This is a genomic window from Aquisphaera insulae, assembly GCF_011064615.1.
Classification (GTDB): domain Bacteria; phylum Planctomycetota; class Planctomycetia; order Isosphaerales; family Isosphaeraceae; genus Aquisphaera; species Aquisphaera insulae.
On record NZ_JAALJH010000080.1, the window covers coordinates 1 to 42,604 of the forward strand.

Sequence of the window (42,604 nt, forward strand, 5' to 3'; positions counted from 1 at the left end):
CAAAAACATATACGTTCAGAATGGCACCCGACGCTAATTCATCGGTGAGAAATCCGGGTTAGACGGGTTCGTCCACGCGGCAACGCTGGGCCATGTAGTTTCTAATATCAAGCGTAAATAGCATAGAGCGATTAATGGCTCGAATCATCATTTGGCATATGGTCCGCACTCGAATCCGGCGTTGAAGCCCCTCTCGTGGGGGTGGATCCCCCCGGAAGAAGTTTCAAGAAACTGGCCTTGCAAGGAGCCAATGGACTCCAGTAAGCCGGTTAGTAGGCCCTGATTACCCTCGAAGTAGGGCGAAACGGGATTCACGTGCATCGACCCCGGCAGGCGGCGACTTCGAGCTGTCCGGAGGTCCGTTCATCGATTCTTCATACGACTGCGGAGCCATGATCTCGTTGCGACTCGAACGCAAATGACCGGCAGTCTTGCCGTGTCGAAGGCATCTTCTTCGGAGCCCGAAATGCAGCCTGATCTGCCATGGCTTCCGGGATTGACCTGGGCGGTGTTCCTGCCTCTTTGGCTGTGGCCCTGGCACAAACGCCGGGAAGCGGCCGCCAGTGAACCCGTCGCCTCCAGAGTCCTTCACCTCGTGCTCGTCGTGGCGGCCGTTTGGATCGCTTGCTCGAATATCTTCACGCCCCTGAGCCGGCGATGGCTCGCAGTCTGGCCGACAACACCTTATCTCGGATTGGCGATCCTGTGGGGAGGGATCGGCTTCGCCGGATTCGCCCGGTGGTATCTGGGGAAGAACTGGAATGGACGCGTTGCGGAATTCGAGGACCAGGACCTGATCTCCTCCGGTCCGTACCGGGTGATCCGCCATCCGATCTACACGGGCATCTTCGGAATGTTTCTGGGTGCCGCGCTCTTCTCAGGTGAGATTCGAGGCCTCGTGGGAATTTCCATTGCCGGTTTCGCCTTCTTCCGGAAAATCCGGGCCGAGGAGAAGGGACTGTTGAAGCGTTTCAAGGCGGAGTACTCCTGCTATCGGCACCGTACAGGCTTGCTTTTTCCCAAGCCATCGGGGTGGTATCGAATCTATCGCCAGGCCGTTCGGAGGTTCACAGGCCGGGGACCCAATTCGCGTGCGCGATGAGTGGCCACGCACTCAATACAGAGAATCTGGAGAGGTAGGAGAGAGTACCTCCCGAGCGGCTCGTCGATTCCGAATCGGGAATCAGTGGCCAGGAATCAGTGGCCAAGGAATCAGTAACCACGCGCCAAGGATCGAGAAGCTGGCGATGGTTACGCAACCGCATCGACCCTCCACCTTTTCTCGATCCGACAGACTGCCCTCCCTCCAATGCCTGGCCATTGAGACTTTGAGACTCGCCCGGGGCCGCCGCGAAACGAGGCGCGGCAGCCCGAGCGTGCCGAGGGCCTGGTCCAGGGACGGATCCTCCTCATCATCGAGCACCCCGGCCGTGAACGCCCGGCATTCGGCCCCGCGGCCGGAGAGCAACTCCAGCAACTCCCTCGTGGCGATCGCCGCGCCACTGGAGGGGTCGAGGAGGCAATGGATCGACGAGAAGAGGAGTCTCATGGGGTAGAAGCCTGTCCGGGTCTACTGACTACCGCCGCGCGATTGTAGGGGCTCGCACGCCGATTTTCTCCATTTTTGTGAAACTGGGATCGGGCTCTCCGGGACTGTATTGAGTAACGAGGGATTCTTGCGCGCCGTGCGCGCGGGAATTTCGGAAGAGTCTTTGGCAATTCGGTGGTCGGTGAAGAGCGCGTCGGCGCCGGCCCGCGCGGGGGACGCGGGCCGGCGGGAACGACGACGAAGCCCGGAGCAAAGCCAGCTCGACACCGAACGTAAGATCTTTGCCCATAATGAAAAACGTCGATCATTACCCGGGCTCATCGCGACGATCGAAGCCAATTTTCTCTCCACCAGCCGGCCTGAAGCGAAAGGGGAGAGCGAGCGAGTGGGCGTCGGCTTGGTGAACAGACCTGTGGAGCAAATCACGGGTCCCCTGAGCTTCGGTCGGCAAGCCAGACGCCGGAGGATTTGCACCGGTGAGCCCGGGCGTAGATCGGAATCAAACTGTTATTGCGAAGGGCTTTACGCACACACATCAGTCACCACACATAAGACGATCAAAGCCAATTTGACTGGGAGTGCCAGACCTCGGGTGGTGCCCAGGGAAGGCAACCGCTGGAACCCGTTCTTTTGGTGGGCGATGATGGGGGCTTGCCGGGCAGGAGGGGAGGCCCCGCAGCGATCTCGCGGCGGATCCCGCTCGATCGCCGGCGGGAGGATGCGTTGAGAGCCAGGTTGAATCTGAAGTCGAGTGATAACCTCTGGGTCCTGCGGACCTGCTGGGTGCTTTCCATCGTCCTCGGCGCGGGGCTCTCGACGGCCGCCGCGGCTGACGGGCCGCCTGCGGATAAGGGGGGGCCCCGCGATCGGACGACCTTCCAGACCGGCGCCCGCTGGGATCCCGGGCTCCAGATCCCGGCCGACGTGGCGATGTGCTACGGCGTCGGGCCGGACCTGCCGGCTCGGATCAAGCAGTGGAAGGATCGCGGGTATACCGTCCAGGTGATGACGGGGGTGGCCTGGGGTCAGTACCAGGACTATCTCTACGGGCGGTTCGACGGCAAGAACCACGTGGACGAGGCCCAGACCGACCGGCGGGGCCGCGTCATCTCGCACGGCGGCGACGTCTACTACATGTGCCCCGGGCCAACCTTCGGCGACTTCCTCGCCACCCGGGTGATCATGGCCATCGAGGCAGGGGCCACGGCCATCTACCTCGAGGAGCCGGAATTCTGGGCCCGCGGCGGCTATAGCGCCGGGTTCAAGCGGGCGTGGAAGACGGCCTATGGCGAGGACTGGTCGCCGCCGCACGCGTCCCACGAGGCCCGCTACAAGACTTCGAAGCTGATGTATGCCCTCTATCGCCAGGCACTCAAGCAGGTCTTCGACGCCGTGAAGGCCCACGATGCGAAGAAGGGCACGAAGACGCCCTGCTACGTGGCCACGCACACGCCCGTGAATTACTCGCAATGGAAGATCGTCAGCCCCGAGTCCAGCCTGATGGCGGTGGGGGCGGACGGGTTCATCGCCCAGACGTGGACCGGCACGGCCCGGACGCCCAACATGTACGAGGGGACGCTCCGCGAGCGGACCTTCCAGACGGCGTTCCTGGAGTACGGCTCGCTGATCGCCGCCGTCCGCGGCAACGGCGGCAAACTCTGGCTGCTCCACGACCCGATCGAGGACGACCCCGACCATTCGTGGGAGGACTACAAGACGAACTGGGAATGCACGGTGGCGGCCTCGCTCCTCTGGCCGGAGACCTCGCGATACGAGGTCGTGCCGTGGCCCGAACGGGTCTTCCACGGCCGCTATCCGACCGTGGACAAGAAGCGGCGGAAGCCGGGCGAGAAGGTGACGAAGGAGCCGATGTCCCGGGCCTACGGGACCGAGCTGCTGACGGTCATGAACTCGCTCAACGACATGGAGCAGAGTCGCCAGGCATGGGACTGCGGCACCCGCGGGATCGGCGTGGTGATCTCGGACTCGATGATGTTCCAGCGCGCCGAGCCGGATGCGTCGGATGAGCACCTCGGCTCGTTCTACGGCCTGGCCCTGCCGCTGGTGGAGCGGGGCATGCCCGTGGAGCCGGTGCAGCTCGAGACCGCGGAGAAGGCGGGGAACCTGAGCGGCCGTAAGGTCATGCTCATGACCTACGAGGGCATGAAGCCGATGACCGCCGCCAACAGCCAGGCCATCGCCGACTGGGTGAAGGCCGGAGGAGTGCTCGTCTTCGTGGACGATGACCGGGACCCGTACAACCGGATCCAGGGCTGGTGGAACGCCCCCGGCGGGCCCGGCCACGCCATCCCCAGGGAGGCCCTCTTCGCGCAGATGGGCCTGGCGGCCGGCACCAGCCCCGGCACCCACAAGGTGGGCCAGGGGACGCTGATCTTCGATGCGGCCAGTCCCGCCAGGCTCACCTACAAGAAGGAAGGAGCGGGGCAGATCCGCGGGCTGGTCCGCCGGGCCTGCGAGGCCGCGGGCGTCGACTACCGGGAGGCGAACCACATCGTCCTCCGCCGCGGCCCGTACGTGATCGCGGCCGGGCTGGACCATGCGGCCGAAGGGACGCCCCACGAGCTTCGCGGGAAGCTCATCGACCTCTTCGACTCGGCCCTGCCGGTCCGCTCATCGGTCGGGCTGGAGCCCGGTCGCCGGGTGCTGCTTGTGGACGCCGAGGCGGAGCGAGCAACCTTCCCGAAGGTCCTCGCCGCGGCCTGTCGCGTGACGGCCGTGGCCTCGGAAGGAGCCACGGTCCTCCAATTCCGGGCGACGGGCCCCGACAAGACTGAGGCCGCGGTCCGGATCGGCCTGGCGAAGGCACCCACGAAGGTCCTGGTCGACGGCCATTCGCTCGAGCCGTCGGCCTGGTCCTGGGACGACGGATCGAGCACGGTGCTGGTCCGCTTCCCGAACAAGGCGGACGGGCAGACCGTGGCGGTGCAATGACGTGACTTCTTGACGACTCACTTCGGCCGGGGCGGGTCCTCGGCCGAGGTGTGGTCGTGGACGATCTTCCAGCCCTCCGGGAACCTCCGGAAGATGAGCGTGAAGAGGCCGCCGGGCGTCAACCCGTCCGGCATGGTCAGGCGCCAGGCCCCGCGGACGAAGGCGGAATCGGCGCCCAGGGGAAGGACTTCGACGCCGGAAAACACGAGCTTTCCCATCGCCTTGCCGTCGGCCTGGTATCGCTTGCGGTAGCGGGCAACCATGCCGTCGTAGCCGTCGGTGCGATGGCCGCCGGACTGGAAGACCAGCTCCGGCGAATTCCAGTAGCCGGTTACGAACCCGTCCAGGTCGCCACGGTTCCAGTCCGCGACCTGGCGGTCGAGCACGGCCCGGATTGCCGTAACGGGTGGACTCGAGTCGTCGCCGCCCCCGGGGGACGTCCGGTTCAGTCCCAGCAGAGCCGTGAGCGTGGCGCCAGTCGCGACGGCGCGCCGCCGGGTCAGCCGACGGCTCACGAGTGCACCAGCTTCTTGCGGAAGAGCGAGAGGAGTCCGTGGCCGACGGGCCCCTTCGGCTCATCCTCGACGATGCTGATCTGGAACAGCTCCTCGAGCTTCCGGCGGAAGCTCCAATCGCGGGTGAGGCCGGAGACGCGGTCGAAATCGGTCTTGCTCATGTACCCGCGGTAATAGAGCTTGCGTGACTCGGGATCGATCCAGATGCGATCCTTCAGGTCGCCCGGGAATTCCAGGCCGTCCGGGAGCCTCTCCAGCGTGACGAAATGAACCATCGGGCCCTCCTCCATCATTGTCCGGTCGACTCGGACGGTCGAGCGGATTGACGATGGCCCCGGCCCAGCGCCGGGAGCCTTGAAGAGAGGGACTGGCCGCGTCTCAGGACGGGGAGAGGATCGATGCCGGGTCCGAGAGCGCGGCCCCTTGCCTCTATGAGCATAGCATGACCGAAGATCGCGGGGCGAGGCAAGTACCCATTTGAGATTGGCGATTGTGCCCTCGGTCCGGGTATCGACGAGTCTCAGGGCCGCAACCCCAGCCCGGCCGGAAGATCCTCCCGATTGAGGACCCACGGATGTTCGAGAAACTCCCGGGTCTTGACGTTCGAGCCCAGGCCCCATTTCTCGTTCCAGCTCAGGAAGAAGACCGTGCGCGGAAAGCTCGCCTCGATGCCGTCGCGAAACCGGGTGTAGTCGTAATCGCCCGGCGGTTTCTCCGGCCCGTGGGGGCCGAATTCGGTGAAGCCGAACGGCTTGGGGAGCCGGGCGACCTCCGGATAACCCCGGATGTGGGAAGGATCGATGAGGTCCGTGTAGGCGTCCAGGCCGACGAGATCGACGTAATCATCTCCCGCATAATACTCGGCGGTCCGCGATCCGTGGTTGGGGCCGTAGACCCAGAGCAGGTTGTTCAGCCCGCGAACCTTCGTGAAATGATCGAACATGTGCTTCCAGACCGGGAGGAACGTCTCCGGGGGTTTCGCACCCCACCAGAACCAGCCGCCGTTCATCTCGTGGAAGGGACGCCAGAGGACGACGACGCCCGCGTCCTGGAGCTCCGCCAGGCCGTCCGCGAGGAGGTCGAGCTCGCTCATCCAGCGGTCGTGAGTTGCCCCCGGCTGGAGGAGAGGCCGCAGGTCCACTCCCCGATCCCTCAGGCCCCCACCTTTCGGATTCGCGGGGTTGGGGACGTGGGCGCTGATCGTCACCAGCCCCCCCGCGCGGGCGTACTCGATCGCGATCCGGTTCACGTGTTTGGTGGCGATCCCGCGCGGCGAGAAGTCGGCATAATCGAGCCCGATCATGGCGGGCCATCGACGCGTCTTCTCGTGCGCGGCGGTGCAGGCGCGGAGCGAGGCGCCCGGGCCGAAGCCGTCGAACTGCCCCGAGACGAGCCGACGATCCCGACGCCCCTCGAGCGATTGGAAGTAGGCGAGGACGGCGCGAGCTTGCGGATTCGCCTTCGGGTTCGCGGGCTCCGAGGCCGCGACCGTGAAATCGAGGAGGATCAATATGCCCGCGATCGCCCATGCACCGGTCGTCCTCATCGGAGTCGCTCCGAACGAAATTCGGCTCGTCATTTGGTCCATCATAGCGCGCCCCTCGGGGGCGAAGACAGGATCGACCGGCCCGCGATTCCGCGGCCCACGTCGCAAGGAATCGAAGGGCTTTTCGTAAGAGAAGTAGGCGAGGCATTCGGGCGTTCGAGCGACAAGACGATCCGCGTTTTCACGCCGAAGGAGGCGACCATGAGCGCGATTCGCGTGTTCCCGAAGGTCACCGTGGGACAGCCGAGACGACACGAGAATCTGAGCGTCTTTCCCCTCTTACCGTCCGACGCCCGGTCCGGAGACGTCGATTACATCCTCTCGGACGAGGCCATCTCGGCCGGCTCGATCGTGGTGGAGGAGGTCAGCGATTCGGGCTCCGTCCCCACGTTGCGGGTCTCCAACAAGGGGAGGACCCGAGTCCTCTTCCTGGAAGGCCAGGAGCTGAAAGGGGCGAAGCAGAACCGGATCCTCAACACGAGCGTCCTGGTTGCGGCAGGCTCGAAGACCACCATCCCGGTGAGCTGCGTGGAGCAGGGGAGGTGGCGGCATCGGACGACGGCCTTCGAGTCGAGCGAGAACTTCTCCTCGCCGAGCCTGCGGCGGAGCCTCAAGGAGTCGGTGAGCCGGTCGCTGGACGCGGGGGGCGGCCACGCCTCGGATCAGATGGCCGTCTGGGCGGAGGTCGGCCGGCAGATGAAGGCTCATGGGTCAAGCTCCTCAACCATGGCGATGAGCGACACCTACGAGAGCAAGGCCGGCCGAATCGAGGAGTTCCGCAGGGATCTCGGCTACGTGGACGGGGCGATCGGCCTGGCGGTCGCCGTCGGCCCGAAGGTCGTCGCGATCGACCTCTTCGACCAGTCGGCGACCTGCCGCAAGGTCTGGGACCGGCTCCTGACCGGGCTGGTGCTGGACGCCCTCGAGCAGCCGCCAGGCGGGGATCTCGCCCGCGAGGCCGACGTGGAGGACGCCCTGACCCGGTTGGAGTCGGCCAGGTGGGTCGAGTCACCCGCCGCGGGAGAGGGTCGGGAGTTTCGCGCGGAACCGGCGCCTCACGCCCACGCCTCCGCGCTGTCCTTCGCGACCAGCCTCCTGCACGGCAGCGCGATCCTGTCGTGAGAGGCCGCGCACGCCACCCGAGCACGCTCCGTCGGCTAGAATGATTGGGAGAGGCAACTCCCAGTCGAGAATGTGCCGCTCGCGTTCCATCACCGAGGGATGACCCAATGATCGGGCGAAGAACATGGCTGAGGTCGATCGGGCTCCGTGCCGCGGCCATCGCCGCGGGCGGGCTGGGCCTCCCTCCATCGGCCTTCGCCCAGGTGGCCCCGGGGAGCGGCTCGACGCAACGCCGCCGCTCCGCCAGGCGGCCGGTTATCGCCTCGCCGACGACGCCCGTTTTCCCGCTGCCGAGCGGCCCGGTTCGGGCCGACGAGAGGATCAACGCGGTCATGGCCACGGTCCGGGACCGCCACCAGGTTCCGGGCCTGATCGGGGCGATCATCCGGGGTGAGTCGCTCGACGCCATCGGCGCCGCGGGCCTCCGCAAGCAAGGGTTTCCACAGGCCATCCAGGTGACCGACGCCGTCCATGTCGGCTCGTGCACCAAGGCCATGACCGCGACGCTCCTCGGGCTCCTCGTGGACGAGGGGCTCGTGACCTGGGACGCACCGATCCGGGACCTCTTCCCGGAGCTCGCCCCGACGCTCAACGCCGATTTTCAAGGGGTGACGCTGAACGAGCTGCTGACCCATCGCGCGGGGCTCCCCGCCAATGTCGATTGGTGGAACCTGCCGGGACGATCCACGACCGAGCAACGGTTGTCGCTCCTGCGGTCGACGATGGCGAAGGCCCCGTCGAGCCGTCCCGGGTCGAAATATCTTTATTCCAACGTCGGGTTCGCCATCGCCGGCCTGATCGCGGAGCAGGTCACCGGCGAGGCCTGGGAGAGCTTGATGACGCAACGGCTCTTCCGCCCGCTCGCCATGAAGTCCGCCGGGTTCGGGCCTCCCGGGCACCGGGAATCGAATCGTGCGGATGCCCCGTGGGGGCACGGCGGGGAGCGCGGCCGGCTCAAGCCCGTCTGGCATGACAATGCGGCGTGCCTCGGCCCCGCCGGGACGGTCCACTGCTCGATCCCCGACTGGGGCCGGTTCGCATCGCTCCACCTGCGGGCCGTGCAGGGGAAGCCCAAGCTCCTGACGCGCGAGTCGTTCCGCGCCCTCCACACGCCGCCGGCCGGCTTCAGCTACGTCGGCGGCTGGATCAGCGTGGGGCGGACGCCCGCCGGACGGGCCCTCACGCACGACGGCAGCAACACGTACTGGTACGCGTCGATCTGGATCTATCCCGATCGCGACATCGCCACGATCGTCGCCACGAACCAGGGCTCGGCTCCCGCGCCGGACGCCTGTCAGGAGGCCGGACGGGAGCTGCTCCGGATCGCACTCCGCGATCGCCCGGCCGGCCCGAGCTGATTTCAGCGGTTCCCCTCCAGGTCGGAATCACCCCGCCCCGGAGCGGAGACCGGATTGGGTCGGGCCGCGACGCGGCCGGGAAGCTGGACGCAGTAGGAGGACAGGCGAGGGTCCGCGACGGGATAGTCCGTGCTCACGAACTGGGCGCCGCTGGCGAGCGCGCGGTCGCGTCGGGTCGGGTCGTTCGACCTCGCCTCGCGGGTGTCGATGTCCGCCCGCGTCCGGACGAGGAATCCCGCCGCGACCAGATTTCGAATCCGGTCGAAGTCCGCGATCACGTCATTGATCTTGAACCAGGCGGCCTGGGGGTGGTCCTCCGGCACGCTGACGAAGAGGAGCTGACCGTCGAGACGAGGGTGCATGGCCAGGTAGTCATCGCGGACCGCGTCCTCGTTGTCCAGCGCGAGGACGATGCGCCCGCGGACGGCGCCGAGCAGGGGCCAGCCCCGCTTGCGGACGGCCTCGGCCAGGGTGGCAGCGTCTCCGCGAACGTCGGCCGGGGTGAGGATCTTCGAGCGATCGAGGACGGAAAGGATCTCCGCCTCCATCCCCTCGAGGGCCTTCCGGTCGAACGGGAGCGGTCGGGACAGGAGCGGGGAATCCGAGGAACCCTTGAGCTCCAGGAGGATGAAGAGGGGGACGTGGCGGGGATGGGCATCGGACCACTCTCGGACCTGCTTGAGGGCCCCCGTGAGCGTGGGGGCGGTGGACCGGAAATCGATGTCGGGCACGTGGAAGATCTTCAGCCCGGGCCGGCCGAGCTCGCCCCGGGCATCGGGATCGGGCCCCGCGTCGGTGCCCTTCAGCCGGAGGATCTCGCGCGCCCTGGGCCTTGCATAACGGCCACCTTCGGGATCGTGGAAGAGGTCGAGCTCGACCTGCCGGATCCCCCGCTCGGAGAACTGCTGGGCCAGCGGCGGGTGCGTGTAGTCAAGGCCCTGAGCGTGCTTCTCTCCGGTCGCGGCGATCAGGGATCGCACTCCGTCGGCGGGAGCGATGTGATAGGAGTTGTGCGAGCCGATCACCTGGATCTGGTTCCATCGGAGGCCGTCCTGGGCCGAGGCCGTGCTCGCGCCCATGAGGACGAGCCATGCCGCCAGGCCAGCCGGCCAGGACGCGAACCGCAAGCGGATGGAACAGGGCCGGCCGCGGCTGGCGCAGGCTTCGGAGGCGAGTCGCATCATCAAGGTCCCCTCGTGATTCTCGACGGTCATCCGGAACGGGGGACACGTGGGTGTCCCGCGAGGCTCCCTCATGCGAGAATAGCCCCCCCCGGACCGATCCGCACGGGGGCGGAGCGGCCGGAGAACTCGATTCACGGAACCCACCTCCGCCGATCACGATGTCTTCACTCCATGCCCAGCCGAAACCGGGTGCCTCGAGCGATCGGCTCCGCCAGCCGGAGCCCTCCGACGTGCCGACCGCGGAAGTCCCGAGGATGGTGGACGATCCCCGGGTCTACCTGGCCGCCGAGCGGACCTTCCTGGCCTGGGTGCGGACCTCTTTGGCCCTCATGGGATTCGGCTTCCTGATCGCCCGGTTCAGCCTGCTGGTGCGGGGGATGAACGTCATCGAGTCGCCGGTCGGACGACGCCTCGAGACGTATTCGCCCTGGCTGGGCTTCGCGATGATCGTCTTCGGCGTGGCCGTGTGTCTCGCCTCGCTCTTGCGGCATCACGACTACATCCGCAAGCTGGAACGGGGGGACCGCAACCCCTCACGCAGCCTCAGGACGCCGATCCTGGTCTCCGCGATCCTCGCCCTCGTCGGCCTCGCGATGGCCGTGACGATCCTCACACTGTGATGCACCACCGCGTCGAAGTCCAACTGAATACTCGTTTGCGAGCCGATGACCATGAACGCCGGAACGCTCTGGGATCGCTACAAGGCCCACCTCTGCCGCGTCCCCGCCCTGAAGATCAGCCTGGACATCAGCCGGATGAACTTCGACGACGGGTTCTTCTCGACCATGGCGCCGGCCATTGAGAAGGCCTACGAGGCCATGGACGCGCTGGAGAAGGGTGCGATCGCCAATCCGGACGAGAAGCGGATGGTCGGCCATTACTGGCTGCGGGCACCGCAGCTCGCCCCGGACGCGGGCATCACCAAGGAGATCGAGGACACGCTGGCCGCGATCAGGTCCTTCGCCGCGAAGGTCCACGCCGGCCAGGTCCGTCCGGAGAAGTCCGCGACGTTCACCAAGGTCCTCTCGATCGGCATCGGCGGCTCCGCGCTGGGGCCGATGTTCGTCGCCGACGCGCTGGGCGACCCCGTCAGGGACAAACTCCAGCCGCACTTCGTGGACAACACGGATCCGGACGGGATCGCCCGCGAGCTGAAGCGGATCGGCGGATCGCTCGACGAGACGCTGGTCGTCGTCATGAGCAAGAGCGGCAGCACGCCCGAGACCCGCAACGGCATGCTCGTGGTCGCGGAGGCCTACCGGGCCGCCGGCCTGGACTTCGCGAAGCACGCCGTGGCCGTGACCGGGGAGGGATCGAAGCTCGACCAGCAGGTCCAGAAGGAGGGCTGGCTCGCCCGGTTCCCGATGTGGGACTGGGTCGGCGGCCGGACGAGTGAGCTTTCGGCGGTGGGCCTGGTCCCGGGCTTCCTCCAGGGCCTGGACATGGACGCGATCCTGGCGGGGGCCGCGGCGATGGACGTCGCGACGCGGGCCCACGACACGCCGAAGAACCCGGCCGCGCTCCTCGCCCTGATGTGGTATCAGGCCACGGGGGGCAAGGGGCTCAAGGACATGGTCGTCCTGCCGTACAAGGACCGGCTCCTCCTCTTCTCGCGGTATCTGCAGCAGCTCGTGATGGAATCGCTGGGCAAGCGGCTGGACCTGGACGGGAACCGCGTGGACCAGGGGATCAGCGTCTACGGCAACAAGGGCTCCACGGACCAGCACGCCTATGTCCAGCAGCTCCGCGACGGCGTCAACAACTTCTTCCTGACCTTCATCCGCGTCCTCGAGGACGGCGGGACCGGCCTCCAGGTCGAGCCTGGCGTGACCGCCGGGGACTACCTCCACGGCTTCCTGCTGGGGACACGCTCCGCGCTCTTCGCCAACGACCGCCACTCGGTCACGATCACGGTGCCGCATGTTGATGCGGTCATCATCGGAGCGCTGATCGCGCTGTTCGAACGCGCCGTGGGCTTCTACGCCACGCTCGTGAACATCAACGCCTACCACCAGCCGGGCGTCGAGGCCGGCAAGAAGGCGGCCGGGGAGGTCCTCTCGCTCCAGGAGAAGATCCTCGGCGCCCTCACCGCGTCGCCGCAGACGGCCGAGGCCGTCGCCGTCTCGATCGGCCATCCCGACGACGCAGAGACGATCTACCTGGTCCTGGAACATCTGGCCGCCAACGGCCGCGTCAAGGGGGATGCCTCGGCCGATCCCGCCACGGCGACCTTCGCCGCGAAGTAGGTCCTGATCCGAACCGAACCCACGCCCGCATCGCGCGGAGAGAACAGGCCCATGGCCGCGAGCACCGACAATCTACCCATGCCGATCGAGGAGCCCGAGGCCTTTCGCGTCCTCGTCGGGCTGGTCGGCCAGAAGGCCACCAGGGTCCCCGCGGAGGCGCTGGCGAGGCATGTGATGGCGATCGTCCCGGCGGAGGAGTGGGCGGTCCGCGTCGAGGCCCTCGACGCCCTGCTGCGCCGCGTCGCCGCCGCGCGGAAGGATGAGCTCCGGATCGAGATGCGGCCGGAAGGCGGCGCGGTGCTCGGTGCCTATGCGACGCGCCGCAAGGGCTCCGGCTCGCGACCCTACCAGACCGTCGTCGCCGGCGTGGATCCGCTGGCGGGGCGTTGCGACTGCCCGGACTACCTCAAGAGTTCGCTCGGCCTCTGCAAGCACGTCTTCACGGTCCTCGAGCACGTCTTCGCGCGTCCGGGGCTGTTGAAGCGGGCGAGCCGGGAGCAGTCCCAGCTCGCGGACGTGCCCCCCGCGGGATTCCGCTGGGATCCCGTCCGTCCCTTGCACGGCTACGGGGACTGGCTCGAGCGCGTATCCTGGGCGGGGCCGAACGGCAGCGCGCCCGCCGCCCGGAAGGGAGAAGACCTGCTCCCGAGCCTTCGTCCCGGGCCGTCGCCGGGGTGGTGGGCCCTGAAGTCCGCCTTCAGGGATCGGCCCGATAAGCGGCTCGGCCTGGTGGAGGCCATCCTGAAGGCCGTGCCGGCGAAGGCGACCTCGGTCCAGGACGACCCGGCGCTCCGGGCCCTGCTCGTCCAGGAGCGTGACCACCTGCGGCGGCTCTCGCGAGACGGGCTCGCGCCGGCCGAGATCCGGGCGGCGATCCGCGGCCTCAAGGTCTCGCTCTATCCCTATCAGAAGGAGGGGGTCACCCGCTTCCTGAGCGCCGGCCGCCTCCTGCTCGCGGACGACATGGGGCTGGGCAAGACGGCCCAGGCCATCGCTAGTTGCGACATCCTCCGCCGCACCGGCAAGGTCGGCCGCGGCCTGATCATCGCACCGGCGGCGCTCAAGCCGCAGTGGGCCAGGGAATGGGCGCGGTTCTCCGACCTTCCCGTCGAGGTCATCGACCTCAGCCCGACGGAGCGGAAGGCCCTGTATGCCTCGCGCAAGGAGGGCTTCTTCATCATCAACTACGAACAGCTCCTGCGCGATCTCGAGCTCGTCCACGCGTGGAAGCCGGACCTGGTCGTGCTCGACGAGGCCCAGCGGATCAAGAACTGGGCGACGAAGACGGCGCTCTCGGTCAAGGGCCTGACTCCCCCCTATCGGCTCGTCCTCACCGGCACTCCGATGGAGAACCGCGTGGAGGAGCTGGCGTCGGTCGTCGAATGGGTGGACGACACGGCGCTCGAGCCCAAGTGGCGGCTCCCCGCGTTGCACGCGATCCGATCCGACGGGAACCGCAAGGAGGTGACGGGCGTCCGCAACCTGGAGACGCTCCGGACCAGGCTGAGGCCTTCGATGATCCGCCGGGTCCGCCAGGACGTCCTGGACCAGCTTCCCCCGCGGACCGACACGCGCATCCCGATCGAGATGACCGCGGAGCAGAGGGAGGAGCACGACGCCCTCATCCAGCCGATCCGTGGGCTGGTCGCGATCTCCGAACGCCGGCCGCTCACGCAGGTCGAGTTCCTCCGGCTGATGAGCCTGCTGACCACCCAGCGAATCATCGCCAACGGGCTCGCCCAGCTCCAGTTCAAGGACGTCTGGCCCGACATCCGGAGCCGGGCCCCGGAAGACCGGATCCTCCGGGAGCTGGCCGCGCCCAAGCTCTCGGAGCTGCGGCAGCTCGTCCGCCAGGTCGTCCTCGACCAGGGCCGCAAGGCGGTGATTTTCAGCCAGTGGCGGCGGATGCTCCTGCTCGCCCAGTGGGCCGTCGCCGACCTGATGGCGGAGGAGAAGCTGGTCTCCGGCTTCTTCACGGGCGCGGAGCCGCAGAAGCGGCGGACCGAGAACATCGTCAACTTCCACGACGACCCGTCGTTCCGGATCCTCTTCGCCAGCGACGCCGGCGGGGTGGGCCTGAACCTGCAGCGGGCGGCCAATTGCGTGATCAATCTGGAGCTGCCGTGGAATCCGGCGGTCCTCGAGCAGCGCATCGGCCGCGTCTACCGGCTCGGCCAGAAGCACCCGATCGACGTCTTCAACCTCGTCTCCGAGCCCGGCATCGAATCCCGGATCGCCGACCTGGTCGGCAACAAGCAGGCCTTCTTCAAGGGCCTCTTCGACGGCGAGAGCGACTCGGTCCGGTTCGAGCAGTCCGGCTCGTTCCTCTCGCGAGTCCAGAAGATCTACGACGCCGACGGCAAGGCCGACGGCTCGGGCGGCCCGGCGGATCACGCCGAGCCCGCCGACGTGCCCGAGCTCGATCCCGACTCCAGCCCGGACGACTCGATCGACGACCCCTACGAGGAGCTCATCGAGGCCGGCGACGAGGCCCTCGACCGCGCCGAACCGGCCCCCGCACCGGCCATCGCCGCGATGCCCCCGGAGACACCCCCGGTCCCTCCTCGCGGACCGGAGGAAATCCCCGGGCCAGGAGGCGGAGAGGCCGCCGCGACGGACAACGGGGAAGGAAGTCTCGAGTCGACCGACGGCCGGACCGCCCTCCCTCGCGGCGGCGCGACGGCCGTCCCTTCCATGGGCGAGGTCCGCGAGCTCTTCTCCCGCCTCCAGGTCCGACGCTCGGACGAGGGCAAGGTCGTCATCGAGGCCCCGGCCGAGGCGGCGACGACCCTCAGTGCCCTGTTCGAGGGGATGGCGGCGCTGCTTCAGGCCGCCGCGAAGACCGAGGGATGAAGCACACGACGCGTCGCGCGGCCACCGATTGCGGACGACCCCGTGGCGTGGCATGCTGAACGAGAATCGTCATGCCGACTTCGATCCGACCATCTGCCCGACCATCCGGAAACCGCCCGGGCACGAGCGAGGCAGGGATCGAGGCGCCTTCCCACCCACCCACGAGCCTTCCATCCCAGGAGAGTCTGGCCCATGAAACGACGCGATTTCCTCACCCGCGCCGCGCTCGCCGGCGCGGCCGGTCCGTTCGTCGGCGGCACCCTGCCGTCCGTCGCCGCAGCCGCCCAGGGCCGCTCCCCGAATGAGAAGGTCCGCTTCGCGTGCATCGGCGTGGGGGGCAAGGGGGACAGCGACACCAACGACGCCGGCGCACACGGCGAGATCGTGGCCCTCTGCGACATCGACGCCCACACGCTGGACAAGATGGGCGAGAAATTCCCGAAGGCCAAGAAGTACTACGACTACCGCAAGATGCTCGAGGAGCTCGGCGGCAAGATCGACGCCGTCACCGTCTCCACGCCCGACCACACTCACGCTCCGGCCAGCGTGATGGCGATGAAGATGGGCAAGCATTGCTTCTGCCAGAAGCCTCTCACGTGGTCCATCGAGGAGGCCCGCTTGATGCGGACCCTCGCCGCGGAGAAGAAGCTCTGCACCCAGATGGGCAACCAGGGGACCGCCGACCACGGATTCCGCCAGGGGGTCGAGGTCATCCGCTCCGGCGGCATCGGCACGGTCAAGGAGATCCACGTCTGGACCAACCGGCCGATCTGGCCCCAGGGTATCGCTCGACCCAAGGAGACGCCGGGCGTCCCCAATCACATCCACTGGTATGAGTTCCTTGGCGCGGCCCCCGACCAGCCGTACCATCCCGCCTACGGCGCCTTCAACTGGCGCGGCTGGCTCGATTTCGGAACCGGCGCCCTGGGCGACATGGCCTGCCACACGATCAACGTCGCGGCCATGGCCCTGGAACTCTTCGACCCCGAATCGGTGGAGGTCCTGGACACCTCCGGGATCGTCGACCACGCGAGCTATCCCGCCTGGTCGATCATCCGGACCCACTTCGGCGCCCGAAACGGGCGCGCGCCCCTGACCATGACCTGGTACGACGGGGGCGACAAGCTCCCAGAGAGCAAGAAGGCGTTCCGAGAGCTGGTCTACGGCGAGAAGCTCCCCGACAGCGGCCTGCTGCTGGTCGGAGACAAGGGCTCGTTCTTCTCCCAGAACGACTACGGCGCGGAGCACGTCCTGCTCCCCCGCGACAAGTACAAGGACTACAAGAAGCCCGACGTCAAGCTCCCCCGCTCCCCCGGCCACTTCACCGAATGGGTCGAGGCCATCAAGACGAACGACCCGAAGAAGGCCCTCTCGAACTTCGAGTACGCCGGCCGGCTCACCGAGACCGTCCTCCTGGGCGTGGTGGCGCTCAAGGCCGGCAAGACGATCGAGTGGGATGCCCCGGCGATGAAGGCGAAGAACTGCCCCGAGGCCGACCAGTTCATCAAGCGGAACTACCGCGCGGGGTTCTCGATCCACTGAACTCCGGCGTGCGTCGACGCGTCGATCGCTCGTTGACGGTCGCGCCGGCTTCGGCGGGCGCGACCGTGACTCCCTCTACCGCCGCCCGGATCGCCCCGGCGGCCCGTCCCCTTCCAGCTCCGCGACCTTCGCCCCGACCAGTCGATCGATCTCGCTCATCGAGGCGTCGGTCAGTTCCTGGATCACCCGATCGGACCGCTTGCCGGAGGCGGCGAGCTGCTTGCGGATGTCCTGGCGGATCGATCGCACGGCCACCCGCGCCTTCTCGCCGAGTGCCCTGACGTGGGACACGACCTCGGCCCGCTGGTCTCCGCTGAGCGGCGGGATCGTCACGCAGACGCGGGCCGGGTCCAGCGCATAGGCATTCTGGCGGGCCTCGTTGAGCGCCTTGACGACCACGGGGACGAGCGCCCGATCGAAGGGGGCGACGAGGATCCGGCCCCCCTGGGCCGTGATCGCCGCGATCCGCCCGATCGGGGTACGGTTGCCCTGCCATTCGACCACGAACGTCTCGACGAATCCCGGCCCGATGGCGCCGGGGCGGATGCCCCGGAGCTGGTCGGCAAGGTGCCGGACGGGCTGGGCGATTCGGTCCTCCCAGGTCGCCATGGCTTCCTATCCTTCTCGCCCATTCCGCCCGGGGCGATCGAAGAACTCGGTCGCGGCCGAGACCGTCGGGAAGACATCCCAGAAATCGTCCATCTGCATCATCGCCAGGTGCTCCTCGATCTCCCGACTGGGATGCGCCAGGACCACCTCGCCGCCCGCCTTGCGGACATCACGAGTGATCGTCATCAGGACGCCCAGGAGCGCCTTGCCGGTCTCGCGGATCCCCGCCAGCTCGATGACGAAGCTGAGGATCCCGCGGTCCAGCAGCTCGCGGACCTCGCCGGAGGCATCGACGTACCGGGGATCGTTCATCATCCTGCCGAGGTTGCTGAGGATCGCGACCTCGCCTTCGACTCGGATGTTGAGGACCACGGCCGGGCTCCTTTCGTTGGTCGGTACAATTCCGCCCGCGATGCGAGCCGGCCATCTTACCGCGCACCACGGGCCCCGGAACCGGGTGGACTTGCCTTGCCCGAGATGATGGGATGGCGAGACGAGTCATCGACCCGAACACCAGCGGGATGCGAGTCCCGAGACGAAGGGGAGGAACATGGCCACCGCAACGTTCGGAGCGGGCTGCTTCTGGGGGGTCGAGGAGGCCTTCGGCCGGCTTCCCGGCGTGACATCCACGGCCGTCGGATACATGGGCGGGACGCTCGACCATCCCACCTATCGGGACGTCTGCAGCAATTCCACGGGCCATGCCGAGGTCGTCCAGGTGGAATACGACCCGGACCGGATCCGGTTCGAGGACCTGCTCTCGGCGTTCTGGAACCTGCACGACCCGACGACCCTGAATCGACAGGGGCCTGACGTGGGGACCCAGTATCGCTCCGCCGTCTTCTATCACGACGAAGCCCAGCGGCTCGCGGCCGAGGCGATGAAGCAACGCCTCCACGCGGAAGCCGTCTTCGGCCGCCCGATCGTCACCCAGATCGTCCCGGCCGCCACGTTCTGGATGGCCGAGGAATACCACCAGAAGTACGTACAGAAGCACGGAGGAGGGAGCTGCCACATCTGATCGTATCACGAATCCTCAAGGAGCCGCGTCAACGGCCCGAGTCTCGCCCCTCGGCACCAAAGCGACCGGCGCCCCTCGGGCCGCCCGACGAGTCGAGGAACCGGCAGAGCTCGCCGCGCAGGCTCTTCGCCTCCCCGAGGGTCAACTCGGAGGAGCCCAGACGTTCCAGGAGCGCCCGGAGGGAATCCACGCTCCGCGCGTCGGCACCTGACTCCAAGATCATCGAACTCTCTCCGCCAACCGACGCGATCTTCGCCATCGTCTCGCACCTCGGCCCACTGGAGCCTAGGTCGTCTTACTTCTGGATGCAAAATTCGGTCCCGAGGTTCGTTGATTTCCGAATCGCCGCCCCGTTCAGGATGGAACTCGTGTCAGGACGAAGACTTGCCACCGCCTCATTGAACCGAATTTCGACATGACCAGCACAGCAATCCGGCAATCTTGACGGAAGGTGCCCCCGTTCCTTGCAACTTGTGGTTCCGCCTCGATCAGCTAGGACCGCCTTCAAGGCACTTCGTGCACAAGAAACGAGCTTTCGTCCATCATTTTGAGCCAGAGTCTGGAACCGGAGCCCGAACACGCGGACTCAGCGAGTCCCCGATAGGTTCATCGTAAGTAGGATCAGAGAAGCGACGTCGCCGGGCCCTTACCTTCCGTCGCGTGGAACGTCCGGGCCTGGAGGAATACACTCACGCGGCTTATACCGGGATGGCCGAACTCCAATGGAATCGCTCAAGGGACAACTACTGATTGCATGCCCGGAGTTGACGGCCCCGATGTTTGCACGGTCGGTCATCTTGATGCTCGATCACGGCGCCGATGGGGCCCTGGGCGTGATCCTCAACCAGGAGAGCAACACCATGACGTCGGACCTGGCCGGCAAGATCTTCGATGAGGAGTTCGACTGGGAGAAGCGACTTCGGATCGGCGGGCCGGTCGCGGGGTCATTCCTGGTCCTGCACACGGTCGAGGACATGGCCAACCAGGAGGTGATACCCGGGGTCTACGTGACGATGGAGCCCTCGCTCGTGCAGCAGCTCATCGTGCGCCGGCCCGAGCCGTCGCTGATCATCGCCAATTACTCGGGCTGGGGCCCGGGACAGCTCGAGGGGGAATTCGGCTGGGACTCGTGGTTGACCCTCCCCGCGACGGCGGAGCTGGTCTTCTGGGACGACGATCGCGACCTCTGGAAATTCGTCGTCTCCCAGGTACGGGCCCGGAAGCTCTCCGATTTCCTCCACCTGAAGGGTGGGCCGAGCGATCCGTCCCTGAATTGAAGCGCCGGACGCGACGCGAGGAGGTCGGGCGAACCGGGCTCGCCGACCGCGGCGGGCGTTTGCGTTTCTTGACAGCCGGAGTGCCTCAATTACAATTGATCCTGTGACTTGCCTCTCCGCCGAGAACGACCGGGTCGCGGGCTTGGGTCGATGCCTACGGATGAGGGAATCCGGGGGTGACGACCTCGTCGCCGGATCGGTCAGGGCGGGCGGAGCGATACCATGAAATGTCAGAAGTGCTCCAAGCCGGCCACGTTCCACATCACGGACATCGTGGAGAAGGGCAAGCACCGGGAGTATCACTTCTGCGACGAGCACGCCCGGCAGCACCTCTCCACGACCGAGGAGACGGGCGAATCCGCCCCCATGGGCGAGCTCGCCAAGAAACTGGCAGGCGGATCCGCGGGAGCGATCCGCGAGCCCTCCCCGGCGGACAAGCAGGTCTGCCCGGTCTGCCAGATCACGTTCCTGGAGTTCCGCAAGTCGGGGCGGCTGGGTTGCCCGTACGACTACGAGGTGTTTCGCGACGAGCTGATGCCCCTGCTCGAGAGCATTCATGGAGAGACTCGCCATTCCGGCAAGGTCCCGCGGCGAGCCCCCAGGAATACCCAGCAGCAGACGACCTTGATCCAGCTCCGCAACGAGCTCAAGCGGGCCGTCGCGGCCGAGGACTACGAAGAGGCCGCGCGGCTCCGCGATCGCATCAAGTCGATCGAGAGGGAGCAGGGGCGATGAGCATGCCCCGAGAGGGGATCGTCTCCGAACCCTGGCCGTTCCTTCCGCCCGCCCGAGGTCGTCCCGAAATGATCTGCCAGCGATGCAAGAACGAGGCTTCGGTCCACCTCACCGAGAGGGTCCGCGGCAAGCGCCGGGAGATCCATCTGTGCGCGTCGTGCGCCAAGAAGTCCGGCCTGGGGCTCCCCGAGTCGCCCCCGAATCTCGCCCTCGACGCGGTCGTCCAGGACCTGATCCTGACCCACGTCGGGGAGCTCGTGGGGGAGCTTGCGGAGCTTTCGTGCCCGGACTGCGGGATGAGGTACATGGAGTTCCGGGCCGGCGGGCACCTCGGCTGTCCGCAGGATTACCGGATCTTCGGTCGCGGGCTCCTGCCGGTCATCCAGCGGGTCCACGGCGCCACCCGACACGTGGGCAAGGTCGCGCGTCCGCGGCCCGGCGCCATTCGCCGCCTCCGCCTCCGGTCGCAGCTCCGGGAGGCCGTCGCCCGCGAGGACTACGAGGAGGCCGCACGCCTCCGCGACCAGCTCCGCCTCAAGGATATCCACGCATGACTCTGGACGACCTGACCAAGACCTCCGGCGAATGGTTGCGCGGCAACGGTCCCGAGAGCGACATCGTGATGTGCTCGCGGATCCGGTTGGCCCGCAACCTGGCCGAATTCCCGTTCACGAACCGGGGCAGCCGGGCCGAGAAGGCGGAGATCGAGTCCCATTTCCGGTCGGCCCTGGCCGCATCCCGGCTCGAGATGGACTACTTCGACGTCAACGTCCTGCCCCCCCTCGACCGCCAGTTCCTGGTCGAGCGTCAGATCATCTCCAACGAGCTCGCCAAGGGGGAAGGCCCGCGGGGGGTGGCGATCAGCCCCCACGAGAATGCGGCGATCATGGTCAACGAGGAGGACCATCTCCGCATCCAGTACATGCTCTCCGGCTTCCGCCTCCACGAGGTCTGGGACGAGATCAACAGCATCGACGACCAGCTCGAGGAGAACCTGGCCTTCGCCTACAACTCCTCACTCGGCTACCTGACCGCCTGCCCGACGAACGTGGGGACCGGGATCCGGGTGGGGGTCATGCTCCACCTGCCGGGGCTGGTCCAGAACAAGTCGATCGACAAGGTCTTCCGCGCGCTCCAGAAGATCAACCTGGCGGTCCGCGGCCTCTACGGCGAGGGGAGCCAGGCGTTCGGCGACTTCTACCAGATCTCCAACCAGCAGACCCTGGGCAAGAGCGAGCCGGAGCTGATCCGGATCCTGACCGACGTCGTCCCCCAGGTCCTCTCCTACGAACGGCAGGCCCGGCAGGCCCTCGTCACCGAGCGCCGCCAGCACCTGCACGATCAGGTGAGCCGGGCCTACGGCGTCCTCAAGACGGCCCAGACGATCTCCAGCGAAGAGACGATGCTCCTGCTCTCGAGCGTCCGCATGGGGATCAACCTCGGGCTCATCGACGACCTCTCGATCGCGACCGTCAACGAGCTCTTCATCCAGACTCAGCCCGCCTTCCTCCAGAAACTCCGCGGGTCGGAGCTCGACGTCGAGGATCGCAATGTGGCCCGCGCCACCTACCTCCGAAGCCGGCTGGCGAACGGGAGGATGGCGCCGGAGTCGTGACGCCGGCGCCGGAAATGCACCCTCCAGCCCGGACGGCCGCTTGACGGAGGCCGGAACGCATCCCAGGCTTGATTGAGAGCCGCCAGGCTCGGCCGACCTCCCCATTCGAGCGAGCCACTCCGTTGTCTACCATCAGCTTCGAGATCGATCCTCTGGCCGTCCTTGGGGTGGGGGATGACGCGTCCCTCGAGCAGATTCGGGACGCCTATCGGCGGAAATCCAAGCTCCTCCACCCGGACGTCGGCGGCGAGGAGTGGGCGTTCCGGATCCTCGCCCAGTCGTACGAGATCCTCAGCACCGCTCGGGTCCAAAAGGCCGCTCGCGCCGAGCCGGCTCGCACCGCCCCCGGCGGCCACGCCCCCCACCCGGCCGCGAGTCGCGATCGCCAGGCGAACCCCAGCTCCGAAACGGTCCGCGGCGGGTTCCACGATGCCGACCTCCCCCCCGGACGAATCATCGCGGTCGAGCACCTCTGCGTCCGCTACCTCTGGGATGACGCCGCCTATCTCTGGCTCTCTCAGAAGCAATCCGACGAGGAACGGTTCCTGAGCTGCAGCTTGAATCTCCGCTGGCCCGACGAGGGCACCTCCGTGCACTCGCTGGCGGAGGGAGAGGCCGACGAGATCCTGGCCGCCCTCCGCGGCGTGTTCGCCACCATGGCCGCATCCGCGGACGTCGTCACGTCGCATGCCAACGAGGAGGACGACGAGTTTGCCGGCTGGCTCACGTACCGGAATTTCGAGCGGTCCTGGGGGGCCCTCAAGGGGATGCATCGAGAGCTGAGGGCGAGGGGGCTGGGCCTTCGCCAGTGGTCGCGCGACCTGTTCATCCCCAAAAACTGGAAATAGCTCCCCTCCGGCCGACCGCGGGCACGGGGCGGACGGCAGGCGGGCGCGGCCGTCCGGTTGCGCAGCCCGTGCTCACGTCACCATCGATTCGCCTCGGGCTCCTCGAGCGACTCGATCTTCGCCATGATCGGCGCGATGAGGTCGGCGGGGACGAACCGCTGCAGGGCGGAGGCACCGCCGAACCGCGCGACCTGCTTGATCAGCGAGCTGGAGATGTTGGCGTACTCGCCGTCGGCCATCAGGAAGACGGTCTCGATCTCGGGGTCGAGCCGGTGATTCGTGAGGGTCATCCCGAACTCGTATTCCATGTCGGTCAGGGTTCGAAGGCCGCGGAGGATCACCCGGGCCCCGATCCGGCGGACGAACTGGACGGTCAGCTCGTTGAACGACTCGACCGAGACGTTGGAGTATGGCTTCACCACGGCTTCCGCCAGCGCGATCCGCTCCTCGATGGTGAACAGCGAGGTCTTGCCGGGATTGATGCCGATGCCGACGATGAGCCGATCGAAGAGCCGCCGGCCGCGCCGGATGACGTCGAGGTGCCCGAGCGTGATCGGGTCGAAGGTGCCGGCGAAGACGGCGGTCCGGGACGTTTCGAACCCTTCGGGGACCATGGTCACCTCCCGACGGCCGCCTGCGCTAGCCGCGAACGCCCCGCCGCCTCACGCCCTCGATGGCGACTCGCAGCCGGTCCAGGTCGTCCTGGTTGTTGTAAATATGGGCACTGATCCGCAGCCTGCCCCGGCGAGCCGAGACGACGATCCCCTGGGCTCGCAGCGCGTCGGCCGCGGCCGCGGGATCCACGCCGTCGCATTCCATGGCCACGATCCCGGCGACATCGCCGGGGCGAGTCGAGCCGACCACCCGCCACCCGGCCCGCGCGGCGAGCTCGCGGACCTCGGCGGCCCGGTCCAAAATCCGGGCGGAGACGGCCTCCGGCCCGAGCTCCCGGATCAGGCCGAGGCTGGCGCCGAGGGCCTGGAGCCCGGGCATGTTGAACGAGCCCCCTTCCCAGCGCTCGGCGGTCGGCTTGAGGCGGAAGTCCAGATCCGGCGAGTTGTACGAGCCGACGACGCTGTGCCAGCCGACGCCCAGCGGCCGCAGCCGCTCGATCCAGTCGCGGCGGACGAAGAGGATCCCCGCGCCCTCGGGGCCGAGCAGCCACTTGTGCCCGTCGGCCGCGAGGAAATCCACGGGGGTCTTGCGGACGTCGATCGGGAGCGGCCCGAGCCCCTGGATCGCGTCCACGAAGAGCGCGACCCCCCTGGCGTGGCAGAGCTCGCAGAGCAGGTCCAGGTCGTTGCGAAACCCGGAGGCGAACTCGACATGGCTGACGGCCAGGACGCGGGTCGTCGCGTCCATCGCCGCGGCCAGGTCCTCGGGCCAGATCCGGCCCTCCCGCCCCGGCACCAGCCGGACGGTCACGCCGCGATCGGCGAGGTTCATCCAGGGATAGACGTTCGACGGATATTCCTCCGCCGGGACCACCACGCTGTCCCCGTCGCGCCAGGGGAAGCCCTCCGCGACCAGGCCGATGCCCTGGGTCGTCGAGTTGACGAAGGCCACCTCTCCCCGATCGGCGCCGATCAGGCCGGCCGCCGCGTCCCGGGCGGCCTCCAGCTTCTTCCCCCAGGAAGGCCAGTGGACCACGCCGTTTCGCTCCTGGTCCTCGGCCCACGAACGGAGGGCGGCCCCGGACCGCCGGGGCAGGGGGGAGACGGCGGCGTGGTCCAGGTAGACCCAGTCCCCGGTCACGGGGAACTCGTCCGCACGAAGCTGGTCCCAGCGGTCTGCCACTGACGCCTTCCTCAAGGGGGGAGGGGCGAGCCCGGAGGCTCCGGCCCTTACCTCCGCGCGCTCTTGCCGATCAGGAAGAGGGCGAGGCCGACGAGGATCGCCGTGCCGAAATAGCCGTCGAGCGGCCGGCCCTTGCCCTCGCCGTCGGCGGCGGCGGGCTCGTCCTGGGCGCGGGCGACCGGGCAGTTGCCGCCGATCAGTCCCAGCGCCAGGATGGCGGGAGCGATCCGGGAAGTCCACGAGCTGCGTTGGCGTTGCATCGGTCGCGTTCCTTGACGGGCTTGGGTCTCTTGGGGGCTTCCAGGGTCATCGGCAGCCATTCCTGCAATGGCCGGACCCGGCGGCGGAAGGCCCGGCGGGCCATCGCCACGGCCTTCCAGGCGGGACCGCGGGATCGGAGGTGGGCCACGTAATCGTCCAGGGCCACGCCCCAGAAGCGGTATTCGAGGCCCCGGAACTCGAACGCGCCGTTCTCGCGGGGGAGCGGGAACGGCGGGGGCATCTCCGCATAGACGAACGCCAGGATCGACCGGAATCCGGGGCCGAAGATCGCCTGCCAGCGGACCAGCCCGTCCAGGTCGTCGGTCGTCACCCAGTTCTCCCAGTCGCGGCGTCCCCTGGCGTTGCGACCGCGCTTCCCCTTGACCTCGACCACCAGGTTCGACGCCATCCGGGGATAGAGGAGGAAGTCGGGGTTCTTGAGCCCGTCCTCCCCGAAGACGGCGCGCTTCGATTCGTCGATGGCCACGCACGGCACGCGGAGCGACCGCACGAAGGCTTCGAACGCGGCCTCGTAGTGGTTCGAACGGATGGCCATGGACGAGAATCCCTGCCGACGGCCCCACGCGAGATCGGGTCGCGGCGACGGGCCGGATCCCGCGCCGGCCCTCTAACCGTCTCCATCTTCCGGATTTCCGCCTTCAGGTCAATCGCCGCGGGGTGACCGTGGCGATTTCCCCGCCGGTCTGGATGACGGGCAGGAGCGGGCCCGCCGCCGCCGGCCGTCGGCGCGGCCTGGGTGGGAGGAGGGCCTCGGCGTACTCCCAGATCTGCTCCGGAGTCTCGAAGCACTTGGTGAAGGACCACTCGTCGTCGTACTCGCATTCCGCCGTCGTGTACTCGCTGCAGATCTTGGGCCGGTTGTGGTAGATCCGGCAGCGATTGTCGGCGGCCAGGTAGTTGCACTTCGTCATCACGAGCAGATACCACTGCTCCTCGACGGTGTAGATCAACGTCTGGCCGTGGGCGAGATACCAGCGGATCGAATCGAAGTCATCCCAGGTGGTGGGCGTGTCGATGGGGAGCGAGAAATAGCGGCAACATTTGCCCACGCAGTGGTCGCACAGGCATTCGCCCGCCTTGAGCTCGTCGCGGCGAGGACGGATCCGGGAGCGTCGGGATTTCACGGGTGGTCTCTCGAGGTTTCGGCTCGACCCGAGGTCAGTCCTGCGATTTCGAGCGGTTCCGGTAGCGGTTGCTGACCCGCACGAGGAATCGCTGTTCCTCGTCGTTGAGGGCCGCCCGCCCTTCCCGGTGGAGCTTGTCGAGGATTTCATCCATCCGCTGCTCCTCGGCGGCCTCGCGGGCCATCCGCCGCTGGCGTCGCAGCTCCGATCGCCGCCGCCGCCAGCGGCGGACGGCGCTCTCGCGGTAGGGACGGACCTTGGCGGCGGAGTTCTCAAGGCTGGTGTAGCCCTCGGAGAAATCATAGCCGAAGACGCCATCCTCGAAATAGCCGCCGTCCTCCAGCATCCGGGACTCGGTCCGCACGAGCCATTCGATCAGCACGGCCAGGAGGATCAGCGTGACGCCGTCGGACCGCCAGTAGATGACCAGCCGGGCCAGGCCGCCCAGGAAGAGGATCGCCGCGAACGCGTGGGCCATCCACGGGGCGTAGATGCTGTCCCGGGACGACGTGTCGGAATGCGAGGACAGGTACGCCCGGAGCACTCGCCCGTTGTCGAATGGGAGGGCCGGCAGGAGGTTCGCCACAAAGAGGAGGTAATTCAGGTATCCGAACCAGCCGACGAACCAGACTCGCGAGAGTGGCGACGCGAGGGAACCGTCGGCGAGCGTCGGGGCCCCCGTGTCGGTCAGGTCGCCGTGCGGGGGATTGCCGAACGGATTCCAGACCGTCGTGGCCCCGGCGATGAAATAGAGCCCCAGACCGATGCCCAGGAAGAGGGCACCGCTGACCACGGGGCCGGCCAGCGCGACCATGACGGGCTCGCTGCCGCGGGCCGACGCGGCGGGACTCACGAGGTTCCCGAGCGGCCAGAGGTGAACGTCCTCCTGCTCCACGCCCAGCCAGTAGGCCGCCAGCGCGTGGGCCAGCTCGTGGATCGCCAGCGCCGCCAGCAGCAGCGAGAGCCAGCAGAGCGTCTGCGAGAGCTGCCGCACGCCGTCCTCGGCCCGGGTGGCCAGGAGGGCCATCAGGAGCTTGCCGACGACGAACAGGATCAGGAAGACGTGCACCCGAACCGTCGTCCCGAACCAGCGGCCCAGGCGGATCGGGGACCACATCAGAGGATCGCTCATGGGCGGGCCGCTCGGAGTGGGTGACGATCGCGGGATCGGTTACAATGCAACGAGTCGACTCTATCAACACACGCGAAACGTGACAACGCGCCCCGGGTCGCGAGTCGCCTTCCCGCCCCTGCTGGCTCGCGGGGGGCGATGCTCGTCGTCCCCCGGCGGGTGGTCCGGCCTCATCGATTCCTACGGGCGAGCATCCGGCATGCCAGATCCCTCCGATCGCGGAAAGACCGACGTCGCGGTGGACCTCGGGCCTCGTCGCTATACCGTCCGCGTGGTCACGGGGCCCGCCGGGATGGGCGACTTCTTCCGAGAGGCGCTCGGCTCCTCGTGGGCCGGTCGGACCTGCCGGTCCGCGCTCGTGGTCACGGACGGCAACCTGGAACGCCATCCGGCGGTCTCGGGCGGCCTCGGGGCGCTCCGGGACGTCGCCATCGAGCCTCGCCTGGTCGTCCTCGAGCCCGGCGAGGCGACCAAGTGCCTGGCCGTCGCCTCGCGGCTCTACGACGAGCTGATCACGATGCGGGCCGACCGGCACACCGCGGTCGTGGCGATCGGCGGCGGGGTCATCGGCGACCTGGCGGGCTTCGCGGCCGCGAGCTACGCCCGCGGGCTGCCGCTCCTGATGGTGCCGACGACGCTCCTGGCCCAGGTGGACAGCTCGGTCGGCGGCAAGGTGGGGATCAACCATCCCCGGGCCAAGAACATCATCGGGGCCTTCCACCAGCCGTCCGGAGTCTGGGTCGACACCGCCGCCCTGGACTCGCTCCCGGATCGCGAGCTCCGGTGCGGGCTGGCGGAGGTCGTCAAGTACGGGGTCATCCTCGACGCGGATTTCTTCGGCGAGCTGGAAGACCGGTCCGCCGCGATCCTGGCCCGAGACCCCGCGGCCCTCCGTGCGATCGTCGCCCGCTGCTGCCGGCTCAAGGCCGACGTCGTCACCCGCGACGAGCGCGAGGAGACCGGACTCCGCGCGGTCCTCAATTTCGGCCACACCGTCGGCCACGCGATCGAGGCCATCGCCGGCTACGGCGGCGCCTACCAGCACGGCGAGGCCGTCTCGGCCGGGATGGTCGCCGAATGCCGGATCGCGGAGCGGATCGGCTGGATCGGCCCGGAGCTGACGCGCCGCGTCATCGCGCTCCTGGAGCGGTTCGGCCTGCCGGTCGACATCGACGGCTGCACGCCCGCCGCCCTCCACGAGGCGATGGGCCGCGACAAGAAGAACGAGGCCGGGTCGGTGCGGTTCGTCCTCCCCCGGAGGCTCGGCCACGTGGAGTTGACCGCCGCCCCCGGCCGCGACGACGTGATCACGGCGCTGGAGCCGCTCTGCCGATGACCGGGGGACGGGAGGCCTCTTGGACGACGACGACCGGATGACCGAGGTCCTCGACCTCCTCGCCCTGACCATGGTCCAGGGCGTGGGCTCCCTGACCTGCCGCGCCCTGCTCGATCACTTCGGCTCGCCCGGGCGGGTCCTCGATGCCCCCGCCTCGAAGCTCCGCGAAGTGCCCGGCATCGGGCCCAAGGTCGCGGAGCGGATCGCGTCGGCCCGCCGCGACAACGACGCCGAGGCCGAGCTCGACCTCTGCCGCCGCTCCGGCGTCGAGCTGATCCCGCGCGGGTCTCCACGCTATCCGTCTCCCCTGGATGAGATCCCGGACCCGCCCGCCTTGCTCTACGCCCGCGGCACGCTCGAGCCGAGGGATCAGATCGCGGTGGCGATCGTCGGCTCCAGGCACGGCACACCGTACGGCCTTCGGGTCGCGGAGCGGCTCGGGGCCGCGCTCGCCCGGACCGGGTTCACGGTCGTCTCGGGCCTCGCCAGGGGGATCGACGCGGCCGCCCACCGCGGCGCGGTCCGCGCCGGGGGTCGGACCATCGCGGTCCTCGGCAACGGGCTGGCGCAGATCTACCCGCCGGAGCATCAGGGGCTCGCCGCCGAGGTCGAGGCGTCCGGCGCGCTGCTGACCGAACTGCCCATGAGGCAGGGGCCGCTCGCCGGATTGTTCCCGCAGCGCAATCGGATCATCTCCGGCCTCTGCCTGGGCGTCGTGGTCGTGGAGGCGGCGCCCCGGAGCGGCTCGCTCTCCACGGCGAAGCACGCGGAGGAGCAGAATCGCGAGGTCTTCGCCGTGCCGGGCCCGGTGGACAGCCTGGCGAGCCGCGGCTGCCATCGCCTGATCCGCGACGGCGCCCGGCTGGTGGAGTCGGTGGACGACATCATCGAGGAGCTCGGGCCCCTCTCCCGCGAGGTCCGCGCCGCGCCCGACGAGCCGGCGGTCCGCCACCCGGCCGAGCTGGCGCTCTCGGAGCAGGAGCGGTCGCTCCTCGGCCACCTGGAGGACCAGCCGTCCGGGGTGGACCAGTTGATCGTCCGGACGCGATTGACGGCCTCTCAGGTCATGGCCACGCTCAGCGTCCTGGAGATGAAGCGGCTGGTCCGCCGGCTGCCGGGCCATCAGTTCGTCCGGGCCTGAGTCGTCGGCCCGACCCTCCGATTTCGCGCCCCATGGTTGCCGAGGCAAGTCGAGGACTCCTGGAATGACCCCGGAAGCGACCCTGATCCGGATCCGAGAACGAGGTCACCTCGACCTCCTCGATCTCGCCCTGCTCGTGATCCGCCGGCGACCCCGCGCGATCGGCCTGGCGGCCGCGGCCGGGATCGCCCCGTTCGCGACGATCAACGCGCTGCTCCTCTCGAATCCCGAGTTCCCCCGCGGCCTCTGGCCCCTGCTGCTCTACTTCGAGTTCCCCTGGGCCACCGCCCCGGTCACGCTCGTCCTGGGAGGGCTGATGTTCGGCCGCCGTCCGCGGCCGCGAGAGATCCTCGGCCAGCTCGCCCGCGCGACCCCCGCCATGGTCCTCGTCCAGGTCATCTACCGCGGCCTGCGGGCCACGATCCTGCTGCTGCCGTTCGTCTCCGCCAACCCATGGTTCGCCAATCCGGTCATCCTCCTGGAGAGGGCCGGCGCGGCGACGGCCATCCGGCGGTCGGCGCGGCTGGCGATGCTCTGCCCGACGGCGACCCTCCCGATGGCCATCGCCGAGATCGCCTTCGGCCTGATCTTCTCGATCTGCTTCTGGGTCGGGACCGGTGCGGCGATCTCCACGTTCATCCGCGGCGAGACGACCTGGGCACGGCCCGCCCTCGGCGATGCCAGCGGCCTCCGCTTCCAGGCCGGCGTCTGGATCGCCGTCGCCTTCTTCGGAGTCGCCCGGTTCTTCCTCTACATCGACCAGCGGGTCCGGTCCGAGGGCTGGGAGCTGCGCCTCCGGCTCCGAGCCGCCGCGATGGAGCTGGAAGGACGGCCGCGATGAGCCTCCTCCCGCTGGTGCTCGCGACGAGCCTCCTCGCGAGCCGGCCGGACGACGATCGATCGCCCGGTGCCGCGATCGCGGCCGCGGCCGATGCCGAGGCCGGCTCGTCGGCCAGGGCCGCGATCGGCCGCCAGCACTATCCCTGGTACGACGCCGACCGCGACGAGATCAGGCCCCTCCTCCCGGAACCATGGTCGTGGTCGCGGCGGATCGAACGCGTCCTGGAGTCGATCGGGGACTGGTTCCGCCGCCACTTCGGCGGTCCCGAGGGAGGCGGGACGCGGGGGGGAGGGTCGCTCCTGCCCACCCTCCTGTTCCTGATCGCCGGCGCGGCCCTGGCCGTCCTCTGCTGGCGACTCTGGCGTCTCCACGAGCGAGCGGCCCGGCAGGCCGACGTCGCCGCCACGATCGGCGAGGCGGCCCGGCTAGCCGGCATCGCACCCGGCGCCGGCCTCGCCTCGGTCGACCCGTGGGCCGAGGCCGAACGGAGGCGGCTCGCGGGCGACAGGCAAGGGGCCGTGACCTGGCTCTTCCTGGGCCAGATCCTGGCGCTCGATCGGGCACGGCTCATCCGGATCCTGCCGGGCAAGACCGGCCGGCAATACGCGGCGATGCTCGAGGATCGCGACCTTCGGGACGACCTGCGGGCCACGCTCTCGGTGTTCGAACAGGTCTATTACGGGCGGAAGGATCCGGAGGCGAGCGTGGTCGATCGGCTCTGGGAGCGTGCGGCGTCATTCCGCCGCCGGCTCGCATCCTCCGAGAAAAATCCGAGTTCATGATCATGCGCCGTAGACAACACCTCTGGATTGGGCCCATGACGTCCGCGGTGCTGCTCGCCGCGCTCGCCTTCGGCTGCGGCAGCGGGCCGGAGACGGCCTACGGCACCAGCCGCGGCGCCAGCCTCAACGGCACGGGGGCGTTCGCCGAGCTCCTCCGGGCCCAGGGGCACCGGGTGCGGTCGGCGCGTCGGCTCACCGACGAGCTGGCGGGCTGGGCCGACGTCATCGTCCGGTTCGCCGGCACCCCCGGCCCGCCGGGCCGGGACGAAGCGGCATGGTATTCGAGCTGGCTGCTCCAGGACCCGGCCCATGCGCTGGTCTACGTGGTCCGGGACTATGACGCCGAGCCCGAGTACTGGCAACGGGTCATCACCGGCCTCTCCGAGTCAGAGCCGGCCGACCGGCGGGCCGAGGCCGAGTCTCGTCGCGAACGGGCGCGCGACTGGGTCCTGAGGCTCCCGAACCAGGCGGAGCATCCGGCGGATCCGGCCTCGTGGTTCTCCATGTTGCCGGCCGTGGAGCCCCCCGCGACCTGCAAGCGCCTCGGCGGACCATGGGCCGATGGGATCGACGCGAGCGAGGCCGCGATCCCCCTCCATCAGGCCATCAAGCTCGACCCGGAGAGGATGAACGCCCTGTTGACGGGCGACGGGAAGGTGCTCGCGGCCGAGTGGGAGTCGGCGGAGGGGGGAGACGTGCTCGTCCTCGTCGGCGGATCGTTCCTGCTCAACCTGCCGATGGCGATGCCGGCGCGGCGGCCGCTCGCCGAGCAGGTGGCCGACTGGATGTCCGGCGGCCCGAAGAACATCGCCTTCGTGGAAGGGATCGACGCGCTCGGCGAGCCTCGCGGCCCGCGGACGCTCGTCGAGCTCGTCGAGGACCTGCCGAGCTTCCGCTGGATCGCCGTGCATCTCGGCGTGTTCGCACTGGTCGCGAGCGTGGCGAGGGGCGTCCGGATCGGCCGGCCGCGGGCGGCGGCCGTCCCGGGAGTGGGTAAGCCCTCCGACCATGCCGCGGCCCTGGGCGACCTCCTCGGACGCAGCCGCGGCGGCGAGGCCGCCGCCCACCATATCCTCGACGCCTACCGCCGCTGGAGGTCCGGCGACGACCGGACCGACCGCTCCGGCTGAGCCGGGACCGCGGGCGAGAGGGCGGCGTGCTCCGCGAGGATCCGCTGGACCTCGGCGATGGCCTGGGGGTGGTAGTAGATGTTGGTGTGAGTCGCCGGCACGAGGAGCTGGCTCTCGGCGTTGTCGAGCAGGGCGCTGGAGAGCGGGACGACCAGGTCTCCGCCGTCGCGCTCGGGGCTCCGATGCGCGTGGCCGGCGATCGTGTGCAGGGTCACGTCCGTGCCGAGGGGGAGGTCCCGGATGACCGGCAGGAACGGCTGCCCGGACTGCATCAGGTCGACGCTGCTGGGGAGCCGCCTTGCGTAGGGCCCGCGGATGGCGCCGGGGTTGTCTCGCTTGATCTGCTCCATCATGGCCGACGTGTCCGAGGCCGGCTGGACGAGCCGGGCCGCCGTGCGGCCGAGGATCGACCCGGCCACGGGGGAGCCCATGTGCGGCGTGGCGATGAAGACGACGCGGCGGATCATCGGCGACGGCTCGAAGTAGAAGAGCTTCCGGAGCGCCGTCCGGGCCTCCTCGGTCATCACCAGCCGGTCGATCGGGACGTTCGAGAACTCGTTCCAGACCCGGTCCCCGCTGTGGGTGATCTGCATCCGCGAGACGAGCCCTCCCATGCTGTAGGCGACGACCACCATCCGGCGGAGCGCCGGATCGCGGCCCTCGGGGTCGAGCGCCCGCTCGATCTCCCGGAGCTGATCGCGGAGGATGGACGCGGTCCGAAGGCTCGTGGCCCCGGTCGGATAGCGGTAGACCCAGATCTGATACCGCTCCACGAACCCCGGTGTCTGATAGAGCGTGACCATCATGTCGTTGAAGAGGAACGGCTCGTCCAGCAGCCCGTGGACCAGGAGGACGGGGATCTTCCCGGGCTGGTACGGCTCGAGCATCCGGATGCCGGCCTTCGCGAGCATCCGCGACGGGAACACGAAGCCCGCCAGGCCGAACGGACCCTTCTCGGCCTGGATCTCGTGAGCCAGCCGGTTGCCGGCCGCGAAATTCCCGTACAGCGGAGATTGCCCCGGGCCGAGCGGCGCGACGGCCTCCCGCAGCGGGTCGTGGAACTCGAGCGCGTCGACGGGCAGCCGGTCCGTCCCCGGCACGAGCCATGCATCCAGGTCGGGGCGAAGGACGGCGGTCGCGTTGAACGCCGCCTGGCTGGGGAGGAACTCGTCGGCCGGGCTCCGCTTGGGGTTCGTCCTCTGGATCGCCACGTCGGCGCCGAGGCCCGGGCGGATCGTCTCGGCGCCGTGCTCATTCGGATTCGGCCTCAGTCGGGTCGGGTCCTCGACGCGGGTGAAGTCGTCCGGCTGCCAGACGAAGCCGCGATGCGTGACGGGCACGACGACCGAGCCGGCCGGCGTGTTCACCGTGAGGTGCGACCGGGCGTCGAGCCGTCCATACTCCTGCGCCGTCCGCAGGCAGTCGCGAAGCGCCTCGTTCGCGAGCCGGAGCGCCTTGCGGGCGTCCGGGTCCTCGGGTCCGACGGCCTTCGAGGCGACGAGGTAGGCCGCCGTGCCCATCACGGCCGCCTCGTAGTAGCGGTCGACGCACGCGTCCTTGCCGCATGGCTCCAGGCGATGGCCCTCGCGGAGCGCCCGCTCCGCGCGAGGGATCAGGGACTCATGCCGGGCCTTGATAACCCGGATCAGGCCGGTCGGTTCCACCGCCACGGGCCGCGCGGTCTGGCACCCCTGGATCGTGACCAGGGCGAGCGCGAGCCAGCCGAGGATCCGCCGCGGGCCGAGTAGCTCGCGCGTGGTCACCCGGCGTGGTGTGTTGCGGATCATGGCGGTGGATCACTACGTCAGCACTGGTGTCCGATCAGGGTGTCTCACGGGCAAGATCGGCCGGAGCTTCGCCCCGCGTGCAGCAAATTCACGACGACGGTCCCGCGGCCGTCGTCGCAATCCACGGATCTCGCGGGATCCGGACGACCGGAAGACTCGCGGCCCCACCCCGCTCGAGCCGCACCGCCGACGTCCTTCCCTTCCGGGGCGCCTTCTGATCTGATGGCAATCGGACTACCGCGAGGATGCACGAGGATTGCCGCGAATGAGCGACCCCCCGACCGAGGTGACTTTCCTCGACGACGGCGACGACGGCCACGATCAGGGTACTCGCTTCACGCCCCCGGATTCCCCGCCGACGGTGGCCGCCGTCGAGCGCGGGCCGGTGGAGGAATGGGCCCGCCGCGTGACGGCGGAGATCAACAAGGTCTTCGTCGGGCAGGATCGACTGGTCCGAGGGGTCCTCACGGCACTCCTGGCGGGCGGCCACGTCCTGGTGGAGAGCGTGCCGGGCCTGGGCAAGACCTTGCTCGTCCGCGCCTTCGGCCGGGCGCTCGGGTGCGAGTTCAATCGGATCCAGTTCACGCCCGACCTGATGCCCTCCGACGTCACGGGTTCCCCCATCTACGACGAACGGATCCACGACTTCCGGTTCCGGCCCGGCCCGGTCTTCACCCAGCTCCTGCTCGCCGACGAGATCAATCGCGCGCCCGCCAAGACGCACTCCGCGCTCCTGGAGATCATGCAGGAGGGCCGGGTGACGATCGACGGGACGAATCACCCGATCGAGCCCCCGTTCCTCGTCCTGGCGACCCAGAACCCGATCGAGTCCGAGGGGACCTACAACCTGCCGGAGGCCCAGCTCGACCGCTTCCTCTTCAAGCTGCTGGCGAGCTACCCGGCCCTGGAAGACGAGGTGGAGATCCTCCGGATGCACACCCGGGAGACCCCGCCTGATCGGGAGCTCGCCTCCCAGCTCGCGGCGGTGACGTCCCCCGCCGAGGTCATCGCCATGCAGGGTCGTGCCGCCCGGGTGCTCGCGGACGATCACGTCCTGGGCTACATCGCCGCCCTCATCCGCGCGACCCGGAAATGGCCGGCGTTCAGCCTGGGCGTCTCGCCCCGCGCGGGGGTCGCCATCCTCAAGGGGGCGAGGGCGGTCGCCGCGCTGGAGGGGCGGGACTATACCGTGCCGGACGACGTCCAGGAGGTGGTCCTCCCGGCCCTCCGGCATCGCGTGATCCTGACGCCCGAGGCCGAGATCGAGGGCCGATCCGCCGACGAGCTGCTCTCCGAGCTCGCGCGATCGGTCGAGGTCCCCCTCCGATGACGACGGCCCGCTCGAGGATCTGGCCCGGCCGCCCGCTGGCGACCCTCCTCCTCGCGCCGGCCTTGCTCGCGCTGGCCGTGCTCGCGGGTGACGCGGTGAAGCCGCTGGTGATCGCCCTCGACCTGATCGTCGCGACGATCGCCCTGGCCGACCTCGCCACACTCCGAGGGTCCGCCCGGTTCCGGATCGAGCGGGGATGCGAGAGGACCTGCTCGATCGGAGAGCCCCAGGTCGTGACCCTGGCGATCGAGAATCTCGACTCCCGCCGCCGTCGACTTCGCCTCCGCGACGACGTCCCCGCGACGTTCTCGGCCGACCCCTTCGAGTTCCTGCTCGAGATCCCCGGACGCGCCCGCGCGGAGGTCACGTATCGCTTGATCCCGGGGCGCCGCGGGACGTATCGCTTCCACCGGGTCGACGCCGCCGTGTCGAGCCGGCTCGGGCTCTGGCAACGGGTCACCACCTGGCCGCTCCGGACGGAGCTCTCGGTCTATCCGGACATCCGGCAGATCGCCCGCTACACGCTGCTCGCCCGACGCGACCGGCTCAGCGCCATCGGGCTGAGGTCGTCGCGGCAGCTCGGGACCGACAACGAGTTCGAACGGCTCCGCGATTACATCGAGGGCGACGATCCGCGGCACCTCGACTGGCGTGCCACGGCACGCCGCCAGCGGCTGACCGTCCGTGCCCACCAGCAGGACCAGAGCCAGCGCGTCATCTTTCTCGTGGACTGCGGCCGGATGATGGCGGGCGACACCGGCGGCGGCCTCTCGCCGCTCGACCATGCGCTTAACGCCATGCTCCTGCTCGCCCACGTCGCGCTCCTCCGCAACGACCAGGTCGGCCTGATGGCCTACTCCGACCGGACGCTCGCCTACGTCCCCCCCACGGGCGGCTCGCGACGGCTTCGGCGGCTCGTGCACGCGGTCCACAACCTCTTCCCCGAACCGGTCGAATCGGGCCACGGCCGCGCCCTCATGGAGCTGGAGACGCGCTGCCGCAAGCGGTCGCTGGTGATCCTGCTGACGAACCTCTTCGACGAGGTCAGCGCGGGGATCCTGGCGGAGCACCTGCGGAACCTCACGGGCCGGCACCTGCCGCTCGGGGTCTTCCTCCGCGACCACGACCTGTTCGCGATGGCCGACGCGGCCGCGGAGGCGGACCCGGCCGGCGGGCCCGGGCTGTTCGCGGGCGCCGCCGCCGCGGACCTGTTAAACTGGCGGGAGCGCGTCCTGGCCGGGCTTCGGCGCGAGGGGGTGCTCACGCTCGACGCCTTCCCGGGCGAGCTGACCGGCAACCTCGTCAGTCGCTACCTGGCGATCAAGGCGCGTCACCTGCTGTAGCCCGGGCCGAGGAGAGCGACGACCCGGCCCGGCCCGGAAAGTCCATGAGAACCGTCCCGTCCCCGCTTGAAGGTCCTTGCCATGGAACCCGAGAGGAAGCCCGAGCCGGCCTCCGATGAGCTGGATTACTACGCCCCACCCCGGAGCGAACTGGAGCCCGTCCGTGCCGACATGTTCGAGGGGCCGGGAGTCGTCCCCTTCGAGGTCGGTCGAATCCTCGCGGCCACATGGATCGTCTTCAGGAACCGAATGTGGGTCACCCTGGGGATCGCCTGGGCGGTCTTCCTCCTGATGCTCGCGACCGGCCAGATCCAGACCCGGATCGCCAGCCGGCTGTCCCTGGCGCCGGCCGACCGCGCCGCGTATTACCTCGTCCAGTTCGTCCTCTTCGTCGGCGGATACGTCCTGTCCACCTGGTTATCCCTGGGGCAGAACCTCGCCTTCCTCTCGGTCTCCCGGGGCGAGGAAGCTCCATCGAACCGCCTCTTCCAGGGTTGGCCGTATGTCCTCACGTCGCTCCTGGCCAGCCTGGTCCTCACGGTCCTGCTGCTGGGCGTCCTCGTGATCATCCTCACGCCGGCGAGCATCATCGCCGAGGTTGCCGGCCGGGACCCGCTCTTCTTCGCGGCCGGAGTCGGCCTCGGTGTCGTGGTGATCTCGTACGTGGGGATCCGGATGTCCCAGTTCAACTACTTCATCGTCGACCAGGACCTCGGCATCACGGACTCCCTCCGGGCCTCCTGGGAATCCACCCGGGAGGCGGCCGGGAAGCTCTTCGTGCTCTACGTCTCGCTCCTGTTCATCAACGTGGCCGGCCTCTGCTGTCTCGTCATCGGCCTGATCTTCACAGTGCCGTTCAGCACCCTCGCGCTCGCCGTGGCCTACCTCTCCCTGACCGGACAGCCGCTCGCCCCCCGCGAAGACATCCCCGAAACCTGGGCCGAGGACGAGCCGTCCTGGTGACGGGACCGCCCCCGTCCTCGTCTCCTCCTTGCCGGGCAAACATGGAGTCGTCCGCGCCCGAAAGTCGCCTCATCTCTGCCCGCATGCTGCTCATCGGATTTGGGTTTGATCGTCGCGCCCGCGATCCCGCCATGGGATCGTAAATCCTTGCCAATTCTTGTTTAAAGTACGATTTCGTGATTGGCTTCGATGGCAACATCCCGAGATATTTGACGGTCTTCGAGTGCTCACCAGTCGGCACACTCCGGCCCGCAATCTGCGCGGGCGCAACGGCGGGTGGCCGTGGTGGAACACCACGGAGAGCAGGCCGAGTGGTTGGACAGGCATTTCTTCGGGGCCGAGCCGGTCCCGTGGTGTTCCACCACGGCCACCCGGAGGGCCTGCGTGGCTACAAGGAATAGCAAGATCCAACACCGCGTCGTGCGACAATCCCGGCTTCGATGGCAACATCCCGAGATATCTGACGGTCTTCGAGTGCTCACCAGTCGGCACACTCCGGCCCGCAAGCTGCGCGGGCGCAGCGGCCCAACGGCATGCGAGCCATGGCCCCGGGCGCAGGCCATCCCTCTTCCGCGTCGATCAAGGCCACGTTCAACGGCCAGGCCGAGCCTCCCCGGTCCTGAGTTCGCCCTGTCGACGAGGCGCAACCTCCGCCGGCCCGCGTCTCCCGCGCGGGCCGGCGCCGACCTTCCCTGGATACCGACAACCGGATTGCCAAAGACGGTAGCAGGCCCGCTCACTCCTCGAAGCGGCGAGGGGCGAGCACGAGCAACCCGGACCGTACCCTCCGTTCCGTCGTCGCCCACCGCTCGCGCGCGGAGGCTCCCTATCTCAATACAATCCACGGAACGTCGCCGCCGGTTTCACCAAAATGGAAAAACCCGCACGAGCCTCGTTCAGCCCTTCTCCCGAACGCTCGCATCGTCATCACCGCGCCAATCCGTCGAACCACCCGGGAGGGGGACGGCCCGTTGGCCCGCAGGCGAACGAGGGATGGCTCCGTCCGGCCACGCTCCCAGAGCGCTCGGACGTCGAACAGGCGGCGGAATGACTCGGCCTGGCCCCATCATCCGAGGGCCAGTGCCCTGGCTTGACGCTTCATCGGCGTGGAGTCCGGCCGTAGCAGACTGGCCAGGGACCCTGACGGAGCATTTCCCCCATCTCCGAACTTCTCTGTCTAGGGTGTGAGGCCACTGATTTCGCCGGATTCCGCCCAACGGGGCTCAAGCCGCCGTCGTCGCTCATCATGGGGTCCAACCGGCCGCGTTCGAGACGATCGCCACGGGCTACGTCGCGCCTACCGGCCTCAAGCTTGCAGACCCTACCAACCAGGCCTATGGATCGGTCGGCTATACGATCAGCGACGTGGTGGACATCGAGCCGGGGGCGATGCTTCACGCCTACCCCCGGTGCGTCGAGAAACACCTCGGCATGAGCCGATCCCTGAAGGACAGGCCCTCGGCGCCGAGGCAGTACCTCGACGCCCTGGCCGAGGCGAAGTCGGCCGACTCCCGGAGCTTCACCGGCCGGTCCCCCGGCCAGGGCGGGTCGCTGCGTCGGCGGCTCCGCGACATGCCGATCGACTTCACGCAGACCTATTGAGGTGTCCCGTGTGGATCTCGGTTCGAGACCGGCCCGCCGACGGGGATGGCCCCGTGGATATCTGGCGGCGGGGCGAAGGCCGTATTGCCGACTGCAAATGCCATCGCCTCTCGGTCTCCGGCCCGACCGGGGTGCCGCTCGCTCAGTGGTATCAGCTCTACGGGGGCTATGCCGGCGGGGCCACCGTGGGCCACTGGCGGGAGAAGCCCGGACCGCCGGGTGGAGCGTGACCGATGGCCCGCATCAGCGACCCGAAGGCCCCGGAAGCCCAGGTGGCGATCAAGGACTTCGGCCGATTCGAGACCAACTCGGACCCGCACGACGTCCCGCCGGGGACCGCCGTCAAGCAGGTGGACGCCGCCTCCGTTCGGCCCGGCGAGCTGCGGGCGAAGCCGGGAGTCAAGGTGGTGCAATTTGACTGAGTCGGTCGCATTGCATGCACGATGCGATCAGGTGGCCAAGAACTCACGCCCAACGGGGGAGAGAATTCAATTCGGCGCGGGCCGGATGGCCTCGGGCCGCTTGTGATTCCCCCCTACGGCTTCTCGGGCGGGGCATCGTCGAGGGGCGCCGTGGCAGGCGGCGGCCCGAACTCGACATAACCTTCGCCGGGTCGGTACTCAATCGAGAGGCCGGGCCGCTCGCGACGAAGGGCGTGTACGCCTTCCTGAGTGACCCGCGTATTGGTCAGGTCCAGCTCGCGGAGGTTCGGCAGCGAGCGGAAGACCTCCAGGCTCGCGTCGGTGACGTTCGTGTAAGGGAGCTTCAGCTCCCTCAGGTTCTTCAAACCCTTCAGGTGGGTCAGGCCGGCGTCGCCTACGGGGTTGAAGCCGACAAAAAGCTCCTCCAGGTTTTCCAGCCCGCCGAGGTGGGCCAGCCCCGCGTCGGTGATCGCGGTGTTCGAAGCGTAAATCCTTCGAAGGTTGATCAGCCCCTTTAAGTGGGCCAACCCCGCGTCGGTGATCGGCTTCCGGGGCTTGTCGTCCGCTATCGACCGGCCCCGGAGGGAAAGGCTCTCGACCTCGTAGAGCCTTTCGACATGGGCCAGCGCCTCATCGTCCAGCTCATCGAAAAGGTGATCGGTCTCGGCCAGTGAGTGGATGTCGGTGGAGGGGTCGACGATTCCGGCCTTCTTGAGATAGGCCAGGTCCTCCTCCGTCGGCTTCGGCACGACTTCATTCGTCCGACGCAGCAGGTCAATGTACCCCTCGACGAGTTTCTTCAGCTCATCGTGGCCGTGCTCCCCGCCCGCTCGCTCGGCGAGCTTCTTGAGCCGGCGCCAGAACACAGGCGCGAGGCGGTCGCGGGAGCGGTCCTTGAAAGAGCCGGCCGTCAGCGCCTTGGCCTCGGCAACGTCCGCGTTGTCGGCGCCCTGCAGTGCGGCCTGGGCGTCGAGGCCCTGCTTGATGAGCCGCTCGGCGTCCTCGAAGCGCCGGGCCTCGGTGGCGACCAGGGCACGCATACCGAGCAGCGCCGCCACCTCCTTGCTCTCGGCCCCTTCCCGATCCGCCTCGATCTCCTGCGCCCGGAGGAGCAGTCGCTCGGCCGAGGGGAAGTCCTTGCGCTCCATCGCGGCCCCGGCCAGCATGAAAAGCACCTTGGCCCTCTTCTCGTCGTCCGGCGCCTTCGCCTTCTCCTGAAGGGCGAGCCAGCGGTCGAGGGGGCCCTCGCCGTCCGCCGGACGGCCGCGGAGGAAGGCCAACTGGCCGAGGTTGAAGAGGGACTCGGCGATATCGGGGTCGTCCGGCTTGAGGACCTTCTCGCGGACCGCGAGGCCGCGCCTGTAATACTCCTCCGCGAGCCGGCCGTGCCGCTCGACCTCCGTCTCCGCCGGCTTCGGCGCGTCCGCGGCCTCCGCCTCGATCTCCTTCTCGAGCGCCTTGATGTCCAAGCGGGAGGCCATAGCCGTGTGGACATCGCCCAGGTCGTCGAGCAACTCGGCTCCCGGGTCGCTCTCCAACTTCGACAGTGCCTCGCGGATCTGGACCGCTCGCATCAGCTCCCCCTCAGCCTCGGCGTATTCGCCGTGCGATAGGTGGAAGAGGGCCAGGCGGTGAAGCACCCCCGCGACCTCGATGTCCTTCTCCCCCTTGGCCTTGACCAGCACCTCGAGCGCCCGCTTGAGCATCGGCCCTGCGGAGTCGGCGTCCTTCCCCTTGGCGAGCAGGCGGCACATCGCCAGCATCGAGATCGTCGTGGCGGTGTCGGGGTGCTCGGCCCTCTGGGCCTTCTCGCGAATCTTGAGCGCCCGCCGGATCAGGGGATCGGCCGCGTCGTACCGCTTTTGCTTCTTGTCCAGGTAGAAGCCCGCCAGCACTTCCAGGGGTTCGGCGACCCGGAGGTCGTCCGGGCCGAGCTTCTCGGCCTCGCCGACGACCTCAGTGAGGATCAGCTCGGCGCGAGCGAGCGAACCGGCCTTGATCGCCTTGCCGGCCTCCTCGTATCTCCGCGTCCACGCCTCCGGCTTGTCGGGTGCGTCCTGGGCCGACAGCGACGCGACCGCCACCACCACGGAGAGGACGAGCATGATGTCCCTCCCGGACACCGCCGGCCGGTGCGCCGGTGCGCACGTGTCAACCGTCTTCGGTAGAATTCATGCGTTGGATCTGAACAGAATCCGCTACGACTATCAATGCTGTTCACTCCGCTTGGAAAGTCCGACCATAATCAGACCGCTGCGCCTTTACCGGCTGGCCGGGGCAGATGTCGCATGGGGCTCGTGCTTTGTCACAGCCAAAAGTTCGGGTCGTTCCGAGCCGGAAGCGTCAGCGACGGTAGATCCCAAATCATGAATTGGCCGTCGCTGACGCTTCCGGCTCTGACGTGCGGCTCAGCGTCCGGAACCCGTCATTCAGGCTGTGACAGAGAACCAGGCGTTCCTGAGCGACTCATCTCGCCAGGTCCAGATCAGGAACCAAGGAAATCCTGGTTCATCCGGCGGAAGCGCGCGCCGGGAGATTCGCGACGCCACTCCTTGAAATGGGGAATTGTTGAGCTGGAGGCCCCCGATCTTGTAGGGTGTGTCAAGCGAAGCGCAGACGC

The 42,604-nt window shown here is 68.4% G+C and carries 41 protein-coding genes; 25 read left to right on the plus strand and 16 right to left on the minus strand.

Translation table 11 applies throughout. The annotated features are described in order from the left end of the window. Positions 1–466: 466 nt before the first annotated feature. On the plus strand, positions 467–1,102 hold the full coding sequence (locus G6O54_RS28985; RefSeq protein WP_165231479.1) for a methyltransferase family protein: 636 nt from the start codon (positions 467–469) through the stop codon (positions 1,100–1,102). 81 nt (positions 1,103–1,183) lie between these two features. On the opposite strand, the gene G6O54_RS28990 is transcribed toward G6O54_RS28985, so the two are convergent. Next, positions 1,184–1,549: a hypothetical protein gene (locus G6O54_RS28990; protein WP_165231482.1), complete on the minus strand. Its 366-nt coding sequence runs from the start codon at positions 1,547–1,549 to the stop codon at positions 1,184–1,186. Between the two features lie 723 nt (positions 1,550–2,272). Here G6O54_RS28990 and G6O54_RS28995 point away from each other — a divergent pair. Next, entirely contained in the window at positions 2,273–4,501 is a 2,229-nt protein-coding gene (locus tag G6O54_RS28995; protein ID WP_165231485.1) for a hypothetical protein, read from the plus strand. 17 nt (positions 4,502–4,518) lie between these two features. On the opposite strand, the gene G6O54_RS29000 is transcribed toward G6O54_RS28995, so the two are convergent. The 3 genes from G6O54_RS29000 to G6O54_RS29010 all read right to left on the minus strand — a co-directional run bounded on the left by G6O54_RS29000 (position 4,519) and on the right by G6O54_RS29010 (position 6,562). Beyond that, positions 4,519–5,016, minus strand: coding sequence for a YybH family protein (locus G6O54_RS29000; RefSeq protein ID WP_165231488.1), 498 nt, complete (start codon positions 5,014–5,016; stop codon positions 4,519–4,521). Then, positions 5,013–5,291, minus strand: a complete 279-nt coding sequence (locus tag G6O54_RS29005; protein WP_165231491.1) for a hypothetical protein — start codon at positions 5,289–5,291, stop codon at positions 5,013–5,015. Before G6O54_RS29005 ends, G6O54_RS29000 begins: the two co-directional genes overlap by 4 nt. Before the next feature lie 245 nt (positions 5,292–5,536). Then, complete coding sequence (locus G6O54_RS29010) at positions 5,537–6,562, minus strand: glycosyl hydrolase (protein WP_165231494.1); 1,026 nt, start codon at positions 6,560–6,562, stop codon at positions 5,537–5,539. 201 nt (positions 6,563–6,763) lie between these two features. Here G6O54_RS29010 and G6O54_RS29015 point away from each other — a divergent pair, with 201 nt between their 5' ends. After that, complete coding sequence (locus G6O54_RS29015) at positions 6,764–7,684, plus strand: ARPP-1 family domain-containing protein (protein ID WP_165231497.1); 921 nt, start codon at positions 6,764–6,766, stop codon at positions 7,682–7,684. Positions 7,685–7,791: 107 nt separating this feature from the next. Then, positions 7,792–9,042 carry a serine hydrolase domain-containing protein gene (locus tag G6O54_RS29020; RefSeq protein ID WP_165231500.1) on the plus strand — a complete coding sequence of 417 codons (1,251 nt, stop codon included), beginning with the start codon at positions 7,792–7,794 and terminating at the stop codon, positions 9,040–9,042. Positions 9,043–9,044: 2 nt separating this feature from the next. Here the strand turns inward: G6O54_RS29020 and G6O54_RS29025 are convergent, their stop codons facing one another. Beyond that, positions 9,045–10,226, minus strand: coding sequence for a phosphatidylinositol-specific phospholipase C1-like protein (locus tag G6O54_RS29025; RefSeq protein ID WP_165231503.1), 1,182 nt, complete (start codon positions 10,224–10,226; stop codon positions 9,045–9,047). A gap of 230 nt (positions 10,227–10,456) precedes the next feature. Between G6O54_RS29025 and G6O54_RS29030 the strand changes: the two genes are divergently transcribed. The 4 genes from G6O54_RS29030 (at position 10,457) to G6O54_RS29045 (ending at position 16,867) form a co-directional block, all read left to right on the plus strand. Continuing rightward, positions 10,457–10,846, plus strand: a complete 390-nt coding sequence (locus G6O54_RS29030; protein WP_165231506.1) for a YidH family protein — start codon at positions 10,457–10,459, stop codon at positions 10,844–10,846. 51 nt (positions 10,847–10,897) lie between these two features. Next, positions 10,898–12,472, plus strand: a complete 1,575-nt coding sequence (locus G6O54_RS29035) for a glucose-6-phosphate isomerase (protein WP_165231509.1) — start codon at positions 10,898–10,900, stop codon at positions 12,470–12,472. Between the two features lie 51 nt (positions 12,473–12,523). Then, the gene (locus tag G6O54_RS29040) at positions 12,524–15,325 is read left to right on the plus strand and encodes a DEAD/DEAH box helicase (RefSeq protein WP_165231512.1); all 2,802 of its coding nucleotides are present in this window, start codon (positions 12,524–12,526) and stop codon (positions 15,323–15,325) included. A 192-nt stretch (positions 15,326–15,517) separates the two neighbouring features. Then, positions 15,518–16,867 (plus strand): Gfo/Idh/MocA family protein, encoded by a 1,350-nt coding sequence (locus G6O54_RS29045; protein ID WP_165231515.1) that lies wholly within the window; start codon positions 15,518–15,520, stop codon positions 16,865–16,867. A gap of 75 nt (positions 16,868–16,942) precedes the next feature. Here the strand turns inward: G6O54_RS29045 and G6O54_RS29050 are convergent, their stop codons facing one another. Then, positions 16,943–17,476 (minus strand): ribosome-recycling factor, encoded by a 534-nt coding sequence (locus G6O54_RS29050; RefSeq protein WP_165231518.1) that lies wholly within the window; start codon positions 17,474–17,476, stop codon positions 16,943–16,945. A 6-nt stretch (positions 17,477–17,482) separates the two neighbouring features. Then, positions 17,483–17,848, minus strand: a complete 366-nt coding sequence (locus tag G6O54_RS29055) for an STAS domain-containing protein (RefSeq protein ID WP_165231521.1) — start codon at positions 17,846–17,848, stop codon at positions 17,483–17,485. A gap of 178 nt (positions 17,849–18,026) precedes the next feature. Here G6O54_RS29055 and msrA point away from each other — a divergent pair, with 178 nt between their 5' ends. Beyond that, positions 18,027–18,497: a peptide-methionine (S)-S-oxide reductase MsrA gene (gene msrA / locus G6O54_RS29060; RefSeq protein WP_165231524.1), complete on the plus strand. Its 471-nt coding sequence runs from the start codon at positions 18,027–18,029 to the stop codon at positions 18,495–18,497. Between the two features lie 28 nt (positions 18,498–18,525). Here the strand turns inward: msrA and G6O54_RS29065 are convergent, their stop codons facing one another. Then, positions 18,526–18,720 carry a hypothetical protein gene (locus G6O54_RS29065; RefSeq protein ID WP_165231527.1) on the minus strand — a complete coding sequence of 65 codons (195 nt, stop codon included), beginning with the start codon at positions 18,718–18,720 and terminating at the stop codon, positions 18,526–18,528. A gap of 499 nt (positions 18,721–19,219) precedes the next feature. Here G6O54_RS29065 and G6O54_RS29070 point away from each other — a divergent pair, with 499 nt between their 5' ends. The 5 genes from G6O54_RS29070 to G6O54_RS29090 all read left to right on the plus strand — a co-directional run bounded on the left by G6O54_RS29070 (position 19,220) and on the right by G6O54_RS29090 (position 22,972). Then, positions 19,220–19,774 (plus strand): YqgE/AlgH family protein, encoded by a 555-nt coding sequence (locus G6O54_RS29070; protein WP_165231530.1) that lies wholly within the window; start codon positions 19,220–19,222, stop codon positions 19,772–19,774. Between the two features lie 222 nt (positions 19,775–19,996). Beyond that, positions 19,997–20,509 carry a UvrB/UvrC motif-containing protein gene (locus G6O54_RS29075; protein WP_165231533.1) on the plus strand — a complete coding sequence of 171 codons (513 nt, stop codon included), beginning with the start codon at positions 19,997–19,999 and terminating at the stop codon, positions 20,507–20,509. Further along, entirely contained in the window at positions 20,506–21,063 is a 558-nt protein-coding gene (locus G6O54_RS29080) for a UvrB/UvrC motif-containing protein (RefSeq protein ID WP_250847147.1), read from the plus strand. The genes G6O54_RS29075 and G6O54_RS29080 overlap by 4 nt, the downstream gene beginning before the upstream one ends. Beyond that, positions 21,060–22,124 carry a protein arginine kinase gene (locus G6O54_RS29085; RefSeq protein ID WP_165231536.1) on the plus strand — a complete coding sequence of 355 codons (1,065 nt, stop codon included), beginning with the start codon at positions 21,060–21,062 and terminating at the stop codon, positions 22,122–22,124. Before G6O54_RS29080 ends, G6O54_RS29085 begins: the two co-directional genes overlap by 4 nt. Positions 22,125–22,246: 122 nt before the next feature. Further along, entirely contained in the window at positions 22,247–22,972 is a 726-nt protein-coding gene (locus tag G6O54_RS29090) for a J domain-containing protein (protein WP_165231539.1), read from the plus strand. Positions 22,973–23,049: 77 nt separating this feature from the next. Here G6O54_RS29090 and coaD read toward each other — a convergent pair whose 3' ends face one another. From coaD to G6O54_RS29120, 6 genes are all read right to left on the minus strand, one after another. After that, the gene (gene coaD / locus G6O54_RS29095; protein ID WP_165231542.1) at positions 23,050–23,586 is read right to left on the minus strand and encodes a pantetheine-phosphate adenylyltransferase; all 537 of its coding nucleotides are present in this window, start codon (positions 23,584–23,586) and stop codon (positions 23,050–23,052) included. Positions 23,587–23,611: 25 nt separating this feature from the next. Continuing rightward, positions 23,612–24,769 (minus strand): aminotransferase class V-fold PLP-dependent enzyme, encoded by a 1,158-nt coding sequence (locus G6O54_RS29100; RefSeq protein ID WP_165231545.1) that lies wholly within the window; start codon positions 24,767–24,769, stop codon positions 23,612–23,614. Between the two features lie 47 nt (positions 24,770–24,816). Further along, on the minus strand, positions 24,817–25,029 hold the full coding sequence (locus G6O54_RS29105) for a hypothetical protein (protein ID WP_165231476.1): 213 nt from the start codon (positions 25,027–25,029) through the stop codon (positions 24,817–24,819). Next, positions 24,966–25,586, minus strand: coding sequence for an HYExAFE family protein (locus G6O54_RS29110; RefSeq protein ID WP_165231548.1), 621 nt, complete (start codon positions 25,584–25,586; stop codon positions 24,966–24,968). Before G6O54_RS29110 ends, G6O54_RS29105 begins: the two co-directional genes overlap by 64 nt. A gap of 103 nt (positions 25,587–25,689) precedes the next feature. Beyond that, complete coding sequence (locus tag G6O54_RS29115) at positions 25,690–26,175, minus strand: YkgJ family cysteine cluster protein (RefSeq protein WP_250847148.1); 486 nt, start codon at positions 26,173–26,175, stop codon at positions 25,690–25,692. A gap of 34 nt (positions 26,176–26,209) precedes the next feature. Continuing rightward, positions 26,210–27,307, minus strand: coding sequence for a site-2 protease family protein (locus G6O54_RS29120; protein ID WP_165231554.1), 1,098 nt, complete (start codon positions 27,305–27,307; stop codon positions 26,210–26,212). Positions 27,308–27,506: 199 nt separating this feature from the next. Between G6O54_RS29120 and aroB the strand changes: the two genes are divergently transcribed. The 5 genes from aroB to G6O54_RS29145 all read left to right on the plus strand — a co-directional run bounded on the left by aroB (position 27,507) and on the right by G6O54_RS29145 (position 32,537). Then, a complete protein-coding gene (gene aroB / locus G6O54_RS29125) occupies positions 27,507–28,643 on the plus strand; it encodes a 3-dehydroquinate synthase (protein WP_165231557.1) in 1,137 nt (378 codons plus the stop codon). Positions 28,644–28,662: 19 nt separating this feature from the next. Continuing rightward, positions 28,663–29,784, plus strand: coding sequence for a DNA-processing protein DprA (gene dprA, locus G6O54_RS29130; RefSeq protein ID WP_250847149.1), 1,122 nt, complete (start codon positions 28,663–28,665; stop codon positions 29,782–29,784). Between the two features lie 64 nt (positions 29,785–29,848). Beyond that, complete coding sequence (locus G6O54_RS29135) at positions 29,849–30,625, plus strand: hypothetical protein (RefSeq protein WP_165231560.1); 777 nt, start codon at positions 29,849–29,851, stop codon at positions 30,623–30,625. Then, positions 30,622–31,407 (plus strand): DUF4129 domain-containing protein, encoded by a 786-nt coding sequence (locus tag G6O54_RS29140; RefSeq protein WP_165231563.1) that lies wholly within the window; start codon positions 30,622–30,624, stop codon positions 31,405–31,407. Before G6O54_RS29135 ends, G6O54_RS29140 begins: the two co-directional genes overlap by 4 nt. Before the next feature lie 35 nt (positions 31,408–31,442). Next, complete coding sequence (locus G6O54_RS29145) at positions 31,443–32,537, plus strand: DUF4350 domain-containing protein (protein WP_165231566.1); 1,095 nt, start codon at positions 31,443–31,445, stop codon at positions 32,535–32,537. Here G6O54_RS29145 and G6O54_RS29150 read toward each other — a convergent pair. Next, positions 32,489–34,324 carry an esterase/lipase family protein gene (locus G6O54_RS29150; protein ID WP_165231569.1) on the minus strand — a complete coding sequence of 612 codons (1,836 nt, stop codon included), beginning with the start codon at positions 34,322–34,324 and terminating at the stop codon, positions 32,489–32,491. The two genes, G6O54_RS29145 and G6O54_RS29150, sit on opposite strands and share 49 nt — an antisense overlap. A gap of 265 nt (positions 34,325–34,589) precedes the next feature. Between G6O54_RS29150 and G6O54_RS29155 the strand changes: the two genes are divergently transcribed. From G6O54_RS29155 to G6O54_RS29180, 6 genes are all read left to right on the plus strand, one after another. Then, positions 34,590–35,654 carry an AAA family ATPase gene (locus G6O54_RS29155; protein ID WP_165231572.1) on the plus strand — a complete coding sequence of 355 codons (1,065 nt, stop codon included), beginning with the start codon at positions 34,590–34,592 and terminating at the stop codon, positions 35,652–35,654. After that, entirely contained in the window at positions 35,651–36,997 is a 1,347-nt protein-coding gene (locus tag G6O54_RS29160) for a DUF58 domain-containing protein (RefSeq protein WP_165231575.1), read from the plus strand. Before G6O54_RS29155 ends, G6O54_RS29160 begins: the two co-directional genes overlap by 4 nt. An 81-nt stretch (positions 36,998–37,078) precedes the next feature. Next, the gene (locus tag G6O54_RS29165; RefSeq protein ID WP_165231578.1) at positions 37,079–37,960 is read left to right on the plus strand and encodes a hypothetical protein; all 882 of its coding nucleotides are present in this window, start codon (positions 37,079–37,081) and stop codon (positions 37,958–37,960) included. Positions 37,961–39,391: 1,431 nt separating this feature from the next. Next, positions 39,392–39,562, plus strand: a complete 171-nt coding sequence (locus G6O54_RS29170) for a hypothetical protein (RefSeq protein WP_165231581.1) — start codon at positions 39,392–39,394, stop codon at positions 39,560–39,562. 53 nt (positions 39,563–39,615) lie between these two features. Continuing rightward, the gene (locus G6O54_RS29175) at positions 39,616–39,792 is read left to right on the plus strand and encodes a hypothetical protein (RefSeq protein WP_165231584.1); all 177 of its coding nucleotides are present in this window, start codon (positions 39,616–39,618) and stop codon (positions 39,790–39,792) included. A 3-nt stretch (positions 39,793–39,795) separates the two neighbouring features. After that, positions 39,796–39,984 (plus strand): hypothetical protein, encoded by a 189-nt coding sequence (locus G6O54_RS29180; protein ID WP_165231587.1) that lies wholly within the window; start codon positions 39,796–39,798, stop codon positions 39,982–39,984. 113 nt (positions 39,985–40,097) lie between these two features. Here G6O54_RS29180 and G6O54_RS29185 read toward each other — a convergent pair whose 3' ends face one another. Further along, the gene (locus tag G6O54_RS29185; protein WP_165231590.1) at positions 40,098–42,089 is read right to left on the minus strand and encodes a tetratricopeptide repeat protein; all 1,992 of its coding nucleotides are present in this window, start codon (positions 42,087–42,089) and stop codon (positions 40,098–40,100) included. Positions 42,090–42,604: the final 515 nt, after the last annotated feature.

Excerpts from the sequence above, each read along its gene's own strand:
- G6O54_RS28985 (WP_165231479.1), top strand. The coding sequence starts at position 467 with ATGCAGCCTGATCTGCCATGGCTTCCGGGATTGACCTGGGCGGTGTTC.
- G6O54_RS28990 (WP_165231482.1), bottom strand. The coding sequence starts at position 1,549 with ATGAGACTCCTCTTCTCGTCGATCCATTGCCTCCTCGACCCCTCCAGT.
- G6O54_RS29005 (WP_165231491.1), bottom strand. The coding sequence starts at position 5,291 with ATGGTTCATTTCGTCACGCTGGAGAGGCTCCCGGACGGCCTGGAATTC.
- G6O54_RS29010 (WP_165231494.1), bottom strand. The coding sequence starts at position 6,562 with ATGAGGACGACCGGTGCATGGGCGATCGCGGGCATATTGATCCTCCTC.
- G6O54_RS29015 (WP_165231497.1), top strand. The coding sequence starts at position 6,764 with ATGAGCGCGATTCGCGTGTTCCCGAAGGTCACCGTGGGACAGCCGAGA.
- G6O54_RS29020 (WP_165231500.1), top strand. The coding sequence starts at position 7,792 with ATGATCGGGCGAAGAACATGGCTGAGGTCGATCGGGCTCCGTGCCGCG.
- G6O54_RS29025 (WP_165231503.1), bottom strand. The coding sequence starts at position 10,226 with ATGATGCGACTCGCCTCCGAAGCCTGCGCCAGCCGCGGCCGGCCCTGT.
- G6O54_RS29035 (WP_165231509.1), top strand. The coding sequence starts at position 10,898 with ATGAACGCCGGAACGCTCTGGGATCGCTACAAGGCCCACCTCTGCCGC.
- G6O54_RS29040 (WP_165231512.1), top strand. The coding sequence starts at position 12,524 with ATGGCCGCGAGCACCGACAATCTACCCATGCCGATCGAGGAGCCCGAG.
- G6O54_RS29045 (WP_165231515.1), top strand. The coding sequence starts at position 15,518 with ATGAAACGACGCGATTTCCTCACCCGCGCCGCGCTCGCCGGCGCGGCC.
- G6O54_RS29050 (WP_165231518.1), bottom strand. The coding sequence starts at position 17,476 with ATGGCGACCTGGGAGGACCGAATCGCCCAGCCCGTCCGGCACCTTGCC.
- msrA (WP_165231524.1), top strand. The coding sequence starts at position 18,027 with ATGGCCACCGCAACGTTCGGAGCGGGCTGCTTCTGGGGGGTCGAGGAG.
- G6O54_RS29065 (WP_165231527.1), bottom strand. The coding sequence starts at position 18,720 with ATGATCTTGGAGTCAGGTGCCGACGCGCGGAGCGTGGATTCCCTCCGG.
- G6O54_RS29070 (WP_165231530.1), top strand. The coding sequence starts at position 19,220 with ATGGAATCGCTCAAGGGACAACTACTGATTGCATGCCCGGAGTTGACG.
- G6O54_RS29075 (WP_165231533.1), top strand. The coding sequence starts at position 19,997 with ATGAAATGTCAGAAGTGCTCCAAGCCGGCCACGTTCCACATCACGGAC.
- G6O54_RS29080 (WP_250847147.1), top strand. The coding sequence starts at position 20,506 with ATGAGCATGCCCCGAGAGGGGATCGTCTCCGAACCCTGGCCGTTCCTT.
- G6O54_RS29085 (WP_165231536.1), top strand. The coding sequence starts at position 21,060 with ATGACTCTGGACGACCTGACCAAGACCTCCGGCGAATGGTTGCGCGGC.
- coaD (WP_165231542.1), bottom strand. The coding sequence starts at position 23,586 with ATGGTCCCCGAAGGGTTCGAAACGTCCCGGACCGCCGTCTTCGCCGGC.
- G6O54_RS29105 (WP_165231476.1), bottom strand. The coding sequence starts at position 25,029 with ATGCAACGCCAACGCAGCTCGTGGACTTCCCGGATCGCTCCCGCCATC.
- G6O54_RS29110 (WP_165231548.1), bottom strand. The coding sequence starts at position 25,586 with ATGGCCATCCGTTCGAACCACTACGAGGCCGCGTTCGAAGCCTTCGTG.
- G6O54_RS29120 (WP_165231554.1), bottom strand. The coding sequence starts at position 27,307 with ATGAGCGATCCTCTGATGTGGTCCCCGATCCGCCTGGGCCGCTGGTTC.
- aroB (WP_165231557.1), top strand. The coding sequence starts at position 27,507 with ATGCCAGATCCCTCCGATCGCGGAAAGACCGACGTCGCGGTGGACCTC.
- G6O54_RS29135 (WP_165231560.1), top strand. The coding sequence starts at position 29,849 with ATGACCCCGGAAGCGACCCTGATCCGGATCCGAGAACGAGGTCACCTC.
- G6O54_RS29140 (WP_165231563.1), top strand. The coding sequence starts at position 30,622 with ATGAGCCTCCTCCCGCTGGTGCTCGCGACGAGCCTCCTCGCGAGCCGG.
- G6O54_RS29145 (WP_165231566.1), top strand. The coding sequence starts at position 31,443 with ATGACGTCCGCGGTGCTGCTCGCCGCGCTCGCCTTCGGCTGCGGCAGC.
- G6O54_RS29150 (WP_165231569.1), bottom strand. The coding sequence starts at position 34,324 with ATGATCCGCAACACACCACGCCGGGTGACCACGCGCGAGCTACTCGGC.
- G6O54_RS29155 (WP_165231572.1), top strand. The coding sequence starts at position 34,590 with ATGAGCGACCCCCCGACCGAGGTGACTTTCCTCGACGACGGCGACGAC.
- G6O54_RS29160 (WP_165231575.1), top strand. The coding sequence starts at position 35,651 with ATGACGACGGCCCGCTCGAGGATCTGGCCCGGCCGCCCGCTGGCGACC.
- G6O54_RS29165 (WP_165231578.1), top strand. The coding sequence starts at position 37,079 with ATGGAACCCGAGAGGAAGCCCGAGCCGGCCTCCGATGAGCTGGATTAC.
- G6O54_RS29170 (WP_165231581.1), top strand. The coding sequence starts at position 39,392 with ATGAGCCGATCCCTGAAGGACAGGCCCTCGGCGCCGAGGCAGTACCTC.
- G6O54_RS29180 (WP_165231587.1), top strand. The coding sequence starts at position 39,796 with ATGGCCCGCATCAGCGACCCGAAGGCCCCGGAAGCCCAGGTGGCGATC.
- G6O54_RS29185 (WP_165231590.1), bottom strand. The coding sequence starts at position 42,089 with ATGCTCGTCCTCTCCGTGGTGGTGGCGGTCGCGTCGCTGTCGGCCCAG.